Origin of the sequence: Burkholderia sp. AU15512 (genome assembly GCF_002223325.1) — a bacterium.
In the GTDB taxonomy this organism is placed as follows: domain Bacteria; phylum Pseudomonadota; class Gammaproteobacteria; order Burkholderiales; family Burkholderiaceae; genus Burkholderia.
On record NZ_NKEX01000008.1, the window covers coordinates 631,055 to 685,270 of the forward strand.

A 54,216-nucleotide genomic window follows, 5' to 3' on the forward strand; every position below is an offset into this window, starting at 1 on the left:
GGCCCAGAGACTTCAACAGTTCCCTGACAACACGATCAAGTCATTCGAAGTGCCGAAATCGTTTGTACAGCAATTGAGGGCTTCTGCAGTCGAGGAAGCAAAGCGGCCCCTGAACCCGGGCAAGCCAGTGATTGCGGATCCAACGAAGGCGAGCAATCAATTCGGGCTTAGTCGAGAGCAGATTGAGCAATTGCGGAACGTCATCGTTCCTGGAACGGGAAGGCAATATTAACCAAGGCGGAGCATGAAGAACCACCTGTTTGAGTTTCAGATGCGGCTATTGCGAGGCGATGGCTGTGATATGCCGGAAGGAATCGATGGAGCACTTGTTGTGTGCTACGCAAGTGCATCGGGTTATGAGGCTGCGGTGAAGAAGGGGGTACTTGCCGCTGCTCAGATGCACTACATATTCGATACTGTCGTAGGAAATGTGCGCGAGATTCCTGTGGACTCGTGGAGTACCTATGTGGAAAGCGTTTGGTCGGATTGTCCAGATTTCTTTCCGTCGCCCGAGGAGTTGCCGTCTCTAGTTCAGCAAGGAGTGGTGTTCTTTGGGCCGTTTGCGGGCTTTAAAGATTAGTCTTTGAGGAACCAACGCCCGCTTACGCAGGCGTTGTTGTCTCTGGGCTCGAATCTCAGAAGAGATGCTTGGCGACGCGTCGCCGTTCGTCGTCATCGAGGAGCATTACGCGAATTCCGGTGATCGCGCGGCGCAGCCAGTCGTCGGCAATGACGCGATGTTCGTCGTTCGTGACGGCTGCCACTGACGCCGGCAATTGCCGCATTCCGGCGCCGGCCGTCGCGCCGTCGCCGGTCCCGTTTGCTGCGTAAATCTGGTGTTGGTCCAAAGTGCGAGTGGACTGACGAACAAAAATCGCCGTCGAGGCGGTGTATCAACGCGATTCCCGCCCCGCGAGCGATCACCTTAGTGCGTGATTGCCAGCCAGCGCATCTGCCATCTCTGCTATCGGTCTGCTCCAATCGCCCAATGTCGCTTGTCGATATAGCTGCATGGACCTATACCACGGCGTATCACGATGGCTGTTGTACCAGCGCTCGTCGCATGCCGCCGACAGCAACACCCATACTGGCCGCCCCAGCGCCCCAGCCAGGTGGGCCGGCCCCGTATCTACCGTGATCAATAGATCCAGCTCATTGAGAATGACGGCCGTATCGCCAAGATCGCGCAGCTCGTTACCGAGGATGCCGATGCCGTGTTGACCCAGCAACGCATGCTCCTCGTCGGTGATCTTGCCGAACTGTAGTGCATGAAAACGACATTCCGAAGAACTGAACAGCGGTGCGAGTTGCGCCAGCGAGATCGACCGGTACGGTTCATGACGCACTGCAGTATTGCTGCGCCAGATCAAGCCGATCTCGCGAACACCATCGCGTCGGTTGCGGAAAGTGTCAGCCGCCAGCGTCGGCATTTCTCGTCCAGCCGGCGCCTGTACGTATGATTCCGTCCAGCTTGGGAAGTAGGGCGTTTTTTGATACCGGACAAAGAGATCAAAGGTACAGATGATGCAATCGCTTTGGTCAATGGCATCGCCGGCGTTCTCGACAAGTGTGATCCAGTCGTAGGTGGCGAATATCGGCGCCAATATGGCTGGTGCCTGTAATACGATAGCCGCCGCACCTTCATCCCGTAACAAGTGCAGGTACCGGGAGAACATGATCACATCGCCAAGGCCGCCCTCATGGATGATGAGGACACGCTTCCCGGCGACGGATTCGTCGCATCGAAGCAGTTTTTTGACAATCCGCTGATACTCGCTGGTATGAGTCGAAAAAATATTTGAAACTACACCAGCTCGCCCCCATGCATCGCGCGAGCGCCGATTAAGCGTGTGGGCTTCGCGAAATCGGCCTTGAGCGTACTGCGAGACCAGAAGTTCGGCTGTCAAGGCTCGCCGATCAGGTTCGTGGTGAAGTACCGATAGTGATTGACTCAATAGGGCTTCGGCCTGGGAAAAAAGGCCGAGAAGGTTCATGTCGATACCGATCTGTGCGCGAAAAAACGGATCTTCAACACGGTCCGCCAGTTCTTTCAACACCCGTATGGCTTCTTCTGCGTGACCGGAAAGCCTGAGTGTCCGGCACAGCGCGAGTCCGGCGCTCGCGGATTTGTCGCGGAGATAGATCTCGTATGCGCTGTCGAGCACGGTGTGGTCGCTTGTCACGTTAGCCCCGGTGATGTGCGTTGGCTCAGTTCAACGAGCGTTATTTGCGAAGGGCAAAGGCAGCCATCAGATCGTCCCTGAGATTTCCGTCTTCGAGAATGGCTTGCGCCACCCGGTTCGCAATCGACTGAAACGTCGGATCGTTGACCTGCTCGTCGCCGAATTGCCGGTGCAACACATGCTCGACCGCGGCGCGCGTCAACTGGAACTCGTCCGTCACGCCCGCCGCGAGCAACTGGTCGATATGAGCCCGGAGCGTTTCGCCCAACGGGCGCGGCTCGACTTTGGAAGTCGTACTGCCGGCCGACGTCGCGTCTGCGGCGCCTGCTCGCGCGCGCGCCTTCTTGTCGAGCTCGCTGCGCAGTATCTCGGTGAGTTGGTCGAGCGTGGTACGGGAAATCATGGCAATGGAAAAGCCTGTCAGCGGGACGTCGAAAACGCCGGATCAATTTCCGGAAGGATACCCGTCTTTTCGGATGGCGCGTGATCGGCTGGCGACGAACCGACGATCGACTCGACATGCTGTAGCACGTCAACAATATAGCGATTGATCAGTGGGTATTTCGTATTCGATGCAATGCCCGCTCGCAACTGTTCGCTGGCTAGCGCGAAGCGGTCGCCAGCAAGATTCAGCAAGCCGGTTTTCAGCACGCGCAGCGTATCGTCCGCCGGCAGCGCATCGAGCGCCCCCCATGCTTCGACTGCACGATCGACATGCCCATGAGTCAAGTGGAGAAAGCCCAGCATGAAGCCGGCGATCGGGAAATCGGGCGTCAGTCGCTGTGCTGCGCTGAAATCGCTTCTGGCCGCCTCGTAGTGCTGCGATCCGGCATGAACCGCGCCGCGCAGGAACCACAGACGATAATCGTCGGGCCAGCGCTCGAGCGCATTGTTCAACGCGTGCAGCGCCGCTTCGTCGCTGGATCGCATGGTTTCTACCAGCACGGCCATCTGGTCGTCCGGGCACAAAGTCGATGATGGGTTGTTTTCCATGGCGAGTCACGCAAGAAGATAGAAGTCGTCGGTGCCGATCTGCCGACGAAGCTCGTCGAGTGCCGCGCGATGCAGCTGCGAAATGCGGCCCTTGGACAAGTTGAGAATGTCGGCAATGTGCTCGAAGCTCAAGCGGTGAAAGTAGTGGTATCGGATGATCTTCTGCTCGCGTGCAGGCAAGTGATCGACTGCATCGTACAGGCGGGACCGCGTCTGCTGCTGCGCAAGTGTCCGGTACGGGTGGTCCTGGAAAGGCTGTACGGCACCTGCATTGGCGTCGACCATGCCTGTATCGTCGAGCATGAAGCTGATCGCCAAGCCGACCGTCACGCTGGCGAGCACGCGAAACACGTCGCGTGGCTCGTCACCAGCCGCATCCTTCAGCGAGTCCAGCCGCTCGCGGCGGACACTGGCGCGAAGCGCGGTCTGTTCCTGCCCGTCGGTCAGCCGGATGACGCCGTCCAGCACGCTGCCCTTGATCCGTTGCGTCGCGAATGTCGTGAATGCGACGCCGCGGCTCCGGTCGAACCGGTCGATGGATTCGAGCAGGCCGACGCAGGAAAACTGCATATAGTCCTGGTACTCGACATCGTCGCGGTGGCGCCCGCGATACAGCTTGCCGGCTAGCGCGGCCGCATACGACAGATAAAAATCAAACAGCGCCTCTCTAGCATCGGGGTCGCGCCTGAGTTCGAACGCGAGCCACAAATCGCTCTCCCGTCCTTCCGTCGACATGGCGTCCGTTGCGCCCGGCAGATCCTGCAGTGTCATTTGAAGCTGCCCAGCACGCCACGCAGGATGAGGCCCCAGCCGTCGACCAGCACGAACATCAGTACCTTGAGCGGCAGCGAGATCGTCGCCGGAGGCACCATCAGCATGCCGAGCGACAGCAGCACGCTGGAGACGACGAGGTCGATCAGCAAAAACGGCAGCAGGATGACGAAACCGATCTGGAACGACACGCGCAGCTCGTTCAGGATGAATGCGGGCGTCAATTGCAGCAGGCTGACGTCGGCTGGCGTCGCGGGAAGCGGCTGGTGCGACATCTCGTACATCCACTTCAGTTCGTCTTCACGCACCTGCCGCAGCATGAAATCGCGCAGCGGCCCGCTGCTGCGCTCAAGCGCTTGTGACAGTTCCAGGTGACCACCGATGAACGGCTGAAGCGCATCGTGGTTGATCGCCTGCAGCGTCGGCAGCATCGCGAACACGGTCAGGAACAGCGCGAGGCTGATCAGTACCGGCGTCGGCGGCGTTTCAGGCATGCCGAATGCGTGGCGGATCATCGACAGCACGATCGCGATCCGGATGAAGGCCGTCATCGAGACGACGAAGGCGGGGAGCAAGCTGAGTACCGTCAGCAAAACGGCGATCCGGACGGCTTCCGACATGCCGGCTCCGGGGCGCACGAAATCGGCGACGCCGAGCGATGACAGCGGGGAAGCGGCCTGCAGGGCGGGCGCAGCATGAGCCCAACCCGCGACGGTGCCCAGGAGCGCGAACAGCGTGACGGCGACGACGCGGTGGAACGTTGTGCGCATCTCAGGACTCCGACGGCGATTGGTCGCGAGCATCAACGACGCGGCTGCCGTTCGCATCTGACATGAGAAGGACGACGCGCTGGTCATATTCGATCAAGTGCAGGGTAGCCCGGGCGGAAAGACGGGTATGTTCGATCACGCGGATGCGTGACGTGTTCGCGGAATCGCGACGCGTGCCGCGTACGGCGCGCGCCCGAATGACGAGCGCGGCGACGACGCCGAGAGCGAGACACAACAGCAATGCCAGTACGACACGAACCCAGTCGACGCCGAGGTGTGAAAAGAGGCCCGCGGCCGGAGCGGCATCGGGCGCGCGTTCGAGCCACGAGGTGGGTACCGTTGAGGTCATCGATCGGCCGTTCCGACACTGACGATACTGACGCCGAAGCGGCCGTCTACGGCGACGATCTCCCCGGTCGCGATCGTCTTGCCGTTCAAGACGATTTCGACCGGATCTCCGATCGATCGGTCCAGTTCGAGCACGCCGCCGGATTGCAGCGTCATCATGTCCTTGACGTTCATTGTGGTGCGACCGAGCAGCACGTCGACGGTTACCTTGACGCCGTCGAGCAACTCGAGCATTGGGCGCGGCGAATCTTCCGTGTGCGCGTCGGCGTGCTGTTCGGGAAAATCGACGCGGGCCGCGACGGCCTGTTTGGGAAACGTATGGGTGGTCATGGCGAATCGGGCGTCGCGAGCGACGTCAGTTTGAAGGAAAGCGAGGTGCCGGTACGGCCGGGAGTACCGAACGCGACGGTGGACGAGGTCTCGTCGATGACCAGCGTGGCAGGTGCGTCGAGCGCGCGATCGAGGACGACGACGTCACCCGGCGACAGGGTTGTCAACTGCGACGCGGACAGCTCGCACTGACCGAGCCGCACGGACAGCGCGACCGGGCATGCATCGAGCGCGAGGCGTCGAGGCGTCAGGTCGCAGTCGACGGGGCGGCGGGGCACGATGGCCGCGTCGGATGCGGCGTCGTTCCAGACGTGCCGAATGTCGCAGAACAGCATGGCGAGTATGTCTCCGTTCGATGCGACGATCGCCAGCCGAATGGCGCCGTAGCCGCTGAACGATGCGGCGGCTGCGGCGTGCGGCGAACTGACCTGCGCGGAAGAGGACGATACGCGCAGTGACGCGATCAGATCGTCGCGCATCTCCGTGGCGATCGAGGCCAGGAAGTCGTGGCACGCATGGGTGTCGAAGGCATGTCCGCCTGCGGCAAATGCGGCATCGATCAGGCGCCGGTCGCTGCGCTCGTACAGGTCGACACGAACGCCGGGTGCACACGCGTGGCTGGTTTGCGCTAGGGCGTCGGCTTCGGGCGGGCTGCCGGGCAGGCGGACGATCTCGCCAATGGAAAAGCACGGACGGACGAACCAGCGCGATTGCCAGTCGGTGAGTGCTGTTTCGAACAGCGCCCGCGCGATGTCCGGATCGCGGGCGCCGGCCGGGCGCCAGGTGACGGGGCCGATGCTCATCCCTGACTCCGCATCTGCAGCAGCTGCATCATCATCTCGTTCGCGGCGCTGACGACCTGCGACGAGGCCTGGAAGCCGCGCTGAATCAGGATGAGCTGTCCGAACTCGGACGACAGGTCGACGTTCGACGCTTCCGTTGCGCCGGACAGCAGCTTGCCGACGCCCGCGCCGTTGCTGGAGCGATACGCGGGCGGCGCGGCGTGGCTTGCATCGAACAGCCCCTTGCCGGTCTGGACTAGTTGCTGAGGATTGGCGAAGCTGGCGAGGGCGATCGCGCCCAGTTTGTCGTTCTGGCCGTTGGAATAGCCGATGACGAGCTGGCCGTCCTGATCGACGCTCAGCGACGATAGCGTGCCGGTCGCATAGCCGTCCTTGGAGGACACGCGAAGCGTCGACGTCGTGCCTGCCGAATAGCTCGTCACGCCGTTCGAGAAATCGAGCGAGACGGTGAGCAGCGGGGCGTTGGCCGGACGCAGCGTGACGTCGATCTTGTTGCTTCCCGGATCGGGAATGCCGCCGGTGAACTGCAGCGTGCTTTCCTTGACGGGTGCGCCGTTCTCGTCACTGACGGACACTTTCCAGCGTCCGGGTAGCGGGCCGGTATCGGGCTTGAAATCGAGCTTGAGCGTATGTTTCCCGCCGCCGGCGTCATACACGTCGATGTTCGGGATCGAGAAGCTGGTCGAACCGGTCGACAGGTTGTCGGTGAACTTGACGACCGTCGTCGCCTGCGGCGGATTGATCTGCTTGCCGGCCACCGACAGGCCGGAGAGATCGCCGGAGCCGGTGAGCGCTGCCAGTTGCAGACCGCTGGACTTGTCGCGAATCGAGCCGTCGTCGCCGACGATGAACTGGCCCGTTCTCGTGTAACGGGCGTCCTTTCCGTCGAGCAAGGTCAGGAATCCGTTGCCCTGGATCGCAAGGTCGAGCTGGCCGTCGCTCGGCCGCGTATCGCCCTGCTTGAAATTCAGCGATGCATACCCGTATTCGACACCGCTTCCCGAATACGTGACGTTTGGATTGCCGCTGGAGCCGCGCGCGAACTGCTGCCCGTAGTACAGATCGGCGAACTGGGGCGTCGATGTCTTGAAGCCCGCGGTATTGAGGTTCGCCACGTTGTTGCTGATGGTCTGCAAGCCGCGCGAATAGGCGGTCAGGCCGCTCATGCCGATGTAGATGCTTTCAAGCATGGAATTCTCCCGGGCAGGTTGACTATCGGACCGCGACGATCTGCGCGACGGTCGCGTTGGTCAGGAACTGGCCGTCGGCCGTTTCGATCGTCAACTGCGGCTGTCCGTCCTTGAACGACACGCTTTTGACGACACCGCTCATCGAAGCCGTGTCCGTCTGGACATCCACGTTGCGGCCGAGCAGACCGACCGTTCTCGTCGCCGATTGCACGGTGAGCAAGCTGTCGATCTTGTCCGTCATCTGCCGGCTCTGCTCGAGCGACGTGAACTGCGCGAGCTGCGAAACGAACTCGAAGTTGTCGACGGGCTTCAGCGGATCCTGGTAGGTAAGCTGGGTCAGGATGATCTGAAGCAGCGACTGCATGTTCAGGCCGAGCGAATCCGCCCGGGCGCCGAGATTGGTGGACGAGGCAATGGGATCAATCGCCATGATTGGTTTCTCCGGGAGCATTGCGGTCGACGCCGTTGATGACGAGTTTCGACGCGCGAAAGCCGCTCTCCTGAAGAGCGGCGCGAACATGGGAATCGAGTGTGTCGAGGTCTTCCGGAGCGGCCTGCGCGACGCGGAGCGACACGAGCGGTGCGCCGTCGCCGGGCAGGACCGTCACGCGAAACGGCGCTGCGGATGCGGGTGGCGACGCATAGGCGGCCGGGACAGGACGGCTGCGAGCGGCGTCGTTCACGCGTTCGGTCGGGCCGGTCGCCTGCGTGGCCGGTTGCCCGGCACGCTTGGGCGGCGGAAGCGCGGACTCCAGGCTGACGCTCACCGTCCGCGCCGGGTATTCGCGCTGCGCCTGCGCCGTCGGCGCGCCCGCTTGCGTGACCGGGAGCATGGGACGGGGGGCAGCCGAAACCGTCGCCGCTGCCTTTGCCTCAGGCGTCGTCGCGGCAGTTGAAGGCCGCTGTTCGGCGATTCCGGGGGCGTCCGCTCGTGTTTCGACGCGTGCGGTCTTGCCGGGCGCCGATCTGGCAGGGCCGCCGGCTGGAAGCCCGGACGCCGCGTTGCGCCACATGTCCTGCTCCATCGAACGCAGCAACTGGCCAAACGCGTTGTCGGTGCCGCCGGCCGACGCGTGCGGCCGATCGGCCGGCGGTTCGGCCGGGCGAAACAGTTGTACTCCCGTTGTCATCGAGTTCCTCCGGAAAGCGCCACGCGGATTTCGAGTTCGGTCATCCGGCGCTCGTCGAGTGCCGCACGATGTTGTTTCTCCACTTGCAATGCCCGCCGGTCGGCGGCTTCGGCGAGACGGTCGCGTTGCTGCAGGACATCGCGCACGGCTGCCAACTCGGCGGTCCGCACGTCGACGCGATGCGACGCGGCGTCCCGTTGAACAGACACGGAGACGAGCGCCGCCGCGCAGTTGGCGAGCAGCGCGGGCGACAGCCGGTCACTCACGGCCGCGCCGCGCCACGCCGCGAGATGAGCGTCGTGCTCGGCTTCGACCTGCCGCTGCCGCTCGCGCTCGACATCAAGCACCGCTCGCGCCTGCGCGGCACGGGAGATTGCCTGCTGCAGTTGAAGCTGACGAACAAGCGCGATGTCGAGCGCACCGTCCCGTTGCGATCGGCGCGTCATGACGTCGCCTCCAGCAAGGTCTTCAGCGATGCGATCGCGTGATCGCGATCCGTGGCCTGCCCGACGTCCTGCCGGAGAAAATCGATGAGGCTGGCGCGCACGCGCAGTGCGTCGTCGAGCACGGGGTTGCTGCCGGCGACATAGAGGCCGGCTTCGATGAGCGTGCGCGAGCGCTCGTAGAGCGACAGCCCGGCGAGGGCGCGCGTCGCCAGATGGCGCGCGTCGTCGCCAGCGACGTGCTGCATGACCCGGCTGACGCTGCGCGTCACGTCGATGGCCGGAAAGTGTCCCTGTTCGGCGAGCGTCCGCGTCAGCACGAGATGACCGTCCAGCAGCGCGCGCATGGTTTCGGCCATCGGATCGTCGATTTCGTCGGTTTCGGCCAGCACCGTCATCAGCGCGGTTATGGCGCCGCCGTCGCGCACCGCGCCGCAGCGCTCGACGATTTTCGGCAACGCGGCGAAGACGCTGGGTGTGTAGGCGCGAAGGGTCGGCGGCTCTCCCGCCGCGAGACCGATCTCGCGCAGCGCGAGCGCATAGCGTGTGATGGAGTCGAGCAGCAGCAGCACATGCTTGCCCTGCGAACGGAAGTACTCGGCATGAGCGAGCGCCGCCGATACGCTGCGCGCGCGCAGGATCGCCGGCTGGTCCGACGTGGCGATCACCATCACCGAGCGCGCGCGCGACACGTCCTGAAGCGACCGGTGCCAGAAATCCTCGGCTTCGCGCCCACGTTCGCCGACGAGGCACAGGACGCAGACATCCGCATCGACGTGGCGGGCTAGTGTGGAGAGCAACGTCGTTTTGCCGACGCCGCTTCCCGCGAAGATGCCGATGCGCTGACCGACGCCGAGCGTCAGCAGCGTGTCGATGGCACGGATGCCCGTTTCGAGCGCGCGGTCGGGCGTCGCGCGCTCGAGCGGCGACGTGTGCAGGCCCGCGAGCGGCCACGGATGTCGGTTGGCGATCGCGGCCCCGCCGTCGAGCGGTTGTCCGAGCGGATCGACGATCCGTCCCAGGTAGGCATCGCCGACCGGTAGGGTCGCGTCCGAACCGGCCGCCCGCACCGTATCGCCGACCTGGAGCGACGAGGTCGACTGGTACGGCGCGAGGGTCACTCGGCCCACTTCTGCGCGCGTGACCTCGGCATGGAGCGGCGGCGACTGCTCGCCCAAGATGCACAGCGAACCGACGGCCACGCCCGGGCCGTCTGCTTCGACGAAGGTCGGCATGATGCGGGTCACGTTGCCGAAGCGCGCGACGGGGTCGAGGCGGTGCAGCGCTTCGACATACGGGTGCGCGGATCGCCGTTCATGCATGGCGGCTTGCCTCCCGGATCGTCGCGGCGACGCTGGCCAACTGGCGCGGAATACCGGCGTCGAGCTTGCCGAGCGTCAGCTCGATGACGCACGCGCCGGCAGGAAGCTGCGGATCGGCAACGAGCGCCACCGACGGGGCCGTGTCGAGCGTGCGCCGGACGGCATCGAGCAATGCCGAATCGCCGAAATCGTCCGCGGACACACGGATCCCGACGAGCGAGCCCTGCGCGATCGACGTCAGGCGATGGCGTACGGTTTCGACGACGAGTTCCGCATGCCGGGTCGGGTCACCGAGGACGCGCTCCAGCCCGACGAGCGCGACTTCTGCCGCGAGACCTTCCAGCGATGCAATGCGCGCGATGAACGCGTCGAGCGCGGCATCGATGCCGTCCTTCAGCAGCGCAAGCCGCTCGCTCTCGGCTCGTGCCGCCTGCCGAACGCCATCCTCGATGCCGCGCTCGAACGCTGCCCGAGCCTGTTGCGCGCGCTCGGCTTCGTGGCCGGATGCCGCCGTTTCCAGCTCGGCGATCCGCGCGAGCAGGCGATCGCGTTCCTGCGCAAATGCGTTGTCCGTGTCGCCTTCGTCGTGCAAAGGCGAGATCGCTGCGCGCCCGGTGGGCGACGCACGACGGTCCGTGACGTCGGGCTGCGCACCGAGCGGAACGCGGTCGACGCTCAACACGATCTGCCTGGCCTTGATGATCCCGTTCACGTGCGTCCCCTGCGAAGACCGTTGAGGAGGCGTCGTCCCCACGAGTCCGGCGGGCGCGGCGACACTGCAACGATGTCGATGGCCTGCGGGAGCGCCTGGATCGCCTCGTGCGCGGCTTTCAACAATGCATCGCGTGCGCGCGGGGCGAGCGGCGCGACGGCATGGCGCTGCCATGCCGGATGGCTGGCGAACAGGCGCGTGCGGTGTGCGTCGTCGACACAGCCGGCCAACTGCGCGAGCAACGCATCGGGCCAATGACCGGCAAGGCGCCCGATCGCGGGGCCGGCGTGATTGGGCGACGCCTGATCGCCTGCCTGCGCCGGTGCGACAGACAGGACCGACGCGAATCCGCCAGGCTCGCCGGAGCCGAGCGATGCCGCGCCTTCGAGCAGCGGGCGCAACTGCTTGCGCTCGGTGTCCGACAGCGCATGCCAGACTGCTTCGATGTCGTCGGCGGGCCGATCGGCGAGATCGGCAACCATGCCGCGCAGACGCCGGTCGGCGCGCGCTCGATCGTTAACCTTCATGGTGCTGGCGGCTCTCGGAAAGAAGGACGCGGAGACGCGTGACGTACTCGGCACGTTCCGTCGAAGTCATCGCATGCGGGCCGGCAGAACGCCGGCCGCCGGCTAGCGCGCGCCACAGCAACGCGCTTCCGATCATCAGCGCGAGCGCCGTCGCGTAGGCGGCCAACGGTCCCGGCAGCCCGAGCCGGGTCCAGAGGCGCTGGACACCGTCCGGCTGCGCATGCGTCGGGTCGGCATGCATATCGCCGGCGTAGTTCGACGCGGCGGCCGTGGGACCGGCGCCGTCGACGGGTAGCGGCGACGCAATCCCCGTGGCCGAGTTATCGGCCGGTTGGGTACGCGCGAAGATGACGACCGTGTCGCCACGGGATTCATTGGCGCCGACCGCCGCAGCCACGACGGATTTGAGCTGGGTCAATGTGTCCTCCGGCAATGCACCGTCGATCACGACGCCGACGCTGAGATGTTTCAGCGAGCCCGGGGCCGACACGATCTGCTCCAGCTTGCGCTCCGTCCGTGTGCCGTCGGCCGACGGTGCGGCAGGCAAGGGCGGGAGGCCCGGCGGCGAACTGAAGCTTTTCGCCGTCGTCGACAATGGTGGCAACGGGATGCCCGTGCTGCCAGCGCCAGTGATCGGCCGGTTAAGGTCGGATTCGTTGGTGATGCGCACCTGGTCGAAGTTCAGCGTTGCATCGACACTGACCGTTGCGTGCCGTGACCCGAGCAGCGGGGCGATTTGCGCGTCGATCTTGCGCTCGTACTCGCGTTCGAGCGCGTGCTTGAGCGCGTAGTGCGGATCGTCGACGGGCACGTCGCGCGCGGTTGCCGGCTCTCCGCGCTGGTCGAGCACCGTCACGTCGGCGGCCGACAACTGGGGGACCGCCGCAGCCACGAGGCGCTGGATGCCGCGTACCGTGTCCGGGCCGAGCGTATGTCCGCTGCGCATGAACAGCGCGACGGACGCTTTGGGACGATCGTCCGCACGCCGGAAGATCGACGAATCGGGAAAGGCCAGATGGACGCGCGCGAGTTCGATCTCGTCGAGCGACATGATGGTGCGCGCGAGTTCGCCCTGCAGGGCGCGCTGATAGTTGACCTTCTGCGCGAAATCGGTGATGCCGAGGTCCGAGTTATTGAACAGCTCGAAGCCGACCGCACCCTGCAGCCTCATGTCGCTGCTCATCAGCTTGAGCCGCATGACCTGAGCATCCGCGGCAGGGACGAGCACGGCCGACGACGATTCGCCGACCCGAAACGGCACCTTCTGTCGTTCGAGCTCGGCCACGATGGTGGCTGCATCCTGCGGCTTCAGGTCCCGGAACAGCACCTGATAATGCGGACGCAGCGCGAAGTAGCCGGCCGCGATCAACGACGCGACGATCGCGACGAGTACGGCCACGGCGGCCAGCTGGCGGCGCGGCGACGCGTCGGCCAGCGATGCGCGAATACGTGAAAGCAGGGATTCCATGGTTTAAAGCTGCATCCGCATCAGTTCCTGGTAACCCTCGACGATGCGAGAGCGCACTTGCAATGCCAGTTGCAACGACATGCGCGCTTCCTCCAGCGCGATCATCACTTGATGCGGCGGGACCGCACCGTCGAGTGCGAAGCGGGTCACGGCATCGTCGGCAAACCTGGCGGTCTGGTCGACGCGGGTCGCGCCCGTGACGAGCCAGTCGGCAAAACTCGACGGTTGCGCGAGCGGCGAGAGCGCCACCGTCTCCGACAGCGGCCCGCTCTGAAGCATCGAGATCGATTCGATCGGGGCGGCACTCATGAACGCGCCCCCAGTTCGAGTGCGCGCATGTACATCGAGCGCACGGCGTTGAAGACCACGGTATCGGCTTCGTAGCTGCGCAGCGTCTGTACCATCAGCGCCATTTCTCCGGCGTGGTCGATCCCCGGATAGGCGACCATGCCGTTGGCGTCGGCATGCGGATGGGCCGGGTCGTGGACAAGCCGCGGCGGCGTATCCATGCGCTCGACGCCGTAGCTCTGGACGCCGGTCATGCCAAAGGTCGGCGACGTGTCGCCGCTGCGCAGGTGATCCTCGAACGTCGCCCCGATCCTCGGGCCCGAGACGAGACGCAACGGGTGGTACGGCTGCCCGTCCGCGGTGCGGGTCGTGCCCGCATTGGCGAGGTTCTGGGCGATGACTTCCATGCGCTGGCGCTCGACGTCGAGCCCCGAGCGCGCAATCGCGAAAAGGCTGTTTTCCATCGCTTACATTCCCTTGATGGCGAGTTGGCGGATCTGCAGCGTCCGGTCGAGCATGCCAATCAGCATCGCGTAGCGCGCCGCGGTTTCCGATGCGGATGCAATTTCGTCGTCGAGGCGCACCGTGTTGACGTCGATCGGCAGTGGCGCGCCGATCGACGGTTCGACCGACCGGACCCGTGCGAGGCGTGCCTCGTCCGTGTCGCCGGGCCGTGCTTCGGCGGCGTCGCGTAACGCGTCCTCGAACGACACACGGACCGGCACATAGCCGACGGAATTGGCGTTCGCGATGTTCTGTGCAGTAGCGGCCTGTCGGGCGAACAACCCATCGAGCGCCTGGGTGGCGATCGACGCGACGAGATCGATGGACATGGATCCCTCTCCTTATTGAACGATGATGTCGGCATGCAGCGCGCCGGCGGCCTTGATCGCTTCCAGGATCGCGATCACGTCGCGCGTGCTGATCCTGCTCGCCTTGAGCGCCTGGACGAGATCACCGACGCTGCCCTGCGGGAACGATCCAGCGACCGTCTGGCCGGGTTCGTCGACGTAGAGCTCGCTGTTGCCGACGACCAGGCTGCGAACGTTCGGTCCCGTGATCCCGATGAGACCGGGTTGCGACGCGTTGTACTGCGTGGCGACGGTCACCTTGATGTCGCCGTGCGAGATCGTGATCGGCGCGATGTGCGTGTCGCCACCCGCGACGACCGTGCCGGAACGCTCGTTGATCACGACGCGCGAGCGCTGGTCGGGGGCGACGGCGAGAGACTCGATGCGGGCCACGTAGCCGTTCAGCCCACCACCGTCCAGCGGTGCACGGATTCGCACGGTGCGCGCATCAGTCGAACGCGCGGTACCGCCGCCCAGCGAACGGTTGATCTGCGAGGCGATGCGCTCCGCCGTGATCGCATCGGCATCCTTCAGGATGAAGCTGAGGTAGCCGTCGCGATTGACGAGGTCGGCCGTGACCGGCACCTCGACGGTCGCGCCTTCGGGAATCGTGCCCGCGGTGGGGTGATTCTTCATCCGCAAGTTGCCGTTGGCGTCGTAGCGATAGCCGCCCACGGATACCGCACCCTGCGCGAGCGCGTAGACCTTGCGGTCCGGCCCGCGCAGCGGCGTCATGATCAGCGTGCCGCCGGACAGGCTGCGCGCGTCGCCCATCGACGTCACGTTGACGTCGAGCTTGTCGCCGACATCCGAGGTCGGCGGCAGCGACGCCGTGATCATGACCATCGCGGCGTTGCGGCTCTGCAACTGATCCTGAGTCAGGTTCAGGTCGAACTGCGACAGCAGGTTCGTCATCGCCTGGCGCGTTGCCTGGTTGCGCGGCGAATCGCCCGAGCCAGACAGGCCGGTCACGATCCCGTATCCGACGAGCATGTTGTCGCGCCAGCCGAGGAAGCGGCCGAGATCCTTGAGGCGGACCTCGGCCGTGGCCGCAGCGGCGCCGGTCGAAAGCGCGCAGAGCAGCCACGCGGCATGGATAAGGACGCGCTTTACCATAGGCCAAGCCATCCGAGGAAGCGGGGAATGAGGCCGGGTCGCGAGCGATCGGTGATGAAGCCTTCGCCCGTGTAGTCGATCTTCGCGTCGGCCAACCGTGTCGACAGCACCGTGTTGTTCGCGGCAATGTCGATCGGCCGGATTCGGCCTTCAAGGCGGATGCGTGTTTTTTCGCCGTTGACGTCGATGTCCTGCGTGCCGGCGACGACGAGATCGCCGCTCGGCGTCACGCCCGTGACGCTTGCGCTCAATTGGGCGAGTAGCCGGCCCGTGCGCTGGATCTGGCCTTTGCCGCCGTAGTTGTCGCCGAGGCCGATTTGCGCGGAATTCTTGCCCGCGTACAGCGTCGACACACTGCCTTGCACGCCGAAGCCGGTTTTCGTCGACGTGTCCGCGGTGTTGCTTGCGCTCGAATTTTCGTAGATGAGGATCGTGACGATGTCGCCCGGCCGCGACGCGCGGCGGTCCGCCGTCAGCGATTCATAAGTCGATCCCTGATAGAGGTCGGCCGCCGGTGCGGGGATCGCACCGAGCAGGGGCGACGCAAGAACGGCCGCGCGCATGAAGGAAACGAGACGGTGCATGTCAGCGTCCCCTTTCGACGGACGGAGCCCGCCAAACCTGGATGTCCGCGTTGCCCGTCAGTACGGGGGCGGCATGGCGCGGCGCCGCGTCAGCCAGTGCCGTTCCGGATCGCATGACGGTCACGGCGCCCACCTGTACGGTATCGAACACGCGCCCGCCGCGATGGACCGCGGCCAGACGCGACGAGGCGGGCATTGGCACGACCTCGCCCGCGGCCATATCTCGGGCCGCGCGAACCACATGCGAATCCGCGTCGTAGCGCCAGACGCGCGCGGCGCCCTCGTCCGGACAGCGTGCAGTCCGGACCTGACCGGCCAACGGGCTGGCGTCCACGGGAAGATCTGCGAGCAGGGTCACGCACGAGAGCGAGGCCGGGCTGCCGACGGCACCAGCCTGACGAAGCGAGATGTCGACGTTCGCGGCCGGCACGTTGCCGAGCCACGGGGCGAGCATCGGCATTCCGCGTCGCGCGGATTCGGCCAGCCGGCGCGCATCCACGCGAACGTCGGTTGCCGAGCGGGCGAGCGACATCACGGGGACGGTCGCTGCGCGTTGCGCGACGGAATCGGGCAGTGCAGTCAGATCGGCGACCACCGCCAGCGTGACCGTCGGACGATCGACGACCACGGCGGAACGAAAGCGGATCGCGGATTCCGGCGCCGGGGCGCCGAGTACCGACGCGGGAACAAGTGCACCGATGCAAAGCAGTCGGACGCGTGCCGCAAGCGGCGCGTGCGGCCGATGCCGGCGAGACAGGCGGCGCGTCATCGCTTGAGCCCGTTCGCGATGGACATCAGCTCGTCGCCGACCTGAACGAGCCGCGCGTTGGCCGCATAGGTGCGCTGATAGAGCATCAGGCCGACGAGTTCATCCGACATCGACACGTTCGATGCTTCACTGAAGCCCTGGACCAGCACGCCGGCGTTGTCCTCTCCGGGGCGAACGCGCGTCAATGACGACGCGTCGTCCCGTGCACGATAGACGCCGCCGCCGACCGATTCGAGCGCGCGCACGTCGGAGGGCACCATCATTTCGATTTCGCCGATCTCGAGCGGGTCGGTCTGGCCGGGCACGGTCGCCTGAACCTGGCCGGTCTGCGAGATCGTGAGCGCCGACGCATCCCGCGGCACTGAAATCATCGCTTTCAGGCGCTGGCCGTCCGCGGTTGCCAGATAGCCATCGGATCCGACCCGCAGCGTACCGCCGCGCCACAGAAGAGACTGCCCGGAATCGGACGCCAGCTCGATGAAGCCGTTGCCGCGAATCGCCAGATCCAGGGAATTGTTGGTCGGCCGCAATTCGCCCTGCGTATAGACATGCAGCGAAGGATCCGCGCTGACGCCCGCCGCGACGCTCGAGGTTTCGTTCACATAGTCGCGCACGAGCGGCGCCGGAACGGTCGTGAGCAGTTCGGAGAACGCGACGGTGCCGCGCTTGAACGCGGGCGTGGTCATGTTCGCGATGTTGTTCGCCGTGACGTCGATGGCGGTTTGCTGCGCGTTGAGACCCGTCGCGCCGATGTAGAACACGTTGTTCACGATTACATGTCTCCCAGACGTTGCAAGACAGTGCCCATCATGTCGTCGTACGCATGAACGAGCTTCTGCCCGGATTCGACGCGTCGCATCGCGCCCATCATCCGGACCATCTCGTCGGCGTTCGATACGTTCGACGCTTCCAGATAACCCTGCATCACGCGCGGATCGACGAGTTCGACAGGTCGGGCGCCGTTGGCGCGATACAGGCCGTCGGCGGTGCGGGACAGCTGATTCGGATTGGCGAACGAGGTGGTGCCGATCACGGCGACGGGCTGGCCGTCGTCGAGCACGGTGCCGTCGGCGAGGATCCGCCAGTTCTGCGAACGGACCACGACGTCACCGCCGCCGCTGCCTTGCAGCGCCCATCCTTGTCGCGTCACGAGCCGGCCGTCGGCGTCGAGCCGGAATGAGCCTCCGCGCAGATAGGCGGTGCCTTCGGGCGCGGAAACCGCGAAAAACCCGCCGCTCGACAGCGCGAGATCCAGCGGGTTGCCGGTGTGCATCATTCGGCCGGGCGTGAAGTCCGTTGCGACGTCGCGCGCGGATGCGCGCGGTGCCACCATTCGCGCCGAGGACTCGGCCTGCGAATACGTGTCGGCGAACGTGATCAGCCGCTTGTAGCCCGGTGTGGCAAGATTCGCCACGTTTTGGGCGGCGGTTTCGACCTGGCGTGTCTCGGACGAGATCAGGCCGACGGCGGTTGTCATCAGGTTATCCATGGGCGAGACGGGTATCGTTCATGAGATCGGGGCGGTCATGCCGCGGGAGCGGTACGGTCGATGCCGACCATCCCGAACGAGCGCAGATTGATCGCGTGCGGAATTTCGTTCATCGACAGAACGGCGAGGCGAGGGGCGATACGGCGTGAAAAAATCTTCAGGTGCCGGCGCAGCTCGGGCCGGCACAGCAGCGTTGGAGCCAGATTCTGGCGATGCATCGCATCGACCTGTTCGGCGAGCCGCGTGAGGAACGACTCGGCCAGCCCAGGATCGAGCACGAACGCGCTGTTGCCGTCGGCACCCTGCAGGTTGTGTGCGATCGTGTTCTCGAGCATCGGATCGAGCGTCAGCACCGCGAGCGCTTCCTTTTCTCCGACCAGGCGCTGGCAGATGCTGTGTCCGAGCTTCTGGCGGACGCGCTCACCGAGCATGGCCGGATCCTTCTCGTGCCGCCCGGCATCCGCGAGCACTTCGACGATCTGGTCGATGTTCCGGATCGGGACATGCTCGGACAGCAAGCCCTGCAACACCGCCTGCACGTCGCCGACCGACAGGATGTTGGGCACCAGTTCCTCGACGAGCCCGGGCGAGCGCGTGCGGACGCCTTCGAGTAACGTGACGACGTCGGTACGGGACAGGAGTGTCGAGATGTTCGCGCGGATGACTTCGGTGACGTGCGTGACGAGTACCGTCATCGGGTCGACGGCCGTATAGCCCAGTGACGATGCGCGAGACAGCTGCGCTTCGTCGATCCACAGGGCGGGCAGGCCGAATGCCGGATCGCGCGTTGCGATGCCGGGGAGGTCGCCGTTCTTGCCGCCGGGGTGGATTGCCAGTGTCTTGTCGGCATGCAGCGCAGCCTGGCCGAAGCGATTGCCGTACAGCGCGATCCGGTAGTCGTTCGATCCCAGTTGCGCGGCGTCGCGGAATGTCACGGCCGGGATCGTGACGCCCATCTCTTCGGCGTATTGTTTCCTGAACGCGGCAATACGTTCAGCGAGCACGCCTTGCTGCGGAATCCATGCACGCGCGAGTTCCGGGCCGAAGCCGACCTCGACAGGCGCGACGGGCAACGCTTGCGCGTCGGTTGCGGCAGCGGACGTGGCCGGAGCGTCGACGCCGGCCGTTTCCGGGGCGGCTTCGGCCGATTTCCCGCGCGCGAACCACCACGCGAAGAAGACCACCGGCGCGAGAATCAGGATCGGCCATTTCGGCATGCCCGGCAGGATCAGCAGGCCGATCAGCGCGCCGGTCACGAGGAACCGGATCTTCGGAAACTGTGCGAGCTGGCGAAACACTTCGTTGCTCAGTTCGCCGTCTGATGCCGAGCGCGTGACGATGATCCCGGTCGCCACCGAGATCACGAGCGCGGGCACCTGCGTGACGATGCCGTCGCCGATCGTCAGCAACGTGAACTTCTGCAGAGCGTGGCCGAGCGACATGCCCATCTGCGCGACGCCGACTGCCCAGCCGCCCAGGATGTCGATGAGCATGATGATGATGCCGGCAATCGCGTCGCCCTTGACGAACTTGCTCGCGCCATCCATCGAGCCGTAGAACGCGGCTTCCTTCTCCAGCGCTTTTCTGCGGGCCCGCGCTTCGTCCTGGTCGATCAGGCCCATGTTCAGGTCCGCGTCGATACTCATCTGCTGACCGGGCATCGCGTCGAGCACGAACCGGGCGGCGACTTCGGAAACGCGCTGCGCACCGTTCGTCACGACCACGTATTGAACGACGATCAGGATGAAGAAGATGATCAGCCCGATGACGAAGTTGCCTTGCACGACGAACTCGCCGATCGAACCGATCACCTGACCGGCTTCGGCACCGGACAGGATGAGTCTCGTCGCCGCGATGTTCAACGACAGCCGGAAGAGCGTCGCAATCAGCAGCAGCGACGGGAAGGTCGAGAAGTCGACGGGTCGGACAACGTAGATCGTCAGCAGCAGGATCGTGAACGCGAACGCGAAGTTCGTGATGATCAGCAGATCGAGCGCGGCGGACGGAATGGGTGCAAAAAGGATCAGCAGGATCGCCATGACCGCGAGCACGAGCGCGAGATCCTGCTGCCGGCCGAGGCGGGACACTAGTGCGCTCATGCGTTGACCTCGTCGTTGCGGCGGCGAATGCGTAGATAGACCGATGCGGCGTCGCGGTACGAGCCGGCGGAAATCTCCTGGTCGACCCGCGTTTCACGAAAGATCCGCCGGGCCAGCGCCGGCGATTCGACGACAGGAATCCCGTAGACGAACGCGACCTTCTTGAGCCGCTGCGCAAAATCACCGGCGCCCCGTGCGATCACCTTGGGGGCCGCCATTTGCGACGGCACGTACTTCAGGCCGATTGCATAGTGCGTTGGATTCGTGATCAGGACGTCGGCGTTTCGGACGCTACGCAGGCTGCGGGCATTCTGGACCAGCTCGCGACGGATCTTCCGACGCTGGTTCCTGATCCGCGGGTCGCCTTCGCGCTGTTTGTATTCCTGCTTGATCTCGTGACGGCTCATGCGCATCTTCTTTGCGAAGACGCGATGGACGACCACGAAATCGAGTGCCGCGAACACGGCGGCCGCAATCAGCAGCTTCGCGAAGAAGTTCACGCCGGACGTCAGCATCAACTCGCCCATGCGATGCGGGGCAAGCGGCGTATGTGCGACGGTCTCAATCACGGACAGGATGCAGAACCACGCGATCAAGCTGTACACAGCCATCTTGACCAGTGTGCGCCCCGAGTCGAAGAGCGTCTGCAGCGAAAAGACGCGCCGGAACCCCTGAACGGGGTTGAGGCGCGACATGTCTGCCTTGACGGCGGCCGGCGCAAAGAGGAAGCGGGTTTGCAGCACCGCGACCAGCAGCCCGGCGCCCATCGACAGCAACGCCATTGGCGCAATCAGGCGAAAGGCGTCCAGCACGGCGGTCATCAGCCATGTGGCCATCGCGCCAGGCGTATGCGCGACGGCTGGAATCTCCGCAAGCAGGCGAACACCGCGGGTCGCGATGGCGGCCGCGAGATGCACGCCGTCGGTCCAAAGATAGGTCGCGCAGGCAGCAAGGCTCGCAAGCATGCCCAGTTCCTGGCTCTTGGGCGTCATGCCCTTCTTGCGCGCCTGCTCGAGACGATAGGCCGTGGCGGCTTCGGACCGGTTCTCGTCTTGTTCAGCCATAGTGTCGGAACGTGGTCGGAACGAAGTCGAGCGCGAGCCGCACGAGCCGCAATGCGACCGGTGCGAGCGTGCCGGCTGCCAGCGCCATCGCGGCGAGCGTAACGAACGCCTTGACCTGGAAGCCGAGCATCAACGCATTCATTTGGGGCAGTGCGCGGGCCAGGAATGCAATCGCGAGATCGGTCAGGAACAGCGTCAGCATGACGGCGGCGGTAGCGCCCAGCGCAATGGCGGTCAGCGAGCCGAAATACGACGTGAACGACGCGGGGTCGCCGATGATGTGGACAGAAGCGGGCGGAAACGACTGCGTGAGCTCGAAAAGCAGGCGAAGGAGGTCGCGATGGCCATTGGAGGCGAAGAAAATGACGCCCGCCGTCATGGTCAGGATCGAACCGAGCAGCGGGGCCTGGCTACGCGAGCCCGGATCGATGACCATCGCCAAGCCATAGCCCGCCTGAACGTCCAGGATACGCCCGACGAACGAGAGGGCCGCAAAACTGGCCTGGAATGCAAAGGCGATCGCGAGCCCAAGCAGGCATTCCCATGCTGCAACGGGAAGCATGCCGGCATCGACCGGCCCCCGATAGGTGACAGTCGTGGCGAGACAGGCGGACAACGTGAGTGTCGCGACGACCTTGACCCGCATGGGCGTGACCATTTGCGAGAAGGGCGGGGCGAGCGCAAACACCGGGCCAATGCGCAACGACAGCAACAGCGTCGCAGCAGCCCATCCGATGCTCGGATTGGCGACCATGGTTAGCCCAGCGTTGGAATGAGATTAAAGAGAGATTGGGTAAAGCCAGTCAACCGGGCCAACATCCAGGAACCGAGCAAGACAATGACGAAACCGACGACAACCAGTTTCGGCACGTAAGAAAGGCTCATTTCCTGAAGTTGCGTGACGACTTGAAACAGGCTGATGACCAGACCTGTTACGAGAGCGGCGAGAAGAATGGGACCCGCGACAAGCAAGCCTGTCCACATTAACTGGGCCATAAGGCCCAGCGCGTTGTCGCTCGACATTCTCTCAATCCCCCGGGGATGTTACTGTTTATTACGATTGTTTCGCAATACTGAAGTGCAATCGTAATGATGTCAACAATACCGAAAGGATTTAATCTCTGTCGAGAATCAACTCCTTGTTGCTAATGCCGATGGGCAGGTGCTTTCGGTTAATTATTTAAATATTGTTAAATACGCTTCGCCAAAAAAATTATCTTTGAATGGTGTTTAATCTGACGCGCAAACGGCCAGGCCGAACTGATGCGACGGAATGATGGTGAGGCGAGGGGATGTAGCCGCATTACATGCAGCGCAATCGAGCGGCTACGCCCCGTCGTGCATCGGGTCGGGGGCGAGATGAGGGCGACGGTGCACGACAGGCGCTTTACACTGGATCGTGAGTCCGCTTCAGGCCAAATTCGGTCAATGACTGGGCCAGCGTGCGGCCGGTCGTCCCGAGGGGACGATTCAGCACGACATCCTTGAGGGCGTTAGCCGACTCGATGTTGTTTACCGCTTCGAGTTCAAGGGTTTTTGCCAGTGTGCCGGACAGGGAAGCCGGGTCGAGACGAAGCGCGATTTCTGCGTGGTGCCGGGCATCGTCTCGACGCCCCTGAACGTGCAACGCAACGGCAAGCGAGCCGTGAGCCTCGGCAAATCCTCGATCGAGTGCAGCCGCGTGCTGAAAGCGTTCGCTTGCCACGTCCGGGTGCCCACCGAAGAGCCAGGCCCAGCCGGCCGCAAGCCAGGAACCGGCATGGCGGCCAAGCTGCCCCGCAGCTTGATCGAGCGCCACTGCCGCATCCTGGTAGTGCTCCCGAGCGAGCAGGCAAAGGCCTCGCCCCAACGTGGCACGTGCTTCGAGCGGATTGCAGTCGGCCGCTCGTTCAAGCAGTTCGGTTGCACGGTTGAGGTTGCCTGCTTCGAGTTCGGCCAATCCGATGATCACGAGGCTGTCGGCAGAATCCGGCGCACGCTCCGCATGGCGACGCGCATTCGCGAGATCTCCCAGATCGAACAATAGCGACGCGTAGGCACCGGTGAACCCGGAAGGCGGGGTGGCCTGATCCGCCAGCAGGGCGCCCATTCGAACGGCTTCGTCGAAACGGCCCAGGTGATGAAGGGCTCGCAACTTCAGCAGGGCGGCGCCGGGGACCTCCTCGAGACAGGCCGGATTCAAGTCGGCCGCAGGTTCGAAAGTACCGCACATGGCGCTCGCATAGGCAAGGTTGTAGCCGACGACGGGATTCGCATCATTTTCGACGAGTGTCCGGAAATCGGCCAGAGCGGCTTCATACCGTCCTTCCGACATGGCCGACAGGCCCCTTACATTGACGAGCGATGGCGTGAGAGGCTGTATTGTTTCGTGGCGTGCCAGGAGTTCATTGCAGAGTCGGAACTGGCTGGCGTCAAATGCGGCAATCGCGGTATCCGCAAGCAGATTGATATTACTGGAATCTTCGTCCAGGAAACTCAAAAGACGATCGAGATGTGCTCGACGGGATTGGGACGCCTGCAGATCGACTGCCATAAATCTGGAACCCTTTGGTGTGGATGAATATGGTCTGACTGCCTTCGAAATCGCAAATATCCGGAATCAATTCATTTCAAGTCAATCAATTTTCAAGCTATCGAGAAACAATTCGGACGATGGATGGCGAGTGTCAGGCAGTGTAGCAAACCGGTTGAGTGTTCGAGCAGGTTTTGAAAAGTGATAGGGAAAAGGGTTGGGACGCACGACTGGGTTGTCGGTACTGCTGTTATTTCGTCATTGTTTTAATCGAGTGATTCGAACCGTCCAAAGGTCGTCGAGCGAAGCCGTGTTCCTGATGATGTCCGCAACCTCTCATCTTTTATTTGACATAATGCGTATGATCAATTTTTTTGTTTGTAGTGGCTAGATTGAAATGTCCGCTTTTGGCTACATAGAAATGTCCGCTTTCGGGCCGCGTAAGCTGTTCGGTCGCCGGGTGTCCGGCGCCGGAGGCTGCGATGGCTGTAACGGAACGGATCACGATGACGATGCGCGAACTGGACCGATTCAAGGTCATTCAGGATGTAGCCGACGGCAAGCTCAAGCCGTGGCGTGCTGCGGAACGGCTGGAGTTGACGACACGCCAGGTTCGCCGGCTGGTCGCCCGGTTGCGTGAGCACGGTCCGGCAGGTTTGGTATCAGGGCACCGAGCGAAGCCCGGCAATCGCCGCCTCGACCCGGGAGCTGCCGATCGGGCGCTGTCGATCATCCGCGATCGCTACGCCGATTTCGGGCCGACGTTGGCCTGCGAGAAGCTCTGGGAGTGTCACGGCATTGGGCTGGCCAAGGAGACGGTCAGGAAGCTGATGACGGACGCTGGCTTGTGGATTCCGCGTCGGCAGCGTCCGCCGAAGGTTTATCAGCCGCGAGCGCGTCGCGCATGCTTGGGCGAGTTGATCCAGATCGACGGCAGCGATCATCGATGGTTCGAGGAACGGGCACCGGCCTGCACGCTGCTGGTGTATGTGGACGATGCGACGAGCCGATTGATGATGCTGCACTTCACGCAGACCGAATCGACGTTCAGCTACTTCGAGGCCACGCGGACGTATATCGAACGCCATGGCAAGCCGGGAGCGTTCTACAGCGACAAGGCCAGCGTGTTCCGCAACGTGAAGCCGGGCAAGACTGGCAATCGCGTGACGCCGTTTGGCCGGGCGATGTACGAGCTGAACATCGACACGTTCTGCGCGAACAGCAGCTCGGCCAAGGGGCGCGTGGAGCGAGCGCACTTGACGTTGCAGGATCGATTGGTCAAGGAGATGCGATTGCGCGGCATCAACACGGTGGCCGACGCCAACGCTTACGCGCCCTCCTTCATGGTCGCCTACAACACGCGCTTCGCGAAGCCGCCAAAGAGCGACTTCAATGCGCACCGGCCGTTGCGGGCCAACGAGAGTCTGGACCGGGCGCTGACGTGGCGCGAGCCACGGAAGGTAACGAAGTCGCTCACGGTTCAGTACGACCGGGTGATGTACTTGCTGGACGATACGCCGGAGAACCGGAAGTTGATCGACCGTCAGATCGAGGTATGGGAGTACCCGGATGGGCGGATCGAGATTCGGGCTGACGATCGTGCGTTGAGCTGCAGGCAATACGATCGCCTGGCCGAAATCGATCAAGGTGCCGTCGTTGAGCACAAGCGTTTGAGCCATGTGCTACAGGTCGCCCAAGCGCTGCAGGCGCAACGCGATAACAGTCGAATCGGTAAAGCCCCGTCTCGAACGCATCGTGGCGACTCAACCCGGACCGACCGAAACGAACCCCAAGCGGGCAAGAAGAAGCAACGCGAGATCACGCAGGCCGACGTCGAGCATGTGATCGTGGAGCTGGCGCAACGTCGGCAAACCGCAAAGCCGCCAACCAAACCTGGCCGTCGGTCTGCAAAGGCTAGCGAAACAAACGTGAGCGCCCTGCCCGTTCAGGCGCCGACCTTCGACACTGCGTAATGCTCAAAACGAGGAAAAAGACGCAGCAAAAACAACCTTAAAACCGGACATTTTTAAATGGCTGGAAGGTGGACATCTGAATCCGGGTATGACATTTGTTGTAAGAGCAAAGCTCAAATGTCCGCTTCGGACGCGCGCCCCAACGCCAGTTTCCAGCCTCGTTTGAGTGCGCGAAACTTCTTCCGCCCAAAGCGCTCCGTGAAATAGCCCAGTTCGAGCAAGCCATTTGTCGCACTCGAGGTTCAGGCTTGCCTCCCTTGACGGACCCTTCATCGTCGAAATTTTTCGGCAAGGTAATGGAGGATCTTCGCGTGCAGCGCAGGCACTTCGCTAAAGTTTCGGTGAGATTCGTCCGATATCCGTTTCAGGTAAGTAGAGGGGTTGCTGAACTCAAAGATGAAACTTGATCTAGCAAGCATAGTTGCATGTCTCGCGTTGGGACTGACCGCAGGTTGCGCCACAAAAACGTCCTCGCTTGGAACCGAAGCGCAAGATCACACCGTCACCGTACTAGCAACATGTGGCGGCGGCCTTGACGAGTCCACGGCGGCCAAAGCGAAGACTGAGCTGGGCCACGGGGGCGAACTCAGCGCTGAAACGCTGTCATCCGTCCGCGCAAGTCTGATAAGCGATGGGACGTTGAAGAGTGAAGACAGGATCAAGGCGTTCGACATCTTTACCAAGTGTGCGCTGGAAGTCGACAAGCGCATCCGCGATGGGCGACCTGCCGCCTCTCCGGTGGCAGGTCTTATCGGCAGACAGTGGTATCTGCAGGAAGCACAGTACGAAGGTGCCGTTGTTGACCAGAAAAAACATCCGCCGCAGACGGTTGAACTGACAAGCAAGATCATGAAGTCGGGCGACGTCCACACGCAGCAGCGAGACATCAGCGAAGCGCTGTGGATTCGATTCCACGAGAATGGACAGGTCGAGACGAATTTCACGATGGCCCCCCACATACCTGGCGAGGACCCCGATGTACTGTTTGGTGAAGGCAGTACAGCCTCATGGACATCATCGAATGATCGCGATCTGATCACGGTGCGGAACGGTAACCTCTACCCACCAACATTTACCCCCGAACAGGCGAAATTCGAAGTCAGTGTGCACGGGGCGAAGCTCGTGCTGACGAGGGCCGAGGGTGCACCGAACGTGCTGGTCAAAGGCACGTTCATCGCAGAGTAAGGGAGGTAGTCGCCGGGAAAGAAATGGCCGCCGGCGAAACCATCCCACGTCAGATACTTTTTTGCGCGAGACGTGCCGAGCGTTGATGTTCCGCCCGGTCGCGCAATCTGCGTGTGTCGCCATTCGTTTTCTGCGCAGTCAAAGACTTCTGGCTTCCGGGCAACAAGTGTTGCGCTGCCCTCCCGCGGTGCGCTGATCGGTGCAGGGACCAGCGCGATGCAAGGCCACCTCGTAATGCGGCCGCGTCGATGCACCTTGCGGCACGGCTGCGCACATACGCTGGCCTCGGCATAGCTCCAGGCCTGACGGCCCCCTGCACGCGGTCGCCCTAATGCGCAGTGCGCCGCAACATCGTCGTGTCGTAACCGAGCGCCCGCACCCGTTCGACAAGCGCCGCGGCCTGTTCAGCGGAGGGCTTCGCATCGCGCGTCAGGATCCACAGGAACCGCCCCGACGGTTCACCGACGATCGACCATGCGTAGTCGTCGGCGCGATCGAGCACCCAGTAATCGCCGAAGAAGAACGGCCCGAAGAACGACACTTTCAGCTTTGCGCCGCCGCTGTCGGCCACGATCTTCGCGCGGCCGTCGGCGCTTCGCGCGCGGCCGACCGGCCCGCCTTCGCGGCAGGTATTGCGCACGCCGACGAGACCGTCTTCCCGCTTCGCATACTCGGCCGTCACGCCGTCGCATCCGCGCTCGAAGCGGTTTTCATACCGCGCGAACTCGTACCATCTGCCGACGTAGCGATCGAGATCGACGGATTTCGCGGGTTGCGGAACGTGTGCATTCCCGCTGGGCCCGCCGGCAAGGCCTGCACATCCCGCCAGCACCAGTGCGGCGCCCGCCACGATCACGCCCGCCGCCCACAGCGGTCGGCCAACGCTACTTCGCTTCATCGAATGACTCTCCAGACACGAAACCCGGTCATTGTGCCCTCAACCGACGGTAGCCGGCCGCATTCGCCGCACGTTGCGGCTGCCTGCATCCGCGCGGACGCGTCGCTCGTATGTGGTTGAAAATCTCACAGCGGGCGTCGCGCTGCACAACGTGCAGCGGGCGCGCCGCCGATCGTTCGATCAGAGGCATCCGGGAGTGCTATATTTCGCTCGACATTCACATCATGGCGGTCCGCGCCATCCACTTCGCATGAGCGACACGCCAAGCGGTGCCAGCGGCTTCGATCAGTCAGCCCCTTCGCGCGATGCCGATGCGGATGTCGCGCGCCGCGAACATCTGAATCGGGTGATGCTTCAGGCGGCAACCGGCGATCAGGCGGCTTTCGCGGAGGTGTATCAGCTGACCGCGTCGCGGGTGTTCGGGACAATCGTGCGCATGCTTCACGATCACGGCGAAGCCGAGGATATCCTCCAGGAGGTCTACACCACCGCATGGCGGCGCATCGACGCGTTCGACCCGGCGCGCGGCGGCGCGATGACGTGGCTGATCACGCTGGCGCGCAACAAGACGATCGACCGCTTGCGGCAGCATCGCGACGCGCAACTCGACGACGAACAGGCGCTGGCGCTTCCCGCCGAAGATCCGACGCCCGCCGCGCTGGCGGAAGCCTCGCAGGAACGCCTGCGCCTCGAGCGCTGCCTCGCGCAACTCGATCCGCAGCAGGGCCGCGCGGTGCGCGAGGCCTTCTTCAGCGGCGCAACCTACAGTGAGCTGGCAGCGCGACTGCGTGTGCCGCTCGGAACCATGAAGAGCTGGATCCGGCGCAGCCTGATGCAGCTGAAGGTGTGCCTGGAGCAATGAATACGCCGGCCGATCACAATCCCGAATTGCGCTGCGCCGAATACGCGCTCGGCGTGCTCGACGCAGACGCGCGCCGCGAGCTGGAGCAGTCCGCCGCGCGCGACCCGGCGTTGCAAGCCACGCTCGAGCGCTGGCAGCGCCATCTCGCGCCGCTCGCGGACGACGTCACGCCCGTCGACCCGCCCGCGCGAACCTGGACGAGGATCCAGCACCAACTGGGCTTCATCCCGCCGCCGCACCCACGCACTGCGGCGCCGTCCGCCGGATGGTGGAACAGCCTGCGACTGTGGCGCTGGGTCGGCATGGGCGCGAGCGTGGCGGCGCTCGGGCTGCTCACGGTCAACGTGATCCGGGTGGGCGAAGCGCCGCCGCGCCCCGCTGCCGAGGACAGCCACTACATGGCAGCCACGTTGGCACAAACGGATGGCGTCGCACGGTGGACCGCCACGGTCGACTTGCGGCGTGCCCGGATGGTCGTGGTGCCCGCGAACACGCCGACCGTCGCCGCGGACCGCTCGACGGAGCTCTGGCTGATTGCGCCGAATGCGAAGCCGATCTCGCTCGGCGTATTCGCGTCGAACGCACCGGCGTCGATGACGCTGCCGCCAGCGATCGTCGCGCGACTCGATGCACGCGCGGTGCTCGCCGTCTCGCTCGAGCCCCACGGCGGCTCGCCGAGCGGCCAACCCACCGGGCCGGTGCTCGCCACCGGCGCGATGCACACCACTTGACGCGCGCAACGCGCGCTCGACCCGTCAAGCGCGGCGGCGTGCCGCCCGCTGCCGTCTCGCTCGACGGGATCACGCCGCATCTCGTCGCATCCGTCTGCATCCGTTCGGTCGCTGGCTCCGTATAAGGGGATATCGCGCCCCCGGAGCCTGTATGCCCGCCGTCGTCGTTGCCCTCCTCGCCTTCGTCGGACTGATCCTGTCCTTCACGGCGGTGTGGATTACCCAATTGCAATCCCGGAACGCCGGGATGATCGATCCGGTCTGGGCCGCGACGCTCGGCGGCGTCGCCGTGTTCGTCGCCGCGCTGGCGACCGGCCCGGAATTGAATCGTGCGCTCGTCGCCGCGGGCGGCGGCATCTGGGGGCTGCGACTCGCGCGGCACCTGTGGCGGCGCAATCGCGGGCAGCCGGAGGACCCGCGTTATCGACAGTTCCGCCTGCAGTGGGGCGACGCCGCGCCGCGCAACATGTTCTGGCTGTTCCAGTTGCAGGCGCTGATCTCGATGCTGCTGTCGATCGCGTTTTTCATCCCCGCATACAGCACGGCAGTCCCGTCCCGGTTCGCGATCGCTGCGGCGGTGGCGATCTGGATCGTCGCCGTCGCCGGAGAGACGGCCTCCGACCGGCAACTCAAGCGGTTTCTCGCGGATCGCGACCACGGCGGCCAGGTTTGTCGCGCCGGCTGGTGGCGCTATTCGCGGCACCCCAACTATTTTTTCGAGTGCGTGCACTGGCTCGCCTACACGGCCCTGTCGATCGGCATGCCGTGGGGCTGGCTGACGCTGTTCCCGCCCGTGCTGATGGCATGGCTGCTGCTCAAGGTTTCCGGCTTGCCGCTGCTCGAAGCGCGTCTGGTGCAAAGCCGGCCGGGATACCGCGAGTACATGCGCACGACCAGCGCCATCGTTCCGTGGCCTCCGAGGCCGGCACCCGGCCCTTCCCCCACTCGATCCGATCCCCCTGAAGACCGGAGCACGCGATCATGACCGCTACCACCTCGCCACCGTCGCCGGCCTCGGCGGCGGCACCCCACGACACCTGGCTGATCCGCTGCTGCGAGCGCGGCTGGCTGCCGGACCGGCTGATCCGGGCCGGCATGCGCTCGCTCATGCGGCAACGCCTGCGCGCCGAACACGCGGATGACGGCGAACAGCGTGCGGCGGCGCACGACACGCTGGTGCGTGAACTGGGTGCGAGCCCGATCGCAATCGAGACGCTCGCGGCGAACACGCAGCATTACGAAGTGCCCGGCAGCTTCTTCGAGGCCCATCTCGGCCCGCGGCTCAAATATTCGTGCGGCTATTACCCGCGTGGCGACGAAACGCTGTCGCAGGCGGAGGAGGCCATGCTGGCGTTGTACGCGCAGCGCGCGAGGCTGGCGGACGGCCAGCGCATGCTCGATCTCGGATGCGGCTGGGGTTCGCTGTCGCTCTGGCTCGCCGAACGGTATCCGGCGGCGCAGATCGTCGGCCTGTCGAATTCACACGGCCAACGCCACTTCATCGAGCGATGCGCGGCGCAGCGCGGGCTGACGAATCTGCGCATCGTGACCGGCAACGTGGTGGAGTTCGACTTCGATCCCGCGGATGCCGGTTTCGACCGCGTGCTCTCGATCGAGATGTTCGAGCACATGAAGAACTACGGGCAACTGCTCGCCAAAATCGCGCGCTGGATGCACGACGACGGCAAGCTCTTCGTGCACATCTTCGCGCACAAGCTGCTCGCCTATCACTTCGCGGTGCGCGACGACACCGACTGGATGTCGCGCCATTTCTTCACGGGCGGGACGATGCCGTCGGCCGACCTGCTGCTGCGGTTCCAGGACGACGTGCGCATCGCCCGCCAATGGTGGCTCGACGGGACGCACTACGCCCGCACGGCCAATCAGTGGCTCGCGTCGCTCGATGCGGCGCGCGACCGGATCATGCCGATTTTCGAGACGGTCTACGGCGCCGACGCCCGCCTCTGGTTCCAGCGCTGGCGGATGTTCTACATGGCGGTCGCCGAGCTGTTCGGCTATGCCGACGGGCAGGAATGGGGCGTCGCCCACTATCTGTTCGACAAGCGCCGGGTGCTCGCATGAGGGCCGCGATCGCGCATCGGGTTCTCCGCCGCGTCGCCGCCACGGTCGTGACGGCGCTCGCGATCGGGGCCGCCGGGTGCTCGGGCAGCCCGCCGAACCCGAATCCGCGCGCCGCCGTTCCGTTGTCGACCGTACCCGTCGACTTGCCGCGCTACATGGGCCGCTGGTACGTGATCGCGAACATCCCGTATTTCGCGGAACGCGACTACGTCGGCAGCCGGGCCGAGTGGAACCTGCGTGACGACGGCCGGATCGACGACGCATTCGTCGGCCGCAAGGGAGGCTTCGACCAGCCCGAGAAGCGCTATCGGTTCGTCGACACCGTGAAGCCCGGCAGCGGCGGTGGCGAATGGCGCGTGCGGCTGTTCTGGCCGGTGTATGTCACGCAACTGACGCTCTACGTCGACCCCGACTACCGGTACACGATCCTCGGCTACCCGGGCAAGACGCTCGGCTGGATCTTCTCGCGCGTGCCGACGATGGACGAGGCCACCTATCGCTCGCTGCTCGCCCGGCTCGATGCAATGGGTTACGACACGTCGCGCTTCAGGCGGGTGCCGCAAACACCGGACCAGCTCGGCAAGCCGGGCTTCGCGTCGCCCGGCGATCGCGAATGACGGCCGCTCCTGCATCCGCCGCGCGCGGTGCGACGTATATCAGCACAAGTGATTCCAGAACCTGCACGTGTGACTGACGGAGACCCTTCGCGATGCACCCGGAACTTTCAATGTCGCGGCCCGGCCGGCGGATCGCCGTCGTCGGCGCCGGCATCGCGGGCCTGGCCAGCGCGTACTTGCTGGCCCGCCGTCACCGCGTGACGCTGTTCGAGGCCGCCGACTATCTCGGCGGTCACACGCACACGGTCGACGTCGATCTCGACGGCGCACGCCACCCCGTCGATACGGGCTTCCTCGTGTTCAACGACCGGACCTATCCGAATCTGGTCGCGCTGTTCGACGAACTGGGCGTGGCCGCCCATTCGACCGACATGTCGTTTTCGGTTTCGGTCGACGGCGGCCGGCTCGAATGGGCCGGCAGCAACCTGAACACGGTGTTCGCGCAACGCCGCAACCTGTTCTCGCCGACCTTTCTCGGGATGTTGCGCGACATCCTGCGCTTCAACGCGTCCGCGCACGATCACCTGGAATCGGCGAGCCGGCAGCGCCTTTCGGTCGGGGAACTGCTCACGGCCGGCGGTTACGGCGCATCGTTCCAGCATCACTACCTGCTGCCGATGGCGGCCGCGATCTGGTCGAGCGCGGCCAACGACATCCTGCGGTTTCCGGCGGCGACGTTCCTGCGCTTCTGCCTGAATCACGCGTTGTTGCAGGTCAACAACCGGCCGACCTGGCGCACCGTCGCGGGCGGCGCACGGCAGTACGTCGAGCGCATCGCCGCGACGCTCGACGACGTGCGCGTGAATACGCCGGTGCGCGCGATTCGGCGCGACGACGCGGGCGTGACGGTGGCGACCGATGCAGCCGGTCACGAGCGTTTCGACGCGGTCGTGCTCGCGTGCCATGCGCCGACCAGCCTGGGGCTGCTCGCGGATGCCAGCAAGGCCGAGCGCGACGTGCTCGGCGCCGTGCGCTACCAGCACAACGTCGCGGTGCTTCATACCGATACGGCGTTGCTGCCGCGCCGGCGGCGCGTGTGGTCGGCGTGGAACTACCTGGGCGCCCGGCCGAGACGCACGGGCGGCGAGTCGCCCGTGTGCGTGAGCTACCTGCTCAACCAGTTGCAGCCGCTGCCGTTCCGCTCGCCGGTGGTCGTCACGTTGAATCCGGTCGACGAGCCCGCGCCCGACACCCTGCTCGGCCGCTACGATTACGCGCACCCGCTGCTCGACCTCGCGGCCGTGGATGCGCAGCATCGTCTGCCGATGCTGCAGGGGCGGCGCAATACGTGGTATGCGGGAGCGTGGACAGGCTACGGGTTCCACGAGGATGGGCTGAAATCGGCGTTGCGCGTCGCCCGCAGCTTCGGCGTCGCGCCGGCCTGGGCGCGCCCATGAACGCGCCCTTCGCCCGCGATGGCATGGCCGCCCGGCTGCTCGTCGGCACCGTGATGCACGAACGGCTGCGGCCGGTGCGCCACGCGTTCGCGTACCCGATATTCCAGGTCTGCTGCGACGTCGAGCGGCTGGACGAGATCGACGGCGGCTGGTTCGGCATCGATCGCCGGGCCCCGCTCGCGCTCGCTTCCCGCGACTACGGCCCGCGCGACGGCCGCGCGCTCGGCCCGTGGATGCGCGATGTCCTCGCGCACGCCGGCATTCCCGCCGACGGCCCGATCTGGCTGCAGACGATCCCGCGCGTCTTCGGCTACGCATTCAATCCGGTGAGCTTCTGGTACTGCTACGACCGCGCGGGCCGGCTGCGCGCGCTGTACGCCGATGTGCGCAACACGTTCGGTGCGCACCACGGCTACCTGCTCAGCGCGATGCGTCACGCGCCGATCGACGCCGACACCGTGCTGGTCTGCCGCAAGACGTTTCATGTCTCGCCGTTTTGCGACATCGTCGGGGATTACGCGTTTCGCGTGCGTCAGTGCGGCGACCATCTGAGCGTGGCGATCGACTATCGCGACGACGACGGTCTGCTGCTGCGCACGGCGATCGGCATGCGGTCCGCGCCGCTGACGGCGGCACGCGCATGGCGCGCGCTGGCCCGGCAGCCGCTGAACGCGATCAACGTCGTCATTCGCATTCATTGGCAAGCGCTGCGGCTGTGGCTCGCGCGCGTGCCGTTCCACGGCAAGACGCCCCCCGGCCGTTCCGCCGCTGCCGATTCGCCATTGTCCCGTTCGCCGGGCGCGTCGCCACGCGACCGCTCGGCGATGTCCGATCACGAGGCTCGCCCATGACCTTGCTGCGCCTGCTGTCTTCCGCCTCGCAACCGGCGATGCCGCTCTCGGCCCGGTTGTTCATCGCGCTGCTCCGGCAAATCCACGACGGTCACCTGACGCTCGTGACGCCCGAAGGCGCGCAGCATGTGTTCGGCGATCCGCACTGCCAGCCGGCCGCGACGCTGCTGGTCCGCGACTGGCGGGCGTGCCGTGCGATCCTGCGCGCGGGCGACATCGGATTCGCGGAAGCGTATCGCGCCGGCTGGATCGACACGCCCGAGCTCGTCGCGCTGCTGCGCCTCGCGATCCGCAACCAGCCGATGATCGCGAAGACGGTGACCGGCGGCCGCCTGGCACGCCTCTGGTACGCGCTGCGTCACCGGCTGAGGATGAATACGCGGGCCGGCAGCCGCCGCAACATCCACGCGCACTACGATCTCGGCAACGACTTTTACCGATTGTGGCTCGACGACACGTGGACGTATTCGAGCGCCTGCTTCGACGGCGACACGCAGCGTTCGCTCTCCGACGCGCAAACGGCGAAGTATCAGCGCATCGTCGCTTCGCTCGGCCTGCGCGCCGGCATGCACGTGCTCGAGATCGGCTGCGGCTGGGGCGGGTTCGCCGCGCATGCCGCACGGCAAGGCATCCGCGTGCATGGCGTCACCGTCTCGCAGGCGCAATACGCGCTGGCCCGCGAGCGCATGGCGCGCGACGGGCTGTCCGATCGCGTCACGCTCGAATTGCGCGACTATCGCGACGTCGACGGCCAATACGACGCGATCGTGTCGATCGAGATGTTCGAGGCCGTGGGCGAAACGTTCTGGCCGGTGTACTTCGACACGCTCAGGCAACGCCTGAAGCCCGGTGCGCGCGCGCTGATTCAGTCGATCACGATCATCGAGTCGCTCTTCGACGCGTATCGCACGTCGAGCGACTTCATTCGCGAGTTCATCTTTCCCGGCGGGATGCTGCCGAGCCCGGAGCGTTTCGTCGATGCCGCACGGCGGGCCGGCCTGGCCGCCGAACCGGTGTTCGCGTTCGGTGACGACTACGCGCGCACGCTGCGCACCTGGCGGGCCGCGTTCGAGGCGCGCATCGACTCGGTGCGCGCGCAACGGTTCGACGAAACGTTCATTCGCACCTGGCGCCTCTATCTCGCCTATTGCGAAGCGGGATTTGCCGAGCGGCGGACCGACGTGATGCATTTCATCGTGTCGGCGGGCGGCTGACATGAGACGCCGGCTTGCGATGCTCGCCGCGGCCGCGGCTGCCGCGCTGGCCGCGCCGTTGTTCGCCGGCGCGAGCTGCGTCGACGACATCCCATCGGCGCGACTGATCGGATCCGGCCGGTTCTGCATCCTGGGCATCTGTCTTTACGACGCCGAGCTGTGGGCACCCCGGCCGCCGGGCGCGTTCGACACGCCGTTTGCGTTGTCGCTGGCCTACCGTCACGACGTGAAAGGCGAGCGGCTCGTCTCGACGGGCATGGACGAGATCGAGCGCCTCGCACCCGCGCCGTTGCCGGCTGCGCCGCTCGATGCATGGCGCCGCGATCTCGAACGGGCGTTCACCGACGTATCGCTCGGCGACGTGCTGTGCGGCGTGTATGTGCCCGAGCGCGGCGCACGCTTCTACTCCAATGGCCGCCTCACCGCCGACGTGACCGATCCGGTGTTCGCGCGCGCCTTCTTCTCGATCTGGCTCGACCCGCGCACGCGGGCAAAATCGTTGCGCCGTCAGTTGCTGGGCGACGATGCGCGCTGATTCGACGGTGAGCGATGGCGATGGCTCCGGTGTATCGACGCGGCAACGTCGCTCGGCCGGGCAGTTCGTCAGAGATCCGTCTCGACGCGTGATTCGCCATGGTCGACAAGATGCACTTGCCTGAGAAGATCTGCGAGACCTGCGGCTTGCCTTTCAGCTGGAGAAAGAAATGGAAAGCCGCTTGGGACGAAGTCCGATATTGCTCGGAGCGTTGCCGTCGGAACCGGCGGCCGCGTACCCGCATCAAGGCAAACGCTGCACGTCGTTGACTCCGCGTTGATGAGCCGGTCGCGAGCAGCGCGCGGGCCCGGATAGCGCTTCGATTGGGCCGAGACTGAATGTTTGCCCCTGTTTCGGGCACCGGGGATCGATCGGCACCGGTGCGCGCAGGCGTACTCGTGAGAACGGCCCTCCCCCTCCCCGCGGCCGTCTGGATTGCCGCATGCCCGGTTACCTCCAGACGGTTCACTCCGCGCTGCCTCCGTTGCACCACGCTTGCGTGAACGCGCGGTCATGTTCGTTGGCGCGAGCGGCCGTGGGCCGGATCCCGCCGCGTCGACTCACAAATGTGAGACACGCTCGATTCATGCATCGAAATCGCATGCCTTCCTACGTACTTCCTGGCTCATCTTGACCCATCTTGGTCAGTATTCCATTGACCCCAAAAGTCGTTTCGCATGCACCAAAGACACGCAATACGCTTATAAAAATGAGCATTCACGGGCTGAAAACGCAATCTCCCGATACCGAATCGGTAGTTGACGCACAAACTTCCGGTACAAATTATTTCATGAATCACTTTTCCGCTTCACTTTCCGGAAAATTTGCATACAATCCAGCTGTGACGCATGAATCGACCGAGGGAGGCCCCGTGCCAACACGCAATCACGACATCAAGCCGCGCCGGTTTCCGGCGTGTCCGGCTTCATTGATGGCGCGCGTGTCCGTCGCCCCGGCACGCAGCCCGTCACACCACGCCGGTGCGGCACCCGACCGGCCGATTGCATCGCGCTTGCGGGTCGCCGCGCAACAGCGCGGCCAACGCTGCCGGCGCCGCTCGCCACAGGTGACCGACCGGTGCGCAGGCGCCAGCCCGAACGGCGCACTGCCCGAACGGCGATCGAACGCCGCCACGGCTCGTGCATGTCCGACGCTGCTCGTCACCGGCGGCCTGACTGCCGCCGACGAAACGATCGAGCGAGTCGGCCTGCACGTCAGCGAGCGCGTCGAATCGGTGTCGCGGGCGCTACGACAGCCCGGCCAGGCCGTCGACGCGCTGATCGCCGAGGTTTCGTCGTTGCAGATGAATCTGGCGATTCAATTCGTGTCGCTGGCGCAGGCGCGCCGTGTCCGCGCGGCCGCGATCATCTATGAGTACGGCAGCGTGCAGGCCCTCGCGTTGATCCGCCTTGCTGGGTTCCACCTGTTTCACTCGGTCGGCGGCCGCATCGACCACACATTCGTCCTGGCCACGTTGCAACAATCCGCCGCCGTCATGCTCGCAGCCAAGCCGACGGCGAATGACCCCATGGTGCGGTTCCGGCGGGACGTTGGCGGCTGGGCCCCGGCAACGCCAGTGGGTCCGTCGTGCGGGATCAGGGCCGGATCTCCGGTGACATTGCCGAGCCGCCATGCACGCCCGCGCGCGCGCCGGTGAGCGCCACCCGGTCGGCGCGTCGTCGAAATAGCGGCGGCGTCCGCCCGATTTTTACGCAACGAATACAGGCAAATCATCGCATCGCCTCAGTCGCGATCCATCGCATCCCCCTAACCTCGAGAAACGAACCGAAATGGGCAATCTGATCGACGCTCCCGAGCACACCTTGACTGCGATCGACGAGGGCATTCCCCTGTCGCACATCATCCGTCGTCGGCTCGAGAACGCGGGCGCGCGCTTCCATGCAAACGACAACATCGCCGCGCACCTGCGCGACGGCGAGCTGGATGCTCTGCAGAACGAAGTGGCGCAGGGAATGGAAGCGGTGCTGCGCTCGCTCGTGATCGATGTCGACAACGACCACAACACGCGGGAAACCGCGCGGCGCGTCGCGAAGATGTTCATCCGTGAAGTGTTCGCGGGCCGCTACGACGCGGCGCCGTCCGTCACCGAATTCCCGAACGTCGAGCGGCTGGACGAGCTGCTGATCGTCGGGCCGCTGCGCGTGCGCAGTGCCTGCTCGCATCATCTTTGCCCGATCATGGGCCGCATCTGGATCGGCGTGCTGCCGAGCGCCGCGTCGAATCTGATCGGCCTGTCGAAGTACGGCAGGCTGGTGAACTGGGTCATGACGCGCCCGCAGATCCAGGAAGAAGCAGTCAAGCAGATCGCCGACCTCCTCGAATCGCGCATCTCGCCCGACGGGCTTGCCGTCGTACTCGAGGCCGAGCACTTCTGCATGCATTGGCGCGGCACCAAGGACGACCAGGCAAAAATGACCAACAGCGTGATGCGCGGGAAATTTCTCGCGGACGCATCGCTTCGCCGAGAGTTTCTCGCCTTGTTGTCCGGAAAGCATGCGTAAAGCGCGCGACAGGCATTCGCGACGAATGCGCCGGCACCGTGCCCGGCCATGAGCCGCGCCCGCTCGTCACGGCGGGCGCGCAACAGCAGGAAGCGCAAAGCCATACGGAGTTCCCGATGAACTGCTCGCACGACTCGCTCCGCCCGTCTTCCGGCCAGGGTCGATCGACGAAGCCGCATTCAGGCAGGCAGCCACGCCGGGGCGCGTCCCGCGGGAGGTCGCGCCCGGGCGGCAGAGCCGAATTCACCGCCGATGCGGTCGTTCAGCCCGACGAAGCATCCGACGCGCAGGCGGAGCTCAACCAATTGCTGTCGCGCGTCGCCGCCGGCGACGAGCACGCGTTCGCGCAGCTGTATCGATTGACGGCGGCGCGGCTGTACGGCGCGATCGTCCGGATGATCCGCGACCGCCACGAAGCGGAGGACCTGCTTCAGGACGTGTTCACGACGGCGTGGCGTCGCGCCGGTTCATTCGACGCCGGACGCGGCACGGCGATGACATGGCTGATGACGCTCGCACGCAATCGGACCATCGACCGGATCCGGCAGCACCGCGAGCTTCCGCTCGACGACGAACTGGCACTGTCGATCCCCGACGAAAACCCGACGCCCGATCTCGGCGCGCAGGCGAGCCAGGAGCGCCTGCGTCTGGAGCGCGGGCTCGCGCATCTGGGCGAGCGGCAGGCGTATGTGCTGCGGGAAGCGTTTCATGGCGGCGCGTCGTACGCGGAGCTGGCTGAACGCATGCAGGTGCCGCTCGGCACGATGAAGAGCTGGATTCGCCGCAGCCTGATGCGACTCAAGGTGTATCTCGAGCCATGAGCGCGCGAATCGCTTCGCGGCTCGAGGACACTCGAAACACCTCCGCGCGTCCTGACCACCTCGCGACACCGAGCGGTGCCGCTCCGAGGCAGGCTAGCCGGCTCGCGCTTCACGAACCACCTTTCCGGACGAAAACCCGCCTATTGAATCACTTTCCTGCTTCGTATTTCGCGCAAACTGCGTACAATCCCGAGACAACAGCAGGTCGACTTCAGGAGAGCCACGATGCCCCCTCGCAAGGATCGCGATACGCCCCATCGCTATCGCAGCGGCGAGGCCGCGCGCCTCGCGCGCATGCCGGCAGCCACGCTGCGAATCTGGGAAAGGCGCTATGGCGTGATTGCGCCGCCCAAAACGCCGTCCGGACAACGGATGTACTCGGACGACGACGTCCAGCGGATTCGATTGCTGAAGACGCTCGTCAATCAGGGCCACGCGATCGGCTCGATTGCCAGCCTGAGCCACGAGGAACTCGAAGCGCTGTCGTTGACGAATACGCGTGACGCGGCGTTTCACGAGGCAAGCGTGAGCCTCGCGGTCGTCGGCGCGCTGTCGATTCCGGAATCCGCGATCGAGCGAATGGGAATCCGGATCGCCGCGCGAATCGACTCGCTCGACGGCGCGAGCGCGCATGCGGGGACGCCGGTCGACGCCCTCATCGCGACGACCACGTCGCTCCATGAGGATGTCGTTTCGCAGCTCGCTGCCGTGGCGCAACAGCTCAACGCGCATGCCGTGGCCGTCGTGTACGCGTTCGGCACGGCAGAGGCGGTCGAGCTGGCACGTCTGTCGGGGTTCGAGCTGTTCCGGTCGACGGAAGGCCAGACCAACCCGATCGCCATCATGTCGAAACTGGCGCAAGCCGTCGTCAAGTCGCGCCAAGCGAATGACGCGGATCGCGGGCTCTGGCTGCGCACGCGGCGACGCTTCGACGATGCGACGCTCGCGTCGCTCAGCGGCCTGTCCACCACCGTCAAGTGCGAGTGTCCGCGGCATCTGTCCGAATTGATCATGCAGCTCGGCGCGTTCGAGCGATACAGCGACGAATGCGTGTCGCGATCGCCGGCCGATGCGCTGCTGCATCGCCACCTTGGAGACGCCGCGAATCGGGCCGCCGAATTGCTCGAGACGGCGCTGGCCGTCATTCTTCGCGAAGAGGGATTGGGCGGAACGACGCCGGAGCTGAAGGCGCTTTAGCACGGCACGCGCCGCCGGCCGTTCCGGCCTGCCCACGACGACAGGCGGCGATGCGCTTTCGCGTGCAATGCGGGGCTTGCCTCCATCACCGAGCCGAAACCGAGGAGCGAGCCACTGCGGCAGGCGCTGCCGGCGGCGTGCTCGTGGTGCCGGCATTCGACGCATTCGCGATGCGATCCACGAACGCGGAGAGATCGTCGAGCACGGGCGCCACCCCTCGCAACGGCGCGCCCAGCACACCGACGATCGACGCATGGCTCACGTTCCTGTAACGCATGACCACGACGGTATCGCCCCTGTCTTGCAGCGTGCGCGCGAAGCGGGTCGTGTTGCCGGGCTCGACCACCGTGTCGTTCTCCGCGACGGCCAGCCACATCGGCGGCTCCGTACCCTGGATGAATCGAATGGGCTGGCTCGCGGCGCGCGCTTCCTCCGGGAAGATCCTTTCAAGCGTCGCGTCACGCAGCGGCAGGAAATCGTAAGCGCCGGCCAGGCCGATCACGCCGGCGATATCGCTCTTGCGCATCGCCTGGGCCGCCAGATAGCGGCCGTCGGTCGCAAGCAACGCGGCAATCTGCGCACCCGCGGAGTGCCCCATCAGAAACAGGCGACGCGGATCGCCGCCGAACGCAACTGCGTGCTCGCGTGCCCACGCCACCGCCTGCGCCGCATCGTCGACGAAACCGGGAAAGGTGGTGGCCGGATACGTCCTGTAGTCGGGTAAGACGGCAACAAAGCCCCTCGACGCGAGCGCCTCGCCCACGAACAGATAGTCGTTGCGCTCGCCCGACTGCCAGCTTCCGCCGTAAAAGAACACGACCATCGGGGCGCCCGCACTCGCATCGGCCGGCCAGTGATGCAAGACGCGCGTGGGCAAGTAGACGTCGAGCACATGGCGTTCGCCGGATCCGTACGGGATACCGGCGAACAGGCTGAACGTGTAGCTCGGCGTCAGCGCATTCAGGAGCCGCACCGGGCTGCACGCGGCGAGTAGACCGGCCGCGAGCAGCACCGACAGGACGGCAAGTCCGGCTTTCATGTTCATGAAGATCCCCATCCCCGACGATTCCGGCCGCATCCGCCGCCTTGTATGTCGTTTACGGAGCTTGCGCGCAAGCGGATGCATTCATTGCACGGCAGCCGCCCCCCTTAACGACATCCCGATCTTCCCTGCGCAAGTGCATCCGTCCGCAGTGGAGAGCCGTATGTGGAATGGATAAGTGAATCAACGCGGAATGCCGACAATCGCTCCCTGCGTAGCAATCGTGCGGTGGTGGATCCGCGCGTCGACGATAGTGAGAGCCGTCTGCCATGAACGTTCTACCTGCCGCTTTCCCCAAGATGCAACGTCGACCGGGCGGCATGGCGACCATGCCGTTGCCGATCCCGCGCGAGCGATCATGAGAAGCAGTCCCAATCAACTGACGTCCAGCACGCGGAAGTCTGATGCCGCTCGCATGTACGTCTATCTCGCGACGACCCAAACAGGATGGCTGGTCTGCGTGATGACGGCCGCAGCGCATCACGCCGCGTGGGGCGTCACGTATGCGCTGATCGCGACAGTCGGCCATCTTCTCTTCGCGCGCCGACCCGCATCCGAGGCGCGGATCGTGATCACGGTCACGGTGTCCGGATGGTTATGGGACAGCGCCGTTGCCCATTCCGGCCTGCTCGTGTACCCGAACGGCGTTTTTCTCGAAGGGACAGCGCCGTACTGGCTCGCTGGGCTGTGGGCGCTGTTCGCGATTCAACTCAATACCGTGCTGCACTGGCTTCGAGCGCGACCGCTCATCTCGGCGCTCGTCGGCGCAATCGCAGGCCCGGCGTCCTTTCGCGCCGGTGCGGCACTGGGAGCCGTTCATTTCAAGGATCCGGCTGCAGCGCTCGTCGTTGTCGCAACCGGCTGGGCGTTCATCTTGCCGGCCGCGCTTGCGATTGCAAGCCATTGGGATGGCGTAACGAACCATCCTCCTGCGCCAATCGGCGCAGACGACATGAACGACGCCCGCGCCGGATAGCGCCGGGAGCCTGGCAAGCCGGCTTAATCTCCGATCATGCGAAGCACGCGCATGGTTCGCAGTGACGATGCCAAAAGCGAGTCGTCGAACAAGTGCTTTAGTGAATTCGGATGGGGAAAATTCTCGTATTACCTTCTCCATCACTGCAAACCCGCCCCTGCATCCGCTCTCGCTCCTCCGCCGTATCTGCGTATGTCATCCAGCCAAGGTGCTCGGTGTCCCACCTCGGGAAATGGCGTCGCGATGGCATCCAGAGGAGACAACTCATGAAGCTTTTCATCGGTATCGTCGTTGCCGCAGCGGCGCCGTTCGCGCTCAGCGCTTGCGGAGGCGGAGATGACATTGCTCCCGTGGCCGCGCAACATCCGGAGAATCTGGCCATCTGGACCGCGCTGGGCGGTGATTCGGCGGCCCCCGGCGTGGTGGCCGGCGTGGTCAATGCAGCCGTCGCAGGCCTGTTGGCGGACCCGGTCGAAGCGCCCTATTTCGCAGCGGTAACCGGTAATGCCAGCCACAGCAGTGCCGCCCATGACACCCCTGCGCGGCTTGAAGCCTGTCTCACGCTGCAGTTTGAATCGCTCCTCGGCGGTCCGTACACCTACCCAGGCCCCGTCAAGGTGGCCGGAGACATCGACGCCCAACCGGAGATGTGCCAAGACATGACGACGGCCCATAACGACGTTGGCGTTCCAGGCTGCGTGTTCGATCAGTTCATGGTGGATCTCGTCGCGACGCTGCAAAGCAAGCTCCCGGCCGCGGACTTTGCCGCACTGACGTCGACGACCAATGGAACGTACACGCTCACCGAGAAAAACTCGGCCGGCATCCCGGTCGGCACGAAATTCCAGTTCAGTGCGGTACCCACCCTCTTCAACCTGCGTAATACCATCATCAGCGCCACACCCGGCGGCCCGGTGTATCTTCCCCCGACGGTTGCAACATCATGTACGGGCTGACGGCGGTGCGAAGGATCCACGTGATCGCGTGGGTCGCTGCGGCACTCTCCGTGAGTGTTGCCGGGATCGGCGGGTTGCACACGACACAAGGGCGACGGCTCCTCACCGAGCTGGGCGTGAAGTGTCCAGTGGATTCCGTCGATTCCCGAACGGTGCTGTCGATTCGCAACAATGCGATTTTGCAGGAGAAAGGTGTATCGGCGGCCGCCCACCGTCCTGCGTTCGGCCTGCAACTCGATCGCAGTACTGAAGCGGAAGTGCTGGAAAGAATGTCGCGATACAACGCGCAGTGCGTCGCATTGTCCCGAGGCTTGCGCTACCTGCGCTGTCGAGGCGTGCCTGCCGAATCGCTCGGCTCGAATGGCCCGCCCGTGAGCGAAATATGGTTCAGTTTCGCGCCGGATCGCACGTTGATGGCCATCAATGTGTACCGTCGTGACATGTCCGTAGATGAAACGCGACGGAGCTGGCAGATCGCCGTGCGGAATCTGCACGATGTGCTCGGCGCACCCACATCCGTGTCGGGAGATACGACGCTGGAATCGCTGATAGGCAAACCCGTGGCGGTTGCACGGGTGAGCTACGCCTATTCGGATTACGTAGCGACGGTCACCGCATCCCACCTGCCATACGGAGGGCTGGCAGTCCGCGAACAGTACATGTCTACCGTGGTCAGGCAAGAGGGATAACCCGGGCTCGTGAACGGGAGGCTCGATGTCACGCAGGTACAACGAGAAAAGGATCAAGATCTCGCGTGGGGCATTCGCCTCGGGCTGTCGACACAAACCAGTCCAGGAGTTCCGCCGCGCGACGCTCGGTGCATCCTCGCGCGGCGTTAGAATAGCGCCCCTTCTCACAGGAGACGAAAATGTCTTGGTTCGTTTACGAAGTGCCCGAATACCACGAAGACGCTGCGCGCATCGAGCCCTTCAGTGACCTGCGTAGCCGTGTGCTGCAAATCAGTGGCCCGGCCATGGCTGACGAACTGGAAAGCGTTCGCGAGAACGCCGCGGCGACGGTCGACAGCCCCGAGCGCCCGCTGCGCACGCCGGAAAATCCGCATGTCTTTCCGATCCCTTACGCCGACTCCATGATCCTGGTCGGGTTCATCTTCGATCTGAAACGCGAATTCCGGCAACTGGTCGTATCACCCGTGGAAATGCCCTGGTTGAAAGACGCATAAAGGGCGAGCAGGCCTGGTCGGTCCACCGCCGATCACCTCGATCGCATGGCCGCTGGCCGCTGGCCGCTGTTTTCCGACTTGCCGCTGCGATCGGCATCCGGGGCGCCGTTATCCCCACGGTATTGCGTTTCATCCAGGGCGTTGGCGTGGGCGGCGAATGGGGCGGCTCGGCCCCGATGTCGATGGGATGGGCGGCACCCATGCGTATCGCGGTTTCGTCGCGTCGTGGCCGCAGTCCGGCTGGCCGGCGGGCTTGTTTCTCGCCAACCTTGCCGTGCCGGCCATGAGCCGGTCTGACATTGAAAAAGCCGCCGGACGGCGCGATCGCCGCTATCGCGCGGCGGCTCGTCCGGCGTCACCGGATTATCGTTCGCTGACCTTCACGCGCGGCAGCCATTCGGCCTCGGCGCCCTGCGTGCCTTTCAGATGAGCAGGCGTCGCGTCCTGCGTGTGCGCGTCGAAGCGGCGTGCCGCCTCGGTGTCGAGATGCCGGCCATCGAACGTCGACTGGCGACGAGTAATCATGTTGATGCGAAGGCGTTTTGCCGCCATGGTCGGTATTCCTTGAGAAAAACGGTACTTCGCCGACTGGCGAAATGCCATAGATTTACGCGAGAAAGATGTCGCTGCGATGACGCGGCGCGCGAGGCGAATCCGCCGCCATCGCATGGCTTGCCGCCTGCACCGCAGCGGCCGGCGCCCGCGCCGCCCGCTCCATCGCCTCAAGGTAGCGATGGACGCAAGCCACTCGTAATGGACAAGCAGCAGCGCGTCGAGTTCAGTTTGCTCGGCGGTCGCCAAGGTCACGCGTCACCGCTCTGCGCCCCTTCGTCCATTTGACGCTCCAGGTGAAGACCGGTGCCGAATGAATCGGCTATGTCGAATACCGAAACCAACCGGCACCCGCCACGCATCGGGGGCCGCCATGCGGGAATAGGACGCCGAGCCAATCGATCTTTTTGGCGACTCCGGGGCCGCCTGCCGGACTTCATCCCGGCACAAAAATCCCCACGGCTGCAATTGCCATTGCAAGTGTTGCAAGCCACCCTCCCCACGCAAGCGGTCCCGCAATGGCGAACTCGCCCATGACCCGCTTGCTCCGAGCCATCAGCATCATGATGACCATGATGGGAGCCGCCGTTACCCCGTTGATCACCGCGCTCCAATACAACGCCCGGATCGGATCGAAATGCATGAACGTGATCGCAACGCCACCCACGGTTGCCAATGCGATGACCGCATAGAATTCTCGCGCGAGCGTCAACTTCAGGGCGAGGCTGTTGCGCCAGCGGAATGTGCCGGCCGCCGCGTATGCGGTCGATCCGGCGAGCACCGGCAGCGCCAGCAGGCCGGTGCCGACGATCCCGAGCGCGAACAGCATATAAGCGAAGCGACCCGCGATCGGCGCAAGGGCCCGCGCGGCGTCAGCCGACGTCTTGACCTCGATGTGGTGCGCATGCAGCGTCGCCGCCGCGGTGAGCACGATGAAGAAGGCAATGACATTCGATACGCCCATCCCCAGCCAGGTATCGAAACTGATTCGGCGCAGTTGCGCCGGGGCCTGGTGGGGAACGCGGCGAAGCGGTCCCTCGCGCGGCGCGGATTGCAGTTCCTCGACTTCCTGCGAGGCCTGCCAGAAGAACAGGTACGGGCTGATGGTCGTGCCGAGGACAGCGACAACCGTCGTGAGATAGTCCGATTCCAGCACGATATGCGGCCATACGATCGCACGGCCCACCTCGGTCCACCGGATCGGGACGATCAACGCCACCGCCACATAAGCGAGCAGGATCAGCGCCGTCCACTTGAGAAGGCGTGCGTACCGTTCATAGGGAACGAACACCTGAAGCACGACCGACAGGCCACCCAGCCCAACCACGTAGAGCTGGTGCGGCCCGGGGAACAGCAAGCCGGCCGCGGCGCCCATCGCCGACAGGTCGGCGGCGATGTTGATGACGTTGGCGATCATCAGCAGCACGACCGCGCTGTAGAGCAGCCACATCGGGTAGTGAGCCCGCATGTTCGACGCCAGCCCCTTGCCGGTCACGCGCCCGATCCGCGCGCTCACCAGTTGGATGGCCGTCATGAGCGGGTAGGTCAGGAGGAGGGTCCATAGCAATTCGAATCCGAACTGCGCGCCGGCTTGCGAATACGTACCAATGCCCGACGGATCGTCGTCGGCCGCGCCGGTAATCAAGCCGGGACCAAGCCGACGTACCCAGTTCGGGCCGGTGGGCTTATGCGCGGTTTTATCGAATTCGAGCGGTTCAGGGTCGTTCATGATGGCGGCCTCCCGATACGGCCTCAGCAATTCACGTACCCGTCCCATGCGCTCGCCATCCGATACGTGCTGTGGGTGCACCGCCCCATGCCGCCCCGGCCGATCATTGTATCGGCGACGTCGTACCCAGCTTCTCCGACAGCATCCGCTCATACACGCCGAAGTGCAGATCGACCTCCTTTTGCGTGACGGGCGTGACCGTGATGTTGATCTGGTCGGGCAACAGGCCCAGCACCACCGCCACGGCCGCTTCGAGTTGCGGCGCACAAAACTTGTCCTCCGCCATCGTGGTGCCCACGACGACGTCGTAAGTCTTTTCCTGCCGGCAGACGACCTCGACGAGCCGCGCCCGCGCGCTCATGTTGTTGTCGATCGCAAGCCGGACGACCTCCGCCACGGTGCGCATCGACTCGGTCGGAAACCCCCTCGTCGAACGCAGCCGAATACGGTGTCTGCCGAGCGTGATCCAGTCCGTGTCGAATTCCATGGCGTCCTCCGCAATGCAGTACCGATTCGCCGCGATGATAGGGTCCAGCGCGACAATTTCAAGGGCAAAAAATGGCGGTTTCCCCCTTGAAATTCTCCGCAGACTTCCTATCTTAAGTTTCGCTCAGGCAGACGCGCGGGTCGCTTCATTCCGCGCGCTGCGTGTTTCGATTTGTTTGCCACGCAGTCCGGCAGGCGAACTGGAGCGCGTAGGCCCGTTCGCCTCCATGCTGCGACAAGCCAGGAGGATAAGATCATGAGCGATCTCTATTTCGGAACCGACCTCTTCAGCGAGTTCGACCGCCTGCAGCAACAGATGGCGCAACGCTTCGGCGGTTTCCCGTCCAGCATTCGCGCGAGCCGTTTCGGCACGTTCCCTCAGATCAATATCGGCGCGACAGACGATTCGATCGAGATCGTCGCGTTCGCGCCCGGCGTCGACGCCGCCGCGCTCGATGTGTCGATCGACAAGGGACTGCTGACTATCGGCGGCGAACGCAAACCGGCACAACGCGACACCGGGGGTGAGCGGCGCACCTATGCGCAAGAGCGCTTTGCCGGAACGTTCCGGCGGGTCATCGAGTTGCCCGAGGCCGCCGATCCCGACAAGGTCCGGGCGCACTACGAAAACGGATGTCTATCGATCAGCATTGGCAAGCGCGAATCGTCCCGGCCGCGCGCCATCGCTATCCAGTAAGAGAAGGAGCCGATCATGAAAGACACTACTCAACTGGCGGAACGCGACGCGTCCGGCGTTGCGCGTCGCGATACCGAACAGGCCGTGCGCCGGATGACACTCGTGCCGGCCGTCGACGTCTACGAGGACAGTCAAGGCGTCACGCTGTGGGCCGATTTGCCCGGCGTGACGAAGGACAAGCTGGACGTGAAGGTTCACGACAGCAGCCTCCTGATCGAGGCCGAGGCCGTGGTACCGACGCCGGCCAATCTGCGGCTCCAGCATGCCGAGGTTCGGGAGCCGCATTTCGCCCGCACGTTTACGCTGTCGTCGGATCTCGACGCGTCCCGGATCGAGGCGAGCCTTCAGGACGGGGTGCTGAAGCTGACCATCCCGCGCCGCGACGAAGCGCGTCCACGACGCATCGAAATCAAGACCCGCTGACACGTGACGAGCCAAGGCGCAGCGTGCGCCCCTGCGTCGACGCAGAGCACGATCAGCGACGCTTCGCTGCCTGAGTTGACGCGGGCGTATGGGTGAGGACACGCGCTCCGGATTCGCAGATCCCCGTGACACGAATCACGGCGCGCGTGTCCGCACCGGACGGCCAGGCCACGCTCAAAACAGACTGGAGATCAACCGGAGGACGCCATGAATGCCGATCCGAAAAAGTGGAACCCGTTCAAGTTCCTTCGCGGGGCTACCCGCAAGTCCGATGCGGAAGGCCCGGACAGTCCGCCGACAGGCGAGCCGGGGCGTGCGTCGTGGCCCGACATTTCGCGACTGTTTTCACGAGAGCCATGGCGCGCCATGGAGGAATTCCTTCATGACCCGTTCGCCGGCCACGGCGCGCTCGAACGGTGGTTTGGCGACTTCAGCTCGTCGCGCTTCCAGCCGCGCATCGACGTCGTCGATGAAGGCCCGGTGCTGCGTGTGACCGCCGAACTGCCCGGAATGGAGCGCGAGGATCTGAAGGTGATCGTCGAGGATGGGGCGATCGTGCTGCGCGGAGAGAAAAGGCAAGACGTGCGCAGTGAAGAAAACGGTTGCTACCGGCTGGAGCGCGCCCATGGAAGCTTCGTGCGCACGATCCCGATGCCGGACGATGCCGACCCTGAGCACACCTTGGCAAAGTTCGACAACGGTGTCCTCACGTTGACCGTACCGAAATCGGAGCCGGCCAGGCCCACCAGTCGCACGATCGATATCGGCTGACGTAGTCCAGACCGAGCACCCCGGCGGAGATTCTTTGTGGCGAACCGGCGAGCGAGCGGCGATTGCCTGGCATCCACTCGGCCAAATCGGGATCAGAAGGAGAACTGATGGATGCCAGCGCGCGTCATGCGCCGCGTGCCGACTGGAACCGGCGGGGCCGATTCAGTCTTCCTCCATCAGATAGCGAATCACGAGTGCCGGATCGGCGATATCGAGGATCAGTCGGCGCAGAATCCGTCGGCGCATGTGGTCCGCGTCGAGGCTCCAGGGCGCCCCCTTCTCGTTGAGATAACGGGTGATGGCGTCCCGGTGATCGGCGTTTGCCGGCAAGTCGAGCCGAACGGCCAGTAGTCCTGCCACGACGTCGTCCAGCTCGATGTCGAGCGGTTTCGAGTCAATGCAAAGTTCGAGTTTCATGTCGATCATCGGCAAAAAAGGGCGCCGCATGAAGTGAGGCAGCCTGCGGCGCCAAACGACTCGCACCGGCCGCGACTGTTGGCCGGTGCGTACACGACCCGCTGCCGGAGGTCAGTGCTCGAACTCGGGTGCGACCGACTGCGCCGGTTTCGGATCCTTCGGCGCTTCGGCCACCGTCGCGTCCGTCGTCAGGATGAGCCCGGCAATCGATGCGGCGTTCTGCAATGCCGTGCGCGTGACCTTGGTCGGATCGACCACACCTGCCTCGACAAGATCGCCATATTCACCGGTGGCCGCGTTGTAGCCAAAGTTGCCCTTGCCTTCCAGCACTTTCGCCACGACGACCGACGGTTCATCCCCGGCATTCGCGGCGATCACGCGCAGCGGCGCTTCGAGCGCGCGCAGCACGATTTGAATGCCCGCGTCCTGATCGACGTTGGCGCCTTTCAGGCTCGTCGCCGTGGAACGCGCGCGCAGGAGCGCCACGCCGCCACCCGGCACGATGCCCTCCTCGACCGCCGCGCGGGTGGCATGCAGCGCATCGTCGACGCGGTCCTTTTTCTCCTTCATTTCGACTTCGGTGGCTGCCCCGACCTTGATGACGGCCACCCCGCCGGCCAGCTTCGCCACGCGTTCCTGAAGCTTCTCGCGATCGTAGTCGCTCGTGGTTTCCTCGATCTGCGCACGGATGGACTTCACGCGCGCCTCGATGTGCTGCGCGTCGCCCGCGCCGTCGATGATGATCGTGTCGTCCTTGCGCACCTCGACGCGCTTCGCGCCGCCGAGATCCTCGAGCGTGGCCTTCTGCAGTTGCTTGCCGGTTTCTTCCGAGATGACGGTGGCGCCGGTGAGGATCGCGATGTCTTCGAGCATGGCCTTGCGCCGGTCACCGAAGCCGGGCGCCTTGACGGCCACGACCTTGAGGATGCCTCGCATCGCGTTGACCACGAGCGTGGCCAGCGCTTCGCCATCGACGTCTTCGGCCACGATCAGCAGCGGCTTGCCGGCCTTGGAGGCCGCCTCGAGGATCGGCAGCAGATCCCGGACGTTCGAGATCTTCTTGTCGTGCAACAGGATCAGCGCGTCGTCCAGATACGCCGCCTGCTTTTCCGGATCGTTGATGAAGTACGGGCTGACGTAGCCGCGATCGAACTGCATCCCTTCGACGACATCCAGCTCGTTCTCGAGGGACTTGCCATCCTCGACCGTGATGACCCCTTCCTTGCCGACTTTCTCCATGGCGTCCGCGATGATCTTGCCGATCGCCTCGTCGGCGTTGGCCGAGATCGCACCCACCTGCGCGATTTCCCGGTTCGTGGAAATCGGCCTGGACAGTTTGCGCAGTTCATCCAGCACGGCGGCCACGGCCTTGTCGATGCCGCGCTTGAGGTCCATCGGATTCATGCCGGCGGCAACGTGCTTCATGCCTTCCTGCACGATCGCCTGCGCGAGCACGGTGGCCGTGGTGGTGCCGTCGCCGGCCACGTCGGCGGTCTTCGATGCGACCTGCTTGACGATCTGCGCGCCCATGTTTTCGAAGCGGTCCTTCAGCTCGATTTCCTTCGCGACCGACACGCCGTCCTTCGTGATGGTGGGCGCGCCGAAGCTGCGCTCGATCACCACGTTGCGACCTTTCGGCCCGAGCGTGACCTTCACGGCATTGGCCAGCACGTTCACGCCGTCGACGATACGGGCGCGGGCGCTGTCGTGGAATTTGACGTCTTTTGCACTCATCTTGTTGCTCTGGATAGAAGTCGTTGATTCGATGTGTCGCGAACACCCGGTGGGGGGCGCGATCTGCCCGGGATCTCAGGCGGCCTGGCGGGACGCGCCGGTATCGGCCTCGAGGACGCCCATGACGTCTTCCTCGCGCATGACGAGGAGTTCCTCGCCATCGACCTTGACGGTCTGGCCCGCGTATTTGCCGAAGAGAACCTGGTCACCGGCCTTCAACTGGAGCGCGCGAAGCGTTCCATCCTGCAGCAGCCGGCCACTGCCGACCGCGACGACTTCACCCTGCTCGGGCTTTTCCGCGGCCGAATCGGGAATCACGATGCCCGAGGCCGTCGTCCGCTGCGTCTCGATTCGCTTGACGATAACCCGGTCGTAGAGGGGACGAATCTGCATTCTCATCTCCTGAGCGATTAAAGGTTCGAAAAAGGAATCCGCCTGCCAGGCATGGCGACGCAAGCGTCGCTGCCGGGCAGCCGTGCCACTGTCTGGCGGAAAGCGAAATAGAGGTGCTCGTCGCCGACTTCAAGGGGGGAGAAATCGGCTCTATGTAACAAATTGTTTCAGCTCGCCAAAGCGATGGCCTTGGCCGTCCCGCCGCCGCTCACGCCTGCCTGGCCGTGGTCTGGGCCGCCAGCGCGGCCCGCTCGATCCAGCGGACGGCCGGCGCATCCTGCTCGCCCGGCGCGGGCTTGCCGATCAGGAAGCCCTGCACCTCGCGGCAGCCGGCATCGGTGATGCACGCCAGCTGCTCCTCCGTCTCGACGCCTTCCGCGACGGTCGTCACGCCGAGGCGCTTGCCGAGATCGGCCACCGTGCGCACGACGGCCGCACAGTCCGGGCGCGTGACCGCATCGCGCACGAAGCTGCCGTCGATCTTGATCTTGTCGAACGGGAACGCGCGCAGATGCGCGAGCGACGAGAAGCCGGTGCCGAAGTCGTCGAGGGCGACGCGCACGCCCATCGAGCGCAGTGCGCGCAGGTCCGCGATGGCCTTGCCCTCGTCGTGCAGCAGCGCGGTTTCCGTCACCTCGATTTCCAGCCGGTCGGGCGCGAGGCCCGCGCCGGCCAGCGCCGCCGCGAAGGTCGGCGCGATCGTGCCGTGACCGAGTTGCCCCGCCGACACGTTGACGGCAACGCGCGCACCGTCGGGCCAGCGCGCCGCCTCCCGGCAGGCCTGCTCGAGCACGAAGCGGCCGAGCCGGTCGATCAGGCCGCCGCGCTCGGCCACCGGAATGAAGCAGCCCGGCGAAATCCAGCCGGCGCGCGGATGATGCCAGCGCAGCAGCGCCTCGCGCGCCGTGACCTGGCGGGTGAGGACATCGACGATCGGCTGGTAGAACACGTACAGCCCCTGGTTCTCGTCCAGCGCGACGCGCAACTTCGATTCGAGCGCGACCCGCTCCTGCGCGCTCGTCTCCATGTCCGGCGAGAACATCCGGTAGGTGCCCTTCCCGGCTTTCTTGGCCGCATAGAGCGCCATGTCCGCGCGGGACAGCAGCGCGCCGGCGTCGTTGCCGTGATGCGGCGCCAGCACGCAGCCGATCGATGCACCAATGCGGAACGGCCGGTCGGGCGACGGCGCATAGGGGGCGACGAGCGTGTCGACGAGCCGCGCGGCCGCGCCCATCGCGCGATCCGCGTCGGTGTCGCGCAACAGCACCGCGAATTCGTCGCCGCCGATGCGCCCCAGCATCATCCCGGGCTCGGGGCACTGCCCGCGCAGGCGCTCCGCGACCTGGCGCAGCACCGCGTCGCCCGCCGAATGCCCGCACGCGTCGTTGATCAGCTTGAAACCGTCGAGGTCGATGAAGAGCAGCGCGAGCAGCTTGTCCGAGCGGCGCAGGCTCGCGTCGAATTCGGCCAGGAAGGTCGCGCGGTTCGGCAGGCCGGTAAGCGAATCGTGATGCGCGAGCTGGTGGATGCGCGCCTCCGCCTCGGCCTGCTGCGTGACGATCGACCACGACAGCATCGGGCCGATGTAGCGCCCCTGGGCGTCGCGCACGGCCGAGACCTGGATGTCGAGCACTTCCGGCCCGAGCGGAATGCGGGCGCGATGCGGCAGGTTCGCCGGATCGGCGAGCAGGCGGCGCTGGTGCTGCGGATGCGGGTGGAAGAAGTCGATCGACGCGCCGAGCGCGTCGTCCGCGCGGATCGGCAGCAGGTGCTCGATCGAGCGCAGCAGGTTGCGCGACGTCGCGTTCAGGTAGTTGATGCGGAACGTCTCCGGGTCGGCCGTCATCACGGCCACCGGCATGTCGTCGATCATCCGCATCAGCCGCGTCTGCGCCTGCTCGCGCAGACGCGATTCGTCCTGCGCGTCGACGGTGCGCAGGACGCTCCGGTAGTTGACGGAGATGACGGCGATCAGCGACGCCGACACGAAGGCCATGTTGACCGCCGTGGCGACGAGCGTCGGCTGGCCGGTCGAGATGAAGAACACGATGAACGCGACGTTGACGATCAAGGCCACGCTCAGCGCGGCCGTCCGCAGGTACATCAGGCTGAAGACGCACCCGATCATCGTGATCGCCATGTAGAACGCCACCTGGGCCTTTTGCCACGCATCGCCGTACGGGAACAGCAGCAGCGCCCAGGTGGTGAAC

Annotated in this window: 64 protein-coding genes and 1 pseudogene (2 of these 65 only partly in view); 26 read left to right on the forward strand and 39 right to left on the reverse strand. The window is 64.8% G+C overall.

Annotated elements, in window-relative coordinates; translation table 11 throughout:
- Together CFB43_RS35035 and CFB43_RS38210 are read left to right on the forward strand one after the other, a co-directional pair.
- Positions 1-232: the 3' end of a LysM peptidoglycan-binding domain-containing protein gene (locus tag CFB43_RS35035; protein ID WP_089498663.1), read on the forward strand. It extends 14,162 nt beyond the left edge of the window; only the last 232 of its 14,394 coding nucleotides appear in the window; the start codon falls outside the window, past its left edge; the stop codon is at positions 230-232.
- Positions 233-244: 12 nt separating this feature from the next.
- Complete coding sequence (locus CFB43_RS38210; RefSeq protein WP_144023170.1) at positions 245-580, forward strand: hypothetical protein; 336 nt, start codon at positions 245-247, stop codon at positions 578-580.
- Between the two features lie 55 nt (positions 581-635).
- On the opposite strand, the gene CFB43_RS38215 is transcribed toward CFB43_RS38210, so the two are convergent.
- From CFB43_RS38215 to CFB43_RS35180, 30 genes are all read right to left on the reverse strand, one after another.
- The gene (locus CFB43_RS38215) at positions 636-848 is read right to left on the reverse strand and encodes a hypothetical protein (protein ID WP_144023171.1); all 213 of its coding nucleotides are present in this window, start codon (positions 846-848) and stop codon (positions 636-638) included.
- A 72-nt stretch (positions 849-920) separates the two neighbouring features.
- Positions 921-2,183: a glycosyltransferase family 9 protein gene (locus CFB43_RS38220; protein ID WP_179254972.1), complete on the reverse strand. Its 1,263-nt coding sequence runs from the start codon at positions 2,181-2,183 to the stop codon at positions 921-923.
- Positions 2,184-2,223: 40 nt separating this feature from the next.
- Positions 2,224-2,586 carry a hypothetical protein gene (locus CFB43_RS35045; protein WP_089498665.1) on the reverse strand — a complete coding sequence of 121 codons (363 nt, stop codon included), beginning with the start codon at positions 2,584-2,586 and terminating at the stop codon, positions 2,224-2,226.
- 17 nt (positions 2,587-2,603) lie between these two features.
- Positions 2,604-3,176, reverse strand: coding sequence for a tetratricopeptide repeat protein (locus CFB43_RS35050; protein ID WP_089498666.1), 573 nt, complete (start codon positions 3,174-3,176; stop codon positions 2,604-2,606).
- A gap of 6 nt (positions 3,177-3,182) precedes the next feature.
- Complete coding sequence (locus tag CFB43_RS35055) at positions 3,183-3,947, reverse strand: sigma-70 family RNA polymerase sigma factor (RefSeq protein WP_256990185.1); 765 nt, start codon at positions 3,945-3,947, stop codon at positions 3,183-3,185.
- Positions 3,944-4,804 (reverse strand): flagellar type III secretion system pore protein FliP, encoded by an 861-nt coding sequence (fliP, locus tag CFB43_RS35060; protein ID WP_226207930.1) that lies wholly within the window; start codon positions 4,802-4,804, stop codon positions 3,944-3,946. Before fliP ends, CFB43_RS35055 begins: the two co-directional genes overlap by 4 nt.
- Positions 4,719-5,066, reverse strand: a complete 348-nt coding sequence (locus CFB43_RS38665) for a hypothetical protein (protein WP_089498668.1) — start codon at positions 5,064-5,066, stop codon at positions 4,719-4,721. The genes fliP and CFB43_RS38665 overlap by 86 nt, the downstream gene beginning before the upstream one ends.
- Positions 5,063-5,395 carry a FliM/FliN family flagellar motor switch protein gene (locus CFB43_RS35070; protein WP_089498669.1) on the reverse strand — a complete coding sequence of 111 codons (333 nt, stop codon included), beginning with the start codon at positions 5,393-5,395 and terminating at the stop codon, positions 5,063-5,065. The genes CFB43_RS38665 and CFB43_RS35070 overlap by 4 nt, the downstream gene beginning before the upstream one ends.
- Positions 5,392-6,198, reverse strand: a complete 807-nt coding sequence (locus CFB43_RS35075; RefSeq protein WP_089498670.1) for a FliM/FliN family flagellar motor C-terminal domain-containing protein — start codon at positions 6,196-6,198, stop codon at positions 5,392-5,394. The genes CFB43_RS35070 and CFB43_RS35075 overlap by 4 nt, the downstream gene beginning before the upstream one ends.
- Positions 6,195-7,388: a flagellar hook protein FlgE gene (locus tag CFB43_RS35080; RefSeq protein WP_089498671.1), complete on the reverse strand. Its 1,194-nt coding sequence runs from the start codon at positions 7,386-7,388 to the stop codon at positions 6,195-6,197. The genes CFB43_RS35075 and CFB43_RS35080 overlap by 4 nt, the downstream gene beginning before the upstream one ends.
- Before the next feature lie 22 nt (positions 7,389-7,410).
- Positions 7,411-7,818, reverse strand: a complete 408-nt coding sequence (locus CFB43_RS35085; RefSeq protein WP_089498672.1) for a flagellar hook capping FlgD N-terminal domain-containing protein — start codon at positions 7,816-7,818, stop codon at positions 7,411-7,413.
- Entirely contained in the window at positions 7,808-8,401 is a 594-nt protein-coding gene (locus CFB43_RS35090) for a hypothetical protein (protein WP_144023173.1), read from the reverse strand. Before CFB43_RS35090 ends, CFB43_RS35085 begins: the two co-directional genes overlap by 11 nt.
- A 113-nt stretch (positions 8,402-8,514) precedes the next feature.
- Entirely contained in the window at positions 8,515-8,964 is a 450-nt protein-coding gene (locus CFB43_RS38225; RefSeq protein WP_144023174.1) for a hypothetical protein, read from the reverse strand.
- Complete coding sequence (locus tag CFB43_RS35100; protein WP_089498675.1) at positions 8,961-10,283, reverse strand: FliI/YscN family ATPase; 1,323 nt, start codon at positions 10,281-10,283, stop codon at positions 8,961-8,963. Before CFB43_RS35100 ends, CFB43_RS38225 begins: the two co-directional genes overlap by 4 nt.
- Entirely contained in the window at positions 10,276-10,995 is a 720-nt protein-coding gene (locus tag CFB43_RS35105; protein ID WP_089498676.1) for a FliH/SctL family protein, read from the reverse strand. Before CFB43_RS35105 ends, CFB43_RS35100 begins: the two co-directional genes overlap by 8 nt.
- Positions 10,992-11,477, reverse strand: coding sequence for a hypothetical protein (locus tag CFB43_RS38670; protein ID WP_089498677.1), 486 nt, complete (start codon positions 11,475-11,477; stop codon positions 10,992-10,994). Before CFB43_RS38670 ends, CFB43_RS35105 begins: the two co-directional genes overlap by 4 nt.
- Positions 11,478-11,511: 34 nt before the next feature.
- Complete coding sequence (gene fliF, locus CFB43_RS35115) at positions 11,512-12,990, reverse strand: flagellar basal-body MS-ring/collar protein FliF (protein WP_089498678.1); 1,479 nt, start codon at positions 12,988-12,990, stop codon at positions 11,512-11,514.
- Between the two features lie 3 nt (positions 12,991-12,993).
- On the reverse strand, positions 12,994-13,299 hold the full coding sequence (gene fliE, locus CFB43_RS35120; RefSeq protein WP_226207936.1) for a flagellar hook-basal body complex protein FliE: 306 nt from the start codon (positions 13,297-13,299) through the stop codon (positions 12,994-12,996).
- A complete protein-coding gene (flgC, locus tag CFB43_RS35125) occupies positions 13,296-13,742 on the reverse strand; it encodes a flagellar basal body rod protein FlgC (RefSeq protein WP_089498679.1) in 447 nt (148 codons plus the stop codon). Before flgC ends, fliE begins: the two co-directional genes overlap by 4 nt.
- Before the next feature lie 3 nt (positions 13,743-13,745).
- A complete protein-coding gene (locus tag CFB43_RS35130; RefSeq protein ID WP_089498680.1) occupies positions 13,746-14,111 on the reverse strand; it encodes a flagellar basal body rod protein FlgB in 366 nt (121 codons plus the stop codon).
- A gap of 12 nt (positions 14,112-14,123) precedes the next feature.
- Positions 14,124-15,245, reverse strand: coding sequence for a flagellar basal body P-ring protein FlgI (locus CFB43_RS35135; protein ID WP_089498681.1), 1,122 nt, complete (start codon positions 15,243-15,245; stop codon positions 14,124-14,126).
- Positions 15,239-15,829, reverse strand: coding sequence for a flagellar basal body L-ring protein FlgH (locus tag CFB43_RS35140; protein WP_089498682.1), 591 nt, complete (start codon positions 15,827-15,829; stop codon positions 15,239-15,241). Before CFB43_RS35140 ends, CFB43_RS35135 begins: the two co-directional genes overlap by 7 nt.
- A gap of 1 nt (position 15,830) precedes the next feature.
- On the reverse strand, positions 15,831-16,598 hold the full coding sequence (locus CFB43_RS35145; RefSeq protein ID WP_089498683.1) for a hypothetical protein: 768 nt from the start codon (positions 16,596-16,598) through the stop codon (positions 15,831-15,833).
- Complete coding sequence (locus CFB43_RS35150; RefSeq protein ID WP_089498684.1) at positions 16,595-17,368, reverse strand: flagellar hook-basal body protein; 774 nt, start codon at positions 17,366-17,368, stop codon at positions 16,595-16,597. The genes CFB43_RS35145 and CFB43_RS35150 overlap by 4 nt, the downstream gene beginning before the upstream one ends.
- Positions 17,369-17,370: 2 nt before the next feature.
- Positions 17,371-18,075, reverse strand: a complete 705-nt coding sequence (locus CFB43_RS35155; protein WP_256990186.1) for a flagellar hook-basal body protein — start codon at positions 18,073-18,075, stop codon at positions 17,371-17,373.
- Between the two features lie 47 nt (positions 18,076-18,122).
- Positions 18,123-20,186 (reverse strand): flagellar biosynthesis protein FlhA, encoded by a 2,064-nt coding sequence (locus tag CFB43_RS35160; protein ID WP_089498686.1) that lies wholly within the window; start codon positions 20,184-20,186, stop codon positions 18,123-18,125.
- Complete coding sequence (locus CFB43_RS35165) at positions 20,183-21,250, reverse strand: EscU/YscU/HrcU family type III secretion system export apparatus switch protein (RefSeq protein ID WP_089498687.1); 1,068 nt, start codon at positions 21,248-21,250, stop codon at positions 20,183-20,185. The genes CFB43_RS35160 and CFB43_RS35165 overlap by 4 nt, the downstream gene beginning before the upstream one ends.
- Positions 21,243-22,004, reverse strand: a complete 762-nt coding sequence (locus tag CFB43_RS35170; RefSeq protein WP_089498688.1) for a flagellar biosynthetic protein FliR — start codon at positions 22,002-22,004, stop codon at positions 21,243-21,245. Before CFB43_RS35170 ends, CFB43_RS35165 begins: the two co-directional genes overlap by 8 nt.
- A 2-nt stretch (positions 22,005-22,006) precedes the next feature.
- Complete coding sequence (gene fliQ / locus CFB43_RS35175; protein ID WP_060214223.1) at positions 22,007-22,273, reverse strand: flagellar biosynthesis protein FliQ; 267 nt, start codon at positions 22,271-22,273, stop codon at positions 22,007-22,009.
- 364 nt (positions 22,274-22,637) lie between these two features.
- Positions 22,638-23,783: a tetratricopeptide repeat protein gene (locus tag CFB43_RS35180; RefSeq protein WP_089498689.1), complete on the reverse strand. Its 1,146-nt coding sequence runs from the start codon at positions 23,781-23,783 to the stop codon at positions 22,638-22,640.
- Between the two features lie 461 nt (positions 23,784-24,244).
- On the opposite strand from CFB43_RS35180, the gene CFB43_RS35185 reads away from it, so the two are divergent.
- Both CFB43_RS35185 and CFB43_RS35190 read left to right on the forward strand, forming a co-directional pair.
- On the forward strand, positions 24,245-25,735 hold the full coding sequence (locus tag CFB43_RS35185; protein WP_089496927.1) for an ISNCY family transposase: 1,491 nt from the start codon (positions 24,245-24,247) through the stop codon (positions 25,733-25,735).
- Between the two features lie 396 nt (positions 25,736-26,131).
- Positions 26,132-26,920 carry a hypothetical protein gene (locus tag CFB43_RS35190; RefSeq protein ID WP_144023177.1) on the forward strand — a complete coding sequence of 263 codons (789 nt, stop codon included), beginning with the start codon at positions 26,132-26,134 and terminating at the stop codon, positions 26,918-26,920.
- Between the two features lie 328 nt (positions 26,921-27,248).
- Here CFB43_RS35190 and CFB43_RS35195 read toward each other — a convergent pair whose 3' ends face one another.
- Positions 27,249-27,818, reverse strand: coding sequence for a lipocalin family protein (locus CFB43_RS35195; protein WP_089498691.1), 570 nt, complete (start codon positions 27,816-27,818; stop codon positions 27,249-27,251).
- Positions 27,819-28,068: 250 nt separating this feature from the next.
- Here CFB43_RS35195 and CFB43_RS35200 point away from each other — a divergent pair, with 250 nt between their 5' ends.
- The 14 genes from CFB43_RS35200 to CFB43_RS35265 all read left to right on the forward strand — a co-directional run bounded on the left by CFB43_RS35200 (position 28,069) and on the right by CFB43_RS35265 (position 40,647).
- On the forward strand, positions 28,069-28,680 hold the full coding sequence (locus CFB43_RS35200) for a sigma-70 family RNA polymerase sigma factor (protein WP_089498692.1): 612 nt from the start codon (positions 28,069-28,071) through the stop codon (positions 28,678-28,680).
- The gene (locus tag CFB43_RS35205; protein ID WP_089498693.1) at positions 28,677-29,411 is read left to right on the forward strand and encodes an anti-sigma factor; all 735 of its coding nucleotides are present in this window, start codon (positions 28,677-28,679) and stop codon (positions 29,409-29,411) included. Before CFB43_RS35200 ends, CFB43_RS35205 begins: the two co-directional genes overlap by 4 nt.
- A 151-nt stretch (positions 29,412-29,562) precedes the next feature.
- Complete coding sequence (locus CFB43_RS35210) at positions 29,563-30,396, forward strand: DUF1295 domain-containing protein (protein ID WP_089498694.1); 834 nt, start codon at positions 29,563-29,565, stop codon at positions 30,394-30,396.
- Entirely contained in the window at positions 30,393-31,493 is a 1,101-nt protein-coding gene (locus tag CFB43_RS35215) for an SAM-dependent methyltransferase (protein ID WP_089498695.1), read from the forward strand. Before CFB43_RS35210 ends, CFB43_RS35215 begins: the two co-directional genes overlap by 4 nt.
- Positions 31,490-32,110 (forward strand): lipocalin family protein, encoded by a 621-nt coding sequence (locus CFB43_RS35220; RefSeq protein WP_089498696.1) that lies wholly within the window; start codon positions 31,490-31,492, stop codon positions 32,108-32,110. Before CFB43_RS35215 ends, CFB43_RS35220 begins: the two co-directional genes overlap by 4 nt.
- 110 nt (positions 32,111-32,220) lie before the next feature.
- Entirely contained in the window at positions 32,221-33,507 is a 1,287-nt protein-coding gene (locus CFB43_RS35225) for an NAD(P)/FAD-dependent oxidoreductase (RefSeq protein ID WP_373452573.1), read from the forward strand.
- On the forward strand, positions 33,504-34,358 hold the full coding sequence (locus CFB43_RS35230) for a DUF1365 domain-containing protein (RefSeq protein ID WP_089498698.1): 855 nt from the start codon (positions 33,504-33,506) through the stop codon (positions 34,356-34,358). The genes CFB43_RS35225 and CFB43_RS35230 overlap by 4 nt, the downstream gene beginning before the upstream one ends.
- Complete coding sequence (locus CFB43_RS35235; RefSeq protein ID WP_089498699.1) at positions 34,355-35,572, forward strand: SAM-dependent methyltransferase; 1,218 nt, start codon at positions 34,355-34,357, stop codon at positions 35,570-35,572. Before CFB43_RS35230 ends, CFB43_RS35235 begins: the two co-directional genes overlap by 4 nt.
- Position 35,573: 1 nt before the next feature.
- Positions 35,574-36,107, forward strand: a complete 534-nt coding sequence (locus tag CFB43_RS35240; RefSeq protein WP_089498700.1) for a chalcone isomerase family protein — start codon at positions 35,574-35,576, stop codon at positions 36,105-36,107.
- Positions 36,108-36,217: 110 nt separating this feature from the next.
- On the forward strand, positions 36,218-36,376 hold the full coding sequence (locus tag CFB43_RS35245; RefSeq protein WP_373452578.1) for a DUF2256 domain-containing protein: 159 nt from the start codon (positions 36,218-36,220) through the stop codon (positions 36,374-36,376).
- Positions 36,377-36,816: 440 nt separating this feature from the next.
- Positions 36,817-37,764 carry a hypothetical protein gene (locus CFB43_RS35250; RefSeq protein ID WP_256990187.1) on the forward strand — a complete coding sequence of 316 codons (948 nt, stop codon included), beginning with the start codon at positions 36,817-36,819 and terminating at the stop codon, positions 37,762-37,764.
- Positions 37,765-37,897: 133 nt separating this feature from the next.
- Positions 37,898-38,629 carry a GTP cyclohydrolase I gene (gene folE / locus CFB43_RS35255; protein ID WP_089498703.1) on the forward strand — a complete coding sequence of 244 codons (732 nt, stop codon included), beginning with the start codon at positions 37,898-37,900 and terminating at the stop codon, positions 38,627-38,629.
- Between the two features lie 116 nt (positions 38,630-38,745).
- A complete protein-coding gene (locus CFB43_RS35260) occupies positions 38,746-39,450 on the forward strand; it encodes a sigma-70 family RNA polymerase sigma factor (protein WP_089499061.1) in 705 nt (234 codons plus the stop codon).
- A gap of 225 nt (positions 39,451-39,675) precedes the next feature.
- Entirely contained in the window at positions 39,676-40,647 is a 972-nt protein-coding gene (locus CFB43_RS35265) for a MerR family transcriptional regulator (protein WP_089498704.1), read from the forward strand.
- A gap of 85 nt (positions 40,648-40,732) precedes the next feature.
- On the opposite strand, the gene CFB43_RS35270 is transcribed toward CFB43_RS35265, so the two are convergent.
- On the reverse strand, positions 40,733-41,692 hold the full coding sequence (locus CFB43_RS35270; protein WP_089499062.1) for an alpha/beta hydrolase: 960 nt from the start codon (positions 41,690-41,692) through the stop codon (positions 40,733-40,735).
- Between the two features lie 412 nt (positions 41,693-42,104).
- Here CFB43_RS35270 and CFB43_RS35275 point away from each other — a divergent pair, with 412 nt between their 5' ends.
- The 5 genes and pseudogenes from CFB43_RS35275 to CFB43_RS39060 all read left to right on the forward strand — a co-directional run.
- Positions 42,105-42,665 carry a DUF2878 domain-containing protein gene (locus CFB43_RS35275; protein WP_256990188.1) on the forward strand — a complete coding sequence of 187 codons (561 nt, stop codon included), beginning with the start codon at positions 42,105-42,107 and terminating at the stop codon, positions 42,663-42,665.
- Between the two features lie 266 nt (positions 42,666-42,931).
- Entirely contained in the window at positions 42,932-43,621 is a 690-nt protein-coding gene (locus CFB43_RS35280) for a hypothetical protein (RefSeq protein ID WP_089498706.1), read from the forward strand.
- Positions 43,609-44,310 carry a hypothetical protein gene (locus CFB43_RS35285; RefSeq protein ID WP_089498707.1) on the forward strand — a complete coding sequence of 234 codons (702 nt, stop codon included), beginning with the start codon at positions 43,609-43,611 and terminating at the stop codon, positions 44,308-44,310. Before CFB43_RS35280 ends, CFB43_RS35285 begins: the two co-directional genes overlap by 13 nt.
- A gap of 179 nt (positions 44,311-44,489) precedes the next feature.
- The gene (locus CFB43_RS35290; RefSeq protein WP_046546935.1) at positions 44,490-44,804 is read left to right on the forward strand and encodes a hypothetical protein; all 315 of its coding nucleotides are present in this window, start codon (positions 44,490-44,492) and stop codon (positions 44,802-44,804) included.
- Between the two features lie 83 nt (positions 44,805-44,887).
- A pseudogene (locus CFB43_RS39060) lies at positions 44,888-45,093 on the forward strand (MFS transporter); the annotation flags it as partial.
- Positions 45,094-45,167: 74 nt separating this feature from the next.
- Here the strand turns inward: CFB43_RS39060 and CFB43_RS39065 are convergent.
- The 3 genes from CFB43_RS39065 to CFB43_RS35310 all read right to left on the reverse strand — a co-directional run bounded on the left by CFB43_RS39065 (position 45,168) and on the right by CFB43_RS35310 (position 47,572).
- Positions 45,168-45,611, reverse strand: coding sequence for a hypothetical protein (locus CFB43_RS39065; RefSeq protein ID WP_256990189.1), 444 nt, complete (start codon positions 45,609-45,611; stop codon positions 45,168-45,170).
- Between the two features lie 181 nt (positions 45,612-45,792).
- A complete protein-coding gene (locus CFB43_RS35305) occupies positions 45,793-47,085 on the reverse strand; it encodes an NRAMP family divalent metal transporter (protein WP_089498709.1) in 1,293 nt (430 codons plus the stop codon).
- A 103-nt stretch (positions 47,086-47,188) separates the two neighbouring features.
- Positions 47,189-47,572, reverse strand: coding sequence for a hypothetical protein (locus CFB43_RS35310; protein ID WP_089429691.1), 384 nt, complete (start codon positions 47,570-47,572; stop codon positions 47,189-47,191).
- Positions 47,573-47,827: 255 nt separating this feature from the next.
- Here CFB43_RS35310 and CFB43_RS35315 point away from each other — a divergent pair, with 255 nt between their 5' ends.
- The 3 genes from CFB43_RS35315 (at position 47,828) to CFB43_RS35325 (ending at position 49,462) form a co-directional block, all read left to right on the forward strand.
- Entirely contained in the window at positions 47,828-48,268 is a 441-nt protein-coding gene (locus CFB43_RS35315) for an Hsp20/alpha crystallin family protein (RefSeq protein WP_089498710.1), read from the forward strand.
- A 15-nt stretch (positions 48,269-48,283) separates the two neighbouring features.
- The gene (locus CFB43_RS35320; protein ID WP_089498711.1) at positions 48,284-48,691 is read left to right on the forward strand and encodes an Hsp20/alpha crystallin family protein; all 408 of its coding nucleotides are present in this window, start codon (positions 48,284-48,286) and stop codon (positions 48,689-48,691) included.
- 207 nt (positions 48,692-48,898) lie between these two features.
- Positions 48,899-49,462 (forward strand): Hsp20/alpha crystallin family protein, encoded by a 564-nt coding sequence (locus tag CFB43_RS35325; protein ID WP_089498712.1) that lies wholly within the window; start codon positions 48,899-48,901, stop codon positions 49,460-49,462.
- Positions 49,463-49,624: 162 nt separating this feature from the next.
- On the opposite strand, the gene CFB43_RS35330 is transcribed toward CFB43_RS35325, so the two are convergent.
- From CFB43_RS35330 to CFB43_RS35345, 4 genes are all read right to left on the reverse strand, one after another.
- Positions 49,625-49,879, reverse strand: a complete 255-nt coding sequence (locus CFB43_RS35330; protein WP_089430122.1) for a hypothetical protein — start codon at positions 49,877-49,879, stop codon at positions 49,625-49,627.
- Positions 49,880-49,990: 111 nt separating this feature from the next.
- Positions 49,991-51,613, reverse strand: a complete 1,623-nt coding sequence (gene groL, locus CFB43_RS35335; RefSeq protein ID WP_089498713.1) for a chaperonin GroEL — start codon at positions 51,611-51,613, stop codon at positions 49,991-49,993.
- Positions 51,614-51,688: 75 nt separating this feature from the next.
- Positions 51,689-52,006 (reverse strand): co-chaperone GroES, encoded by a 318-nt coding sequence (locus CFB43_RS35340; RefSeq protein ID WP_089430123.1) that lies wholly within the window; start codon positions 52,004-52,006, stop codon positions 51,689-51,691.
- Between the two features lie 208 nt (positions 52,007-52,214).
- Positions 52,215-54,216, reverse strand: partial view of a putative bifunctional diguanylate cyclase/phosphodiesterase gene (locus CFB43_RS35345; protein WP_089498714.1) — the 3' portion only. Its footprint extends 329 nt past the window's final position; 2,002 of the gene's 2,331 nt are visible here — the last part of the coding sequence; its start codon lies off the right edge, out of view; its stop codon occupies positions 52,215-52,217.

Coding starts and splice junctions, on each gene's coding strand:
- CFB43_RS38210 (WP_144023170.1), top strand. CDS start 245: ATGAAGAACCACCTGTTTGAGTTTCAGATGCGGCTATTGCGAGGCGAT.
- CFB43_RS35045 (WP_089498665.1), bottom strand. CDS start 2,586: ATGATTTCCCGTACCACGCTCGACCAACTCACCGAGATACTGCGCAGC.
- CFB43_RS35050 (WP_089498666.1), bottom strand. CDS start 3,176: ATGGAAAACAACCCATCATCGACTTTGTGCCCGGACGACCAGATGGCC.
- CFB43_RS35055 (WP_256990185.1), bottom strand. CDS start 3,947: ATGACACTGCAGGATCTGCCGGGCGCAACGGACGCCATGTCGACGGAA.
- fliP (WP_226207930.1), bottom strand. CDS start 4,804: ATGACCAGCGCGTCGTCCTTCTCATGTCAGATGCGAACGGCAGCCGCG.
- CFB43_RS38665 (WP_089498668.1), bottom strand. CDS start 5,066: ATGACCTCAACGGTACCCACCTCGTGGCTCGAACGCGCGCCCGATGCC.
- CFB43_RS35070 (WP_089498669.1), bottom strand. CDS start 5,395: ATGACCACCCATACGTTTCCCAAACAGGCCGTCGCGGCCCGCGTCGAT.
- CFB43_RS35075 (WP_089498670.1), bottom strand. CDS start 6,198: ATGAGCATCGGCCCCGTCACCTGGCGCCCGGCCGGCGCCCGCGATCCG.
- CFB43_RS35080 (WP_089498671.1), bottom strand. CDS start 7,388: ATGCTTGAAAGCATCTACATCGGCATGAGCGGCCTGACCGCCTATTCG.
- CFB43_RS35085 (WP_089498672.1), bottom strand. CDS start 7,818: ATGGCGATTGATCCCATTGCCTCGTCCACCAATCTCGGCGCCCGGGCG.
- CFB43_RS35090 (WP_144023173.1), bottom strand. CDS start 8,401: ATGTGGCGCAACGCGGCGTCCGGGCTTCCAGCCGGCGGCCCTGCCAGA.
- CFB43_RS38225 (WP_144023174.1), bottom strand. CDS start 8,964: ATGACGCGCCGATCGCAACGGGACGGTGCGCTCGACATCGCGCTTGTT.
- CFB43_RS35100 (WP_089498675.1), bottom strand. CDS start 10,283: ATGCATGAACGGCGATCCGCGCACCCGTATGTCGAAGCGCTGCACCGC.
- CFB43_RS38670 (WP_089498677.1), bottom strand. CDS start 11,477: ATGGTTGCCGATCTCGCCGATCGGCCCGCCGACGACATCGAAGCAGTC.
- fliF (WP_089498678.1), bottom strand. CDS start 12,990: ATGGAATCCCTGCTTTCACGTATTCGCGCATCGCTGGCCGACGCGTCG.
- fliE (WP_226207936.1), bottom strand. CDS start 13,299: ATGAGTGCCGCCCCGATCGAATCGATCTCGATGCTTCAGAGCGGGCCG.
- flgC (WP_089498679.1), bottom strand. CDS start 13,742: ATGGAAAACAGCCTTTTCGCGATTGCGCGCTCGGGGCTCGACGTCGAG.
- CFB43_RS35130 (WP_089498680.1), bottom strand. CDS start 14,111: ATGTCCATCGATCTCGTCGCGTCGATCGCCACCCAGGCGCTCGATGGG.
- CFB43_RS35135 (WP_089498681.1), bottom strand. CDS start 15,245: ATGGTAAAGCGCGTCCTTATCCATGCCGCGTGGCTGCTCTGCGCGCTT.
- CFB43_RS35140 (WP_089498682.1), bottom strand. CDS start 15,829: ATGCACCGTCTCGTTTCCTTCATGCGCGCGGCCGTTCTTGCGTCGCCC.
- CFB43_RS35145 (WP_089498683.1), bottom strand. CDS start 16,598: ATGACGCGCCGCCTGTCTCGCCGGCATCGGCCGCACGCGCCGCTTGCG.
- CFB43_RS35155 (WP_256990186.1), bottom strand. CDS start 18,075: ATGACAACCGCCGTCGGCCTGATCTCGTCCGAGACACGCCAGGTCGAA.
- CFB43_RS35160 (WP_089498686.1), bottom strand. CDS start 20,186: ATGAGCGCACTAGTGTCCCGCCTCGGCCGGCAGCAGGATCTCGCGCTC.
- CFB43_RS35165 (WP_089498687.1), bottom strand. CDS start 21,250: ATGGCTGAACAAGACGAGAACCGGTCCGAAGCCGCCACGGCCTATCGT.
- CFB43_RS35170 (WP_089498688.1), bottom strand. CDS start 22,004: ATGGTCGCCAATCCGAGCATCGGATGGGCTGCTGCGACGCTGTTGCTG.
- fliQ (WP_060214223.1), bottom strand. CDS start 22,273: ATGTCGAGCGACAACGCGCTGGGCCTTATGGCCCAGTTAATGTGGACA.
- CFB43_RS35180 (WP_089498689.1), bottom strand. CDS start 23,783: ATGGCAGTCGATCTGCAGGCGTCCCAATCCCGTCGAGCACATCTCGAT.
- CFB43_RS35185 (WP_089496927.1), top strand. CDS start 24,245: ATGGCTGTAACGGAACGGATCACGATGACGATGCGCGAACTGGACCGA.
- CFB43_RS35190 (WP_144023177.1), top strand. CDS start 26,132: ATGAAACTTGATCTAGCAAGCATAGTTGCATGTCTCGCGTTGGGACTG.
- CFB43_RS35195 (WP_089498691.1), bottom strand. CDS start 27,818: ATGAAGCGAAGTAGCGTTGGCCGACCGCTGTGGGCGGCGGGCGTGATC.
- CFB43_RS35200 (WP_089498692.1), top strand. CDS start 28,069: ATGAGCGACACGCCAAGCGGTGCCAGCGGCTTCGATCAGTCAGCCCCT.
- CFB43_RS35205 (WP_089498693.1), top strand. CDS start 28,677: ATGAATACGCCGGCCGATCACAATCCCGAATTGCGCTGCGCCGAATAC.
- CFB43_RS35210 (WP_089498694.1), top strand. CDS start 29,563: ATGCCCGCCGTCGTCGTTGCCCTCCTCGCCTTCGTCGGACTGATCCTG.
- CFB43_RS35215 (WP_089498695.1), top strand. CDS start 30,393: ATGACCGCTACCACCTCGCCACCGTCGCCGGCCTCGGCGGCGGCACCC.
- CFB43_RS35220 (WP_089498696.1), top strand. CDS start 31,490: ATGAGGGCCGCGATCGCGCATCGGGTTCTCCGCCGCGTCGCCGCCACG.
- CFB43_RS35225 (WP_373452573.1), top strand. CDS start 32,221: ATGTCGCGGCCCGGCCGGCGGATCGCCGTCGTCGGCGCCGGCATCGCG.
- CFB43_RS35230 (WP_089498698.1), top strand. CDS start 33,504: ATGAACGCGCCCTTCGCCCGCGATGGCATGGCCGCCCGGCTGCTCGTC.
- CFB43_RS35235 (WP_089498699.1), top strand. CDS start 34,355: ATGACCTTGCTGCGCCTGCTGTCTTCCGCCTCGCAACCGGCGATGCCG.
- CFB43_RS35240 (WP_089498700.1), top strand. CDS start 35,574: ATGAGACGCCGGCTTGCGATGCTCGCCGCGGCCGCGGCTGCCGCGCTG.
- CFB43_RS35245 (WP_373452578.1), top strand. CDS start 36,218: ATGCACTTGCCTGAGAAGATCTGCGAGACCTGCGGCTTGCCTTTCAGC.
- CFB43_RS35250 (WP_256990187.1), top strand. CDS start 36,817: ATGAGCATTCACGGGCTGAAAACGCAATCTCCCGATACCGAATCGGTA.
- folE (WP_089498703.1), top strand. CDS start 37,898: ATGGGCAATCTGATCGACGCTCCCGAGCACACCTTGACTGCGATCGAC.
- CFB43_RS35260 (WP_089499061.1), top strand. CDS start 38,746: ATGAACTGCTCGCACGACTCGCTCCGCCCGTCTTCCGGCCAGGGTCGA.
- CFB43_RS35265 (WP_089498704.1), top strand. CDS start 39,676: ATGCCCCCTCGCAAGGATCGCGATACGCCCCATCGCTATCGCAGCGGC.
- CFB43_RS35270 (WP_089499062.1), bottom strand. CDS start 41,692: ATGAACATGAAAGCCGGACTTGCCGTCCTGTCGGTGCTGCTCGCGGCC.
- CFB43_RS35275 (WP_256990188.1), top strand. CDS start 42,105: ATGTACGTCTATCTCGCGACGACCCAAACAGGATGGCTGGTCTGCGTG.
- CFB43_RS35280 (WP_089498706.1), top strand. CDS start 42,932: ATGAAGCTTTTCATCGGTATCGTCGTTGCCGCAGCGGCGCCGTTCGCG.
- CFB43_RS35285 (WP_089498707.1), top strand. CDS start 43,609: ATGTACGGGCTGACGGCGGTGCGAAGGATCCACGTGATCGCGTGGGTC.
- CFB43_RS35290 (WP_046546935.1), top strand. CDS start 44,490: ATGTCTTGGTTCGTTTACGAAGTGCCCGAATACCACGAAGACGCTGCG.
- CFB43_RS35305 (WP_089498709.1), bottom strand. CDS start 47,085: ATGAACGACCCTGAACCGCTCGAATTCGATAAAACCGCGCATAAGCCC.
- CFB43_RS35310 (WP_089429691.1), bottom strand. CDS start 47,572: ATGGAATTCGACACGGACTGGATCACGCTCGGCAGACACCGTATTCGG.
- CFB43_RS35315 (WP_089498710.1), top strand. CDS start 47,828: ATGAGCGATCTCTATTTCGGAACCGACCTCTTCAGCGAGTTCGACCGC.
- CFB43_RS35320 (WP_089498711.1), top strand. CDS start 48,284: ATGAAAGACACTACTCAACTGGCGGAACGCGACGCGTCCGGCGTTGCG.
- CFB43_RS35325 (WP_089498712.1), top strand. CDS start 48,899: ATGAATGCCGATCCGAAAAAGTGGAACCCGTTCAAGTTCCTTCGCGGG.
- CFB43_RS35330 (WP_089430122.1), bottom strand. CDS start 49,879: ATGAAACTCGAACTTTGCATTGACTCGAAACCGCTCGACATCGAGCTG.
- groL (WP_089498713.1), bottom strand. CDS start 51,613: ATGAGTGCAAAAGACGTCAAATTCCACGACAGCGCCCGCGCCCGTATC.
- CFB43_RS35340 (WP_089430123.1), bottom strand. CDS start 52,006: ATGCAGATTCGTCCCCTCTACGACCGGGTTATCGTCAAGCGAATCGAG.